Below are 55,130 nucleotides of genomic sequence, written 5' to 3'. Positions count from 1 at the left end.
CCCCAACTCCGGCACCTTGCCCGCCAGGTAGCCCGAGTTCATGTAGCCGGCCTGGAAGGCGCCGCTTTCGATCCCGTCGAAAAGGCTGCGCGCGGTGGCGCCCTTGCGCGTCACGTCATCCTCGCGCGCGATGACAATGCGGTCGCCGACGCGGGCCGCAAGCTCATCGCAAAACCGGGCAATCCCTCCGGTGAGCACCGATCCAGCCCCCTGATACCCACCAAGTCGCATCTGCACGCCTTGCGAAGTCATGCCTTTTCCTTCCTTTTCTTTCCTCGCTGCAGGTGCGCGCCATCTTGCCTGGGCTCAGACCGTCTGCGCAACCAGCCATAGGGGTGCAGGCGCGCCCCGCCTCGGCGATGATCTGCTGCCAATCGGCCGCCGCGCGCGGGGTGCCTGATTTCGAAAGCGCGGCTGCCCAGCCGGTGGGTGACACTGCTTTTTCGGGGCGGGTATGCCATTGTGTGCAGCACTTGCGAGGGCATCCTGCCGCTTCGGCTTCTCCTTTTCTTCGCGACTCTGGACGTCGCGTGTCACAACACGATCGGCGCGCTTTCAAGCGCATCGAACAGCCTTTTGCGTGACCCTTCGATATGCTCGCGCGCGAGTGTTGCAGCACGACGCTTGTCACGCGCCTGCACCGCATCGATGATCATGCCGTGTTCGCGCACGCGATTCCTGAGGCGCAGTTGCTTGGCGCCTGGCACCTCGTCTGTCAGCCGCCGCGACACGCTCATATGGGTCATGCGGTCAAACTGCTCTATCGTCTCGATGCCCAGCCGCGCCAACCGGGAGTTGCCGCAGTTCCTGACAAGGTAGACGTGGAAATTCCGGTTATAGACGTTCCAGTCTTCCAACACGCCATCATCCGGCCCGTCACGAAAGCAATCCAGCCCTTCAAGGGTGGTGGCGTCGCCCGTCTCGATCAGCCGCTGGATAGCCTCGCGCTCGAGAATCAGACGCATCTCATACAGCTCACGCGCATCGGTCAGCGAGATCCGCGTCACACGATACCCTTTGCGAGGGATCACTTCGACCAGGTTCTGCTCCTGCAACTTGATCAGGGCATCACGCACCGGCGATTTGCTGACATTGAAGCGAACCGCGATCTGGCGCTCCTGAAACTGGCTGCCGGGCTGCATGTCGCATGACAAGATCTCCGACCGCAGCGTTTCGTAGACATCAGTACCCGACATTGCCAGAACCCCTGAATCGGCTGACACCATGTTTTACTCCTGCATGATATATCACGGATTCTCCAAAAGCCACTTTCAAGCATACTTCGGAAGGCCTGCTCGCATGAGCGCCTCTCCAAGCCTTCATGCAATATTATGCTTTTACAAATATTTATATCGAACTCTTATACCATATCGAAGCACGGGCAACGCACTGACCCCACATTGAAAGATATCATACATATCAGAAACGATTTCTTGAAAAATGCAAAGCCCTGGCGATACACTCATTTGTGTTGTGCCATCCGCAGGCTCTTGCCAGAGCGACCACCGGCTTGGCACCCACGAATGGAAGTGTGCGGTAACGGCCCGGTCTGGCAATGCGCCTATGCGCGCACCTGACACATGAGCCGAGGGGGGAAATGGCTTACGACGTGGGGTTCATCGGCCTGGGCGTGCTTGGCTCGGCAATTGCGGAAAACATCGTGGCCGCCGGAAAAACCGTTCTGGGCCATGATCCGGCGCCAGCCGCGCGCAAGGCTGCGGTGGCCAGCGGCGTGGTGCTGGCCGACGATGTGCAAGCTGTCGCCCGCGAGGCGCGGCTGCTGTTCACCTGCTTGCCCAATACAGCAGCGCTTCGTGAAGTGGCAGACACGGAAACCGGCATTTCGGCCATACCTGGCCAAGGGCAGATCCTGGTCGAGATGAGCACCCTTGCGGTTGCCGACAAGGAAGCCGCCCGCGATGTGCTCGAGTCGCATGGCCGGCGGGTTCTGGACTGCCCGGTCAGCGGCAATCGGATCATGGCGCTTGCCAAGGGGCTGACGGCCTTCTGCAGCGGCCCCGAAGACGCATATAAAGAGGTGCGCGAAACGCTGCTGACCTTCTGCAAGAAGGAGCACTACCTGGGCGCGTTCGGCAACGGCTCCAAGACGAAATTCTGCGGAAATATCCTCAACCTGGTGCATAACACCGTCGCCGCCGAAGTCATGGTCCTGGCGATGAAATCGGGGCTGGACCCGCAGCAGTTTCACGAGGTGATCTCGGGCAGCGGCTCCAGTTCGGCCATGTTCGAGGTGCGCGGCAAACTGATGGCCGAGAACGATTATGCGAAAGAGGGGATGAACTTCTCCATCCCGCTCAAGGATTCACGCATCATCTCGGAACATGCCGCCGCGCACGGGGCGCCGATTCCGCTCTATCAGGCGGCGCTGCAATTCTATCATGCCGCCAATGCGCAGGGCATGGCGCATCTCGACGCCGCGGCAGTCTGCCGGGTGATGGAACGCATGGCAAATTGCGAACGGCCTTCATGATTCAGTCAGGTCTCCCACCCACACGGCACAGCCGCTTCACCCAGGAGGAGACAATCCGCCTTGTTCGTCCAGATTCTGGCGGTGATTGCGCCTGTTCTTTCGATTGTCGCGCTAGGCTATGTCTGGGCTTGGCGGAGCCTGCCCTTCGACAACGCCACCATTGGCAGCATCGTGCTGAATGTGGGCACGCCCTGCCTGATCTTCTCTACGCTGACAGGGGCCGATATCCGCGTCTCCGAAGTGGGGCTGATCGCGCTGGCGGCGGCCGGGGTGATCGCGGTTTCGACCGCGGTGGGGGTGGCGGTGCTGCGGGCGGCGCGGCTGCCGCTCAACACCTATCTGCTGACGGCAATGCACGGCAATTCGGGCAATATGGGCCTGCCGCTGGCGGCGATGGTCTTCGGGGTCGAGGGGCTGGCACTGGCAATCGCCTATTTCCTGGTCATTTCGATTTCTCAGCACACGCTGGGGCTGGTGATCAGTGCCGGGCGGGTCGAGCTCGCCTCGCTGATGCGCCAACCGATCGTCCATGCCAGCGCGCTGACGGTGCTGGTGCTGCTCACCGAAGCCGAGGTGCCCGCCTGGATCATGCGCACGACCGAGCTTCTGGGCGGCCTCGTCATTCCGGCAATGCTGATTCTGCTGGGGGTGTCGCTGGCGCAACTGAAGGTGGGCGACCTACGCATCGCCTTCGGGATGTCGGCGATGCGCTTTGCCGCCGGAGCGGCCGGGGCGCTGACCGTGATCTTCGCATTCGGGCTGGGTGCTGCCGAGGCCGGTGTTGTCTGGATCATGGCAACGATGCCGGTCGCAGTCATCAACGTGATCTTCGCCGAACGGTTCGCCCGCTCGCCCGAGCGCATTGCCGGGGTGATCGTGGTCTCGACATTGAGCACGCTCGCGGCTTTGCCGCTGGTGGTATGGGTCGCGCTGTGGATTTCCGGACAGACCTGAACAATAGCCCGCGGACGGGCGGGCAGGAACCAGGCGGGGGAGTGCGCGGGTGATGGAGCGCGACAAGGCCGGCGCCGCGCCGCAGTTCAATTTCAACACCGGGATCGCAATCGGCTCGGCGCTTTTCGGCCTCGCGATCATCCTGCTCACACCCTATCAGGTTGCCGAGCCGCCGGCCTTTTTCGGACGCAGCAGCTCGGGCATCAGCCCGCGCATGTTCCCGTATATTGCGGGTATGCTGTTCATCGCGAACGGGCTGATCTTTGCGCTGGCAAGCCTGCGCCTGCGCGAGAACAACATGTTTCGGGGCCTGCCCGGCGTGGCGTATTTCAACGTCGCGTTCGTCCTGGTGGTGATGATCGCCTATGTCGCGCTGCTGCGGCCAGTGGGATATGTGGCCTCCAGCATGTTCGTGGCGACGACGATTTCGCTTTACTACGGCTCGCGCAATCCTGTCGGCATCGGCATCGTTGGCGTGGGGGCGCCTCTCTTCATCTACTTCCTGTTCACGCGAATGCTCAGCGTTTCGCTGCCAGCTTTCCCCTGGGGGTAACAATGATCGAGATGATCCTCGACGCCGCGCAAATGCTGATACGCCTTGACGTAATCCTGATCATCGCGGCGGGGCTGACGCTGGGGATGTTGGTGGGGGCGCTGCCGGGCTTCACCACGGTGATGGCCATGGCCATCGTGCTGCCGATCTCGTTCTTCATGGACCCGATTCTGGGCATTCCCTTCCTGATTGGGGTTTACAAGGGCGGGATCTTCGGCGGCTCCATACCGGCGATCCTGGTCAACATACCGGGCACTGGCGCCTCGGTGGCCACCACGCTGGATGGACCGGCGATGACCCGCAACGGACAGTCGCGCAAGGCGCTGGAAATCGCGCTTATCGCATCGGCGGTCGGTGATTTCCTGTCCTCGTTCGGCACCATCCTGGTGATCGGCATCATTGCCATGGTCGCGTTGATGATTGGCCCGCCCGAGATTTCCGCCATACTCATTTTGAGCCTGCTGATCATCGTGGTGTCCAGTTCAGGCGTCTTTGCCAAAGGCTTCCTGATGCTGCTGATCGGCATGTTCCTTGCAATGATCGGGCAGGACCCGATCGGTGCGATGCCACGCTTCGATTTCGGGTTTCATCCTCTTCAGGCGGGCATCGACCTGTTGCCGCTGATCATCGGGCTTTTCGCCATCCCCGAGATCCTTCTTGCCATCGAGCGCCGCAAGTCAAACGTCGTTGACGCCCGGCAGATGCGCCCCGAGGGTGAGCGGCTGACCTGGGCCGAGATCATGTCATGCCGCCGCACGATCCTGCGTTCGACCGCCCTGGGCGGGGTGATCGGGGTGATCCCCGGCGTGGGGCAGGTGGTTGCGGCCTTCATGGGCTATTCGGCCGCCAAGAACGCCTCGGCCACGCCCGAACGCTTCGGCAAGGGCGAGATCAATGGCGTCGCCGCGCCCGAGGCGGCCAACAACGCGGTGAACGGGCCGACGATGGTGCCGCTGCTGACGCTGGGCATCCCGGGCGACAACATCACCGCGATCATGCTGGGGGCTTTCGTGGCGCAGGGGCTACGACCGGGGCCGCAACTGTTCCAGGACCAGGGGGTGCTGCTTTATGCGATCCTGCTGTCGATGCTGGTCGCCTGTGTGCTGCTTTTGGTGATCGGCTACCTGCTGATCCCGCTCTTTGCGCGCGTCGTTGGGATCAACAAGGCCTATCTCGTGCCGATGATGCTGCTCTTTGCGGTGGCGGGCACCTATGTCTATCGCTCCAATCCGATGGATCTCTACTTCATGATCGCCTTCGGGATCTTCGGCTACGGCTGCCGCAAGCTGCATTTCGACGTCACCCCGCTGGTGATGGGGTTCATTCTGGCGGCGCCGCTTGAATATGCCATCGGTCAGACAGTGCTGCTGTCGCGTGGCGATCTGGCGGGATACCTCGTTTCATCGCGGCCCATCACCGTTACGGTGCTCGTCTTGATGCCAATTCTCATTTTCTGGATCGCCCGCAGACAACGGCGCCAGAACCGTCATGTCGAGGCTGCCGGCAGGTAGCCCTTGATCAACCGGCCCGCAAGAAGGCCGCAGGGGGTGCAATCATCCCGAAAACAACACTCTAGTATCGCCAAGGAGGAGGAAAAAATGAAAAATATCAAGGCAACAGTCATCGGCGCGATTGCCGCGCTGGGGCTGGGCGCAGGGGCGGCCACGGCCGAAGATTTCCCGAACCGGCCAATCACCATGATCATCCCGCTGGGCGCGGGCGGCTCGCATGACCTCAATGCCCGTGTCATCACCTCGGTCCTGCCGGGCATTCTGGGTCAGCCGGTCGTCGTGCAGCTCATGCCCGGCGCAGGTGGCCAGACCGGCACTGCCGCCGCCGCCCAGGCCCAGCCTGACGGCTATACGCTGCTGTTCACCCACAACTTCATCGACCAGCTGCAGCAGCATGTCACCAATCTGCCCTATGACCCGAACGAGGATTTCGAGGCGGTCGCGCGGGTGAACACCGCCCAGCCGATCCTCGTGGTGCGCGAGGACAGCCCGTTCGAAACCTTCGAGGATCTCGTCGCTTACGGGCAGGAGAACCCGGGCGATCTGACCTTCGGCCACAGCGGCAACTGGGGCGCGTTCATGGTGCCGGGGCTTGCCCTGCTCAACGAAGTGGGCGTCGATGCCAACCTCGTTCCCTATCAGGGCGGCGGGCCGGTGATCCAGGCGCTGCTGGCGGGCGATCTGGATTTCACCTTCGCTTTCCCCTCGGTGCTGGCTGGGCAGCCGCTGCGCCCGCTTCTGGTGGTTGGCGAGGAGGAGATCCTCGACGGTATCCCGACAACCGCGCAGCTTGGCTATGAGGTGGTGACCGATATCGGCGTGATGCATCGCTCGGTTCTGGCGCCAGCAGGTGTGCCCGAGGACCGCATGCAGATACTGCGGGACGCTTTCGCCGGGCTTAACGACGATGGCACCTACAACGCCCTCATGGGCCGCCTGGGCGAGAACACCTTGCATGTGGACGGCCCGGAATACGACGCGATGCGCCGCAACCAGGCGCAGCGGTATCAGGAGCTTGTGGCCTCGTTCTGACGGATGGGCCAGCACGGCATGACATGGGGGCGGGCGCAATCCGAAAGGGCGCCCGCCCTTCTTCGTTCAGGCAGGTTGCCCGCCACGCACGCTGGCGGCAGGGCCGCTTCCTTTCAGGTTCGTTTCGGCTGATCGCCGCTTTTTCCGCTTTGTCCGGATAGCTGCGCATCCTCCAACGCCTCGACCAGATCGTCGAAGGCCGGGTAGAGGCGCGTGAAATCATCCCCGTCCAGGCCGCCATCCCGCGCCACCTGCAGCAGCCGGGTGGTCAGCCCGACATAGCACGCAGGCTGCTCCAATCCGGCAAACAGCGCCTCGGCCAGCGCAAGATCCTTGGCCAGAGTTCCAACATGCGAGCGCCCGTCAAAGCGCCCGCTGACCACATGATCGGGAAAGCGCCGCTCGCTCACGAAACTGCGCGCGTTTCCGGCGTTCAGCACATCGACCGCATCTTTCAGGGCAATGCCCGCGCGCTCGGCCGCGCGGCAACCTTCCGCCGTGGCCAGGAAGGTCGTGTGGCAGATCATGTTGTGCACCAGTTTCATCGTGTGGCCCGCGCCCACCGGGCCCAGATGAAAGACCCGCGCCGCGATCGCATCGAGCACCGGCCGCGCCCGTTCGAGCGCCGCCACCTCGCCGCCCATCATCAGCGTGAGTTGGCCGTTTTCGGCCGCCGCCGCGCCGCCGGTCATGCCCGCATCAAGATAGGCAGCGCCGGCGCCCACGGCCCGTTCGGCCAGCGCCCTGGTCTTGGCCGGGTCCGAGGTGGTGAGGTCGATCATCACCCGGCCCGGCGTCGTGACGGAAAGCGGACCGTCGGGACGGTCGAACAGCGCGGCAATCTCGGGGCTGCCGGGCACGGCCAGCAAAATCACATCGCAGCCTGCGACATCCCGCGGCCCGCTGCGCGCCACACCGGATGACAGCGGGCAACTGGCAAGCGCCGCGGGGGCGGCATCCCAGGCCGCAGCCAACAGCCCCGCACAATCAAGTGTTGCGGCAATCCCCCGGCCCATGTTGCCGAGGCCCAGAACACCTGCGCGCAGCTTGGCGGGCATCATTGCCCCGCCGAGGCGGCCTGCGTCATGTCAGCGATCGCGGCAAGTGCGCTGTTGCTCAGCGGCAGGTCGACAGGTTCGTTCAACTCAGCGGAAAGATCGGCCGCGCGGTAGGTCTCCATCACCATCCGGGCATGTTCCGGGGCAACCATCACCGGCTTGTCGAGAAGTACGCATTCAAGGAAATGCAACGTCTCCGGCCCCATCTGCCCGGCAAAGACGTGATCGACCTGTTCGCCCGGCATGGTCGACATCGGATAGCGCGTGCCCTCGGACATGGTGTTGAGCCATTTGTCACGATGCGTGTCATCCAGCATCAGCGCCCCTTCGGTGCCGGTGATCTCGATCCAGGTGGCGCAGAAATTCGGATAGCTCGGCGGCAGGTTCCAGCCGCCGCCAACCACCACAAGCGTTCCATCGTCCATCGTCACGGTCGACCACATGCAGTCATACGAGCCGTTGACATCCTTCATGTAGCCATAGGCGCCTTGAGAATAGACGCGGACGGGTTTCGCGGGCTCGAGCATCCAGAACACGAAATCCAGGTCGTGGGTCGATTCCATCACTGCCGGCGACAGCCGCACGCGCGAGGCGATTTTCTTGCCAAGGCTGCGCGACAGGTGACGGCTGACCATGACATTGACCACCCGCCCCAACGCCCCGCTCGCGATCTGCTTCTTGGCGTAGGCGACCTTGGTGTTGAACCGCTGCGAATAGCCGATGGTGAACTTCACCCCGTTCTGGCTTGCCAGATTGATAAGGTCGTCAGCCTCCCAGAACTCCATCGCGATGGGCTTTTCCAGAAGCACATGCTTGCCCGCCCTCAGGCAGTCGCGCGCGATCGGATAATGTGTCTGCTCGGGCGTGGTGGAGATGTAGACCACCGAAATGGCGTCGTTTCGGACAATGTCCTGATAATCCAGCGTCGCGGTGGCGGGGTTGGTCAGTTGCCGGACCTCCTCAAGCCGATCGGGCCTGATCTCGCAGATGTGCAGCTTGTCGACCAGTGCCGAATGCGCCAGAGTTTCGGCGCGGATACCCCCGCACCAGCCCGTCCCGATAACGGCAACTTCTACCTGCTTCATGTGCTCCCCCCCTGTTCGTCTCGAACTACAACCCGCGGCATATCGCGCGGCCCATTCCCCCGAGGCCGGTCCTGGCCAGGGAATCATTTGTCTGGAATTCATGTGAGACTGTCCCCGGAACCCCTTCCTTGATGCTTGCACCCCCATGCGCGTCGCACAACCCCGCAAAGACCGTCACTGCCGGTTGGCGCGCGGCGCAAGGGGCGGCGCCGCAGTCGCCGGGGCCTGCGTGCGCGCGCCGTTCATCACCACCGAAAGCATCGAATAGTAGCCAACGATGCCGAGCAGGTCGATAACACCCCGCTCCCCGAACAGCGCCCGCGCCCGATCATGCGTGGTGTCGCTCAGATCATTCGAAGCCAGCAACTCACACACTGCGGCGTGGATGACGCATTCATCTTCTGGCGCGACCTCGGGGGTGCGATCCGCGGCGATGGCCTCGATCGACTCGGCGCTTATACCTTCGCGCAATGCGATCGGCGCGTGAATCGCCCATTCCACATGCTGGTCCCAGTGCCGTGCGGTAACGATGATGGCCAGTTCGGTCAGCCGCCGGCCTATCGCGCTGCGATAGCGCAGGTAAGCCCCCACCGCCTGCACCCTGTCCATCAGTTCGGGGCTGCGCATCAATGGCACAAATGGGCTGACGACCTCGCCGCGTGGCCCGTCCAGCATCGGCTGCACATGCCGGCGCTGCGCCTCGGTCCACTCGGCGCGTGGGATTGGCGGGTAACGGTCGGTGCGGCCACGCATGATCAGCCCAGCCCCTCCCACATCGATGCCAGGTCATCGCGAGCATCACGGTTGGGCAGGGCGGCGGCAATAGCGTAGCGCCCGGCGCTGAACAGCAGCGGATCGGCAGCCTCGTCATACCCGGCGCGTGTAACCTCGCCAATCATTATCAGGTGGTCGCCCGCCTCGATCGTCTGTTGCAGGCGGCATTCGAAAAAGGCCAGGGCATTTTCCAGCAGCGGGCAGCCGTTCTGGCCATCCGGCACGATAAATTCGGAGAACTTGTCAAGCTGCCGCGTGGCAAAATGATGCGACAGATCCGCCTGTTCCTGTGTCAGAACGTTGATAGTAAACACGCCCGCCTCCTGAAAGGACGGTAGCGAGGGCGCATCGCGCTTGATGCTCCACAACACCAGCGGAGGGTCCAGCGACAGCGCCGAAAACGAATTCGCCGTCATACCCTCGCACTTGCCTGCAGGTGTGCGGGTGGTAATCACCGTCACGCCGGTGGCGAAGCGGCCCAGCGCGTTGCGAAATTCTCTCGGGTCTACCTCTGCTTGCGCAAAATCCAGAACCTGCATTGCCATTTCTGCTGCGTTCCTCCTGACGGGAAAGCCGTATCCGGGCCAGGCCTTGCGGCGGCCATGCCGGGCGTGTGCCCTGCTCGCCGTTATCGTTGCAGCTTTGGCGGCGCGATGGAAATTATAATCTCTATTGCCCGCCATAAGGAAACGAGAGACCATGCACTCGCGGATCACTGCGTCGGCAGGCAGGACCATCGGGCATGGAAATGCCCGGCAGCAGGAAGTATGATTTCTCGTTCCCTGTCGGCCACCCGAGCATCCGCATCGGGAAACACCGGCCACCCGGGGCAGATCAAGGGAGAGCAGATGCCGATCGAGATTGCGCGAATCAAGGTGCGGGAAGGATGCGAGGCAGAGTTTGAAAAGGGGGTGGCCAAGGCGGCGCCGCTTTTTCAACGCGCCAGGGGCTGCCTGGGGATGGAACTGCGCCGACTTCACGAGCCGCCCCGCCCCTTTATGCTGGTGGTGCGCTGGGAAACGCTTGAAAACCACACCGAAGACTTCCGCAACTCCGAAGACTTCCAGACCTGGCGCGCGCTCGTGTCACCCTATTTTGCCGAGCCTCCTCAGGTGGAGCACCTGGAACTTTGCGAACACCATTTCTGAGCCCGGCCACCCCATGCGGCCCCCATGCGGCCATGCCTGTTGCCGGCCTGCCGCCGACCACGCGCGCCGGATTGCGCGGTGCCGGACAGCATGAAAGGACGATGCGATGCGCGAAACAACCGCCCGCAAGGTACCCGCTCCACGCCTGATCGAATACATCTCGGCCGTGCTCGACACCGAGGGCCTGCCCGCCGCCGATGCGCGGACGGTTGCGGAACTCATGGTCGAGGCCGACCTGCTCGGCGGCGACGGGCACGGGGTGTTCCGCTTGCCGCGCTATCTGGAACGGTTGCGCGCCGGCGGCTTCAACCCGCGCCCAGATATCCGCATCGACCGCTCGCGCGGTGCAATGGCCGTCGTCGATGGCGATAACGGATTTGGCCATCTGGTCATGAAGCGCTGCGCCGAAGAGGCCATCGCCCGTGCCCGCAGCCACGGTGTGGGCTGGGTCGGCGCCCATCACAGCAACCACGCCGGTGCCGCCGGCGTCTATGCGGCGATGCCGATGGCCGAGGGGATGATAGGAATCTATGTGGCGGTGGGCAGCGCCAACCACATGGCGCCCTGGGGTGGCATCGACATGCTGCTCAGCACCAACCCTGTCGCCATTGCCATTCCGGCGGGGAACGGGCCGCCGATCCTGCTCGACATGGCCACGACCGTGGCCGCCTACGGCAAGGTCAAGCTGGCCGCACAGCGTGGGGAACAGATGCCGGAAGGCTGGATGATCGATCAAGAGGGCAAGCCTCTGACCGACCCGGCCAAGGCCTCGGGCGGCTCGCTGCTGCCCATCGGCGGGCCCAAGGGTTACGGGCTATCGCTCGTGTTCGGGCTGCTGGCCGGCACCCTGAACGGGGCGGCGATGGGGCGCGACGTGGTCGATTACAATGCCGACGATTCCTCGGTCACCAACACGGGGCAGTTCATCGTGGCGCTGGATATCGCAAGCTTCACCGACCCCGAGACATTCCGCCACGAGATCGACCGCATCGGCGCCGAGATGAAGGGCGCGCGGCTGCGACCGGGCTTCGATTCGATCCGCCTGCCAGGCGAACGCGCCCTGGCCGAGCGCGCCAGACGCAGCGCCGAGGGCATCCCGATAGCGGCGCCAGTGCTCGAAAAGCTCAACGACATCGCCGCGGGAAGCGGTGTCGCCCCGCTCTGACAGCCTGCACACCCGACACCAATTTTCACGGAGGGGTTATCATGGCCGCAAAGACCGCAATGGTCCGTGACCGCAACACGATCGATGAAATAGACCGCGGCGGCGGGGTCGTGACGCGGCTCTTTTGCAACGGCGGCATCTGTGGCGCCGAAGTCACGACCGGCACCACCACGATCCCCGTGGGAAGAAGCGTCGCGCTGCATCATCACAACTGCGACGAGCAGATCGTGATCCTGGCCGGCCAGGCAGAAGCCGAATTCAACGGAAAGCGCCACCCGATCGGCCCGATGGAAGTGGCCTTCATCCCCGCGGGCGAGGTGCACTGTTTTCACAATGTGGGCGAAGAGCCGGTCCTCATGCTGTTCATCTATGACGCGGCCGAGGTGACGCGCACCTTTGCGGCCACCGGCGAAACGGTCGTGCATCTGGCTGCGGGCGACCGGGCGCAACCCGGGGCGTGACCGGCACGGGGCACCGGCCCGGCGCCCCTCCGCGCCGAACGGCGGCAAGGGCCGGGCGCATCGGCAGGGGCCGCCGATGGCGCGACCTGCAGATGTTCGGCCGGGGCGCGCGCGATGCAGTGTTGCTGCCGGCCTGGGTCGTCGGCTTCGCGATGCTGGGCATCGGGTCGCTCGCCCATGAGATCGGGATGCCTTTCTGGGCGACGGTGATGGCCACGCCGCTGATCTGGGCCGGGCCGGCGCAATTCGTGCTGTTTGGCGGGCTGGCGACGGGGGCCGCGCTCGTGTCGATCGCGCTGGCGGTATCGCTGACCTCGATGCGGCTTCTGCCGATGGGAGTGTCGATTCTTCCACTGTTACGCCGCCGCGGCCAAGGGTTCGGCCTGCAGCTCCTGCTTGCGCATTACGTCGTTGTCAGCACCTGGATCGAGTCGCACCGCCGCCTGCCCGCGATGCCGCGCCGTGACCGGGTGCCCTATTTCTTCGGGTTCGCCAATGCCTGCATTCTGGTCAGCACCGCGCTGACCGGGCTGGGCTTCGGGCTGAGCGCAAGCCTGCCGACATTTCTTGCGGCGGGTTTCTTGTTTCTGACGCCGCTGTTCTTTGCGCTGTCGCTGGTCGCGGGGGTGCGGCGGATGATGGATGGCGTGGCGATCGGGCTGGGCGTGATGCTTGCGCCTGTGATGAATCACCTTGTCGGCCCCGACCTCGACCTGCTTTTTGCAGGGATGATCGGTGGCAGCATCGCCTATGGCCTGCACCGGATGCGCCGATGAGCGCGCTGGCCGAATTCTTCGGGCCCTACTGGCCCTATATGCTGGTCGTGCTGGTCGGCTTTCTGCCGAGTGAAATATGGCGCCTTGCCGCAACCGTACTGGCGCGCCGCGTTTCCGACAGTTCGGAAGTTTTCGTCTGGGTTCAGGCGGTGGCCACAGCGCTGATCGCGGCGGTGGTGGTCAAATTGCTGATGCAGCCGCCCGCAGCGCTGGCGGCGGTGCCGCTCTGGGGGCGCGCGGGGGCTGTCGCCACCGGCATGGCGGTCTGGTTCCTGCTCCGCCGGTCGCTGATGGCGGGGGTGGCGGCAGGAACGCTGGCCATTGTCGGACAAGCGGCATGGCATGGGGTCTGAGACCCCGTATCAAAACGCAGTGGACGAATTCAGCTCCTTCATGGCGTCGCCAAGCAGATCCTCAGGCCGCTCGCAGCCCTTCAGAAGTTCGTACAGAAGTTCCTTGGAAATCGGTTCCTGAGGCATGAAGGAGCCACTGGCCGCCACCCCATTTTGGCGGGCAGTGACGACGGCTGGATCGCATACTGCGCGGTCTATAGGGACCGTAAGGAAGTATGGTCAGCCGCCGTCGTCACCAGAGGGTCTATATATCTTTCGACATGGAAAATTCTGCCATCCCGAACGATCCAACGGCGGGTGCCGCTGGAAGGATGGGAATGAGCGCGTAGCCTGTGGCGCGGGAGGGAAAACCGGCGGGATAGACGGAATCGTACTCGTCAAATCCCTTTGCTTTCCTATCGATGTCCTGAATTTTATGGTAGCGGAGGAGGGACTTGAACCCCCGACACGCGGATTATGATTCCGCTGCTCTAACCAACTGAGCTACTCCGCCACGGTGGCGGCTAGGTAAGCGAGCGGCGCGGGCGCGTCAAGTCTGAAAACTGGCGGCGGCGTCCCGCGGCACCCCTGCTCATATGCAGACTTGCCCGGTTTCAAGTTGCGCTTTGGCCTGGTGGCTGCAACTATCGGATTTGCTGTAAGAATTACCTTTCCCGGGCTGCCGCGGATGGATCTTGTCGTCTTCCTCAGCGTTCTGGCAACGCTGTTCATCCTGATTGGCGTCGGCCAACCCCTGGCCGAGCGATTGCGCCTGCCTTTTTCGGTGTTGCTGGCCATCGTAGGAATCATCATTGGCGCCGGGGCCGGCTATCTGCTGCGCACCGAACTGACCGACGCGCTTGACCCGCTTGCGCGTTCAATACTGGATTTCCCGATCAGCAGTCAGGTGTTTCTGTATGTCTTCTTGCCGACACTTCTGTTCCAGGTTGCGCTGACGCTGAACCTTCGGCGGATGCTCGACGATTGGGTGCCCATCCTCGTGCTGGCGGTTCTGGCGGTGGTGATCGCCACCTTCACCATCGGGTATGCGCTGTTTCCCTTTGCCGGCCAGCCGCTTGTGGTTTGCCTGCTGGTCGGAGCAATCGTGGCCACCACCGACCCTTCGGCGGTGGTCAGCATCTTCCGCGAGATCGGGGCGCCGCGGCGGTTGACCCGGCTGATTGAAGGGGAAAGCCTGCTCAACGATGCCGCCGCGATCGCGCTGTTCGGTCTGTTTGCCGCACTGGCGCTGCCCTTCGCGACAGATCCTGCCCTTTCGGATCAGTGGCGCAGCTTCATCCTGCAACTGGCTTACGGCGCTCTGGCCGGGTATCTGCTCGCCCGCGGGCTGGTGGTGGTGATGGAATGGCTCCGCAACTACCGGCTTGCGCAGGTCTCGATCAGCATCGCGCTGCCCTATGTCACATATATCACGGCTGAGCAGCTGCTTTCAGTGTCCGGGGTGGTGGCGGTTGTTGCAGCGGGAATGACGCTGAACCTGACCGGACCGGCGCGGCTTCCGCCCAATCACTGGACCTATCTGCGCGACACGTGGGAACTGCTGTCGCACTGGGCCGGGTCGCTGATCTTCATTCTTGCGGCAATTCTGGTGCCGCGCCTGCTGGTCGATGTGACATGGGCCGATCTGGGCCTTCTGGTGGTGGTGATCGTCGCGGCCACCGTCGCGCGGGCGCTGACGCTTTTCGGCCTCATGCCGCTGCTTGGCCGCCTGCATGTATCGCCGCCGATAAGCCCGGCCTTCCGCTTTGTCATCCTCTGGGGCGGGCTGCGCGGGGCAGTGACGCTGGCTCTTGCGCTGGCCGTGACTGAAAACCCCCGCATCCCCGAAGAGGCACAACGAATGGTGGCGGTGCTGGCCACGGGTTTCACCCTGTTCACCCTGCTGGTGCAAGGCACGACGCTCAGGCCGGTGATCCGCCGGCTGGGGCTGGACAGGCTGCCTCCGATCGAGGCGGCGCTGCAAAATCAGGTTCTCGCAGTAGCCCTGCAAACCGTACGCGAAGAGGTGGCGGAAACCGCCCGGCGCCACCAGCTGACACACGAGATCGTTCGCTCGGAGGCAAAGCTTTTCGGGCGAAGGCTCGAAGGCGCGGTGAAAGACGCCGAAAAGGCGCAGGAAATTCTGGATCGCGACCGCCTCACCCTGGGGCTGATCACCCTGGCCGGGCGCGAGCGTGAAATGATCCTGGAAGGATTTCGCGAGCGCACGATCTCGACCGCGCTGGTCGAGCAGATGCTCAACGATGTCGCGCGGCTGATCGAGGCCACGCGTGCCGGGGGGCGCAGCGCCTATCTTGCCACCGCGCGCAAGAACATCGCCTATGGCTGGGGGCATCGCATCGCCTACTGGCTGCACCGCTATCTGCAGATATCGCGCCCGCTGGCCTTCATCGTCGCCACCCGCTTCGAAGTTCTGCTGATCACGCGGATGATCCTGCGCGACCTGCATGAATTCGTTGACAGCAAGATCCTGCGCATTCATGGCCGCCGCGTGGCCGAACTGCTGCATGGCGTGCTCAACCGCCGGATCGAGGAACTCGACCGCGAGATCGCCGGGCTGCAATTGCAATATCCCGGCTATGCTGAACAGCTCGAGCGCGGCTTTCTGCGCAAGGCCGTGCTGCGGCTGGAGGAACGAGAGATCTTCAACAGTTTCGATGACGGCCTGATCGGCCCCGACCTGTTTCAGAGCCTGCAGCGGAAACTGGTCCAACGCCGGCAACAGGTCGACACGCGGCCACGCCTGGATCTTGCCCTGCACAAACGCGAAATGGTTGACAGGTTCGGTCTGTTCAAAGGGCTTTCAACGCGTCAGAAACGCCGGCTTGCGCGGGCGCTGGTGACGATCTTTGCGGAACCTGGTGAAATCATAATCCGCCGCGGGACACAGGTCCGCTCGGTCTTTTTCATCGCCTCGGGCGCGGTCGAACGCGAAGTGGGCGGGCAGAAGGAACGCCTGGGCAGTGGCGAAATGTTCGGCGAAATCTCGATGCTGGCGGGCAAGCGGATGCGCCGCGGGCAGGTGCGGGCCATCACCCATTGCACGCTGCTCAGGCTTGACGAGGCGCGCTTTCTGCGCCTGCTTCATCGCCTGCCCGAACTGCGCGATCTTGTGATGAAGAATGCCGAAGCCCAAGGGGTGAAGCCCGGAGACATCAAGGCCCGGATCGAAGCTGCTGACCCACACCCCGCCCCGCAGGGCGGATAAAGCGCAGGCCGGAGGCCCGGCGTCTACCGCAATTCGGCTCCTCATCGAAACAGCCGCAAAGCTGTAGACCCTGGATATTGCGCAACTCCAGACCGAAAAAGCCCGGCAGCTTCTTCTGGAGTTGCACTAGCCCTCGCGCAGCACCGCCAGTGTCTTCTGTGCGGCCTGTACCAGAAGCCCCACATCGACCGAGGCCGCGATGAAACGATACCCCCAGTCGCGATACCGCAACGCGTCGCCGGCATTGGTCGCCAGGATACCAGGCGCCCTGCCGCTGGCGGTGATGCGCCTGGCGGCATCGCGCAGCGCGGCCTGCACGGGCTCAGCCGCCGGATTGCCCAGATACCCCATTGAGGCCGCCAGATCCGACGGTCCGACAAAAACCCCGTCCACGCCGGGAACCGCGGCGATCTCTTCCAACCGGTCAAGCGCATCGCTGGTTTCAAGCTGCACGAGCAGGCAGGTTTCGGCATTGGCCGTGGCGAAATAATCGGGGGCCTGGCCATAGCGGCTGGCGCGGGTGGACCCTGCCACACCCCGGACCCCCTCGGGCGGGTAGCGCGTGGCGGCAACTGCAGCTTCAGCCTCGGATGCGTCTTGCACGAAGGGCACAAGCACGGTCTGCGCACCGATATCGAGCACACGCTTGATAAGCACCTTGTCATTCCATGCGGGCCGCACCACGCAAGCCGAGCCTCCCACCGCTGCGGCCTGCAAGAGGCCTTGCAGTTCGGAAATCTCGACCGGCGCGTGTTCGGCATCGAACGCCAGCCAGTCGAACCCGACCAGCGACAGCGCCTCTGATGTCACCGGACTTGCAAGGCTCATCCACAGGCCAAATTGCACCTCGCCGGCCAGCAACCGCCGCTTGAAGGCATTCTTCGGGGCCGCGACACTCATGTGAACTGCACCGAGACCGAGCCGAGCAGGCCGAAATCCGCATTCAGCGTGTCGCCCTTTGCGGCCCATACGGGCCGCGTGAAACTGCCCGACAGCACCATGTGACCCGGCTCCAGCGTCGTGCCGAAGGGCGCAAGCTTGTTGGCCAGCCACGCCACCGCCATGGCTGGATGGCCAAGAACGCCGGCAGCGATGCCGGTCTCCTCGATCTCGGAATTGCGGTGAAAGATGGCTCCGACCCAGCGCAGGTCCACATCGTCGGGCCGCACCGGCCGACCTCCCAGGATGATACCCGCCGCCGCGCCGTTGTCGGCCACGGTGTCATAGATACGTCGCGGCTCGGTCACGCGGGCATCGATGATCTCGATCGACGGCACGACATATTCAGTGGCCCGCAGCACATCGACCAGCCCCACATCTGGCCCCTTGAGCGGCTCTTTCAGGATGAAGGTCAGTTCCGGCTCCACACGCGGGACGCAAAAATCCTCGAAGCGCACCTTCGCACCGTCGTTCAGAAGCAGCGTGTCGAAGAGATAGCCGTAATCCGGCTCGTCTATCTTGGAAGCCGCCTGCATCGCCTTCGATGTCAGCCCCACCTTGTGGCCGATGATGCGCGCGCCCTGCGCGACCAGCGCTTGCGCCACGCCCGATGAAATCGCGTAGGAATCGGCGATCTCGATCTCGGGGAACATTTCCGACGGGCGTTGCCCCTGCACCTTGGTCCGGTGGCTTTCAAGCAGCGACTCTTTGGCGCGCTGCCTTTGCTCTTCACTCAGCATTCAGGTCTCCTCAGGTCTGGGGGCGCCGCGCGCCGTGGCGCTCTGGCACAAGGGGTGTTCATTCATCGCGCGTCCGTTCCGGCGCGGACCGTTCACGAAAATGCGGCACGACCATCGCCACACTGGCACGCATCTGTCGTATGGAGGCGGCGATTTTCATTTGCGACCAGTTCATCGAGATCATGCAAGTCCCGAAAGTCATACCGCGACAAGCGAGAGCGGGTCCACCATGTCGCCCACGGGTGGCACCGCAGGATCTTGCCTTGCAAGGGGCATCTGGTAGGCACGGGTCAGCGGCAGAATCCACGCCGCCCCGCCCAAGGCCGCGAACGGATAGCCCATGCCCCAGACCCCGCCATCGCAAGACTGCGCTGCCGCGCCGAACGGGAATGATCCACTTGCGCCGAAACCACTGCCCAGGCGGCGCCTCGTCGGGATTTTTCTGGGGCCTGCGGTGGCCGTGATCCTGCTGACCCTGCCCGCGCCCGAGGGCATGTCCGGCACCGCCTGGCGCATGGTGGCGATCACCTGCTGGATGGTCATCTGGTGGCTGAGCGAGGCCGTGCCGATCCCGGCCACGGCGCTTTTGCCGCTGGTACTGATGCCGGTGCTCGATGTGCGCGACATGGGCGGAACGGCCTCGAGTTACGCAAACCCGCTGATTTTCCTCTTTCTGGGCGGCTTCCTGCTGGCGGCGGCGATGCAGCGCGTCGGGTTGCACCGGCGCATCGCATTGCGCATCGTCTGGGTGATGGGCACCACGCCCGACCGGATCGTGCTGGGATTCATGGTGGCCACGGCCTTCCTGTCGATGTGGATATCCAACACCGCGACGGCGATCATGATGTATGCGGTGGCGCTGTCGGTCATCGCCTTCGTCGGGCAAAAGACGGAAGATAGCGTGCTGTTGCGGGGCTTTGGCGTCGCACTGATGCTCTCGATCGCTTACAGCGCCTCGATCGGCGGGGTCGCCACGCTGATCGGCACGCCTCCCAATGCGCTTCTGGCCAGTTTCGTCCTGGAGAATTACGGCATCGAGATATCCTTTGCCCGCTGGATGATGATCGGGCTGCCGATTACCGTGATCATGCTCCCCCTGGCGTGGCTGCTGCTGACCCGTGTGCTGTTTCGCTCGCATGCGATCAATATCGCAGGCACCGGCGGCGCCCTGCGCAACGAGGTGCAGGCCCTGGGCCGCATGGGGCCGGCCGAGCGCTGGGTCGCAATCGTCTTCGGGCTGACCGCCACGGCCTGGATCCTGCGCGAGCCGATCACCCTTGTCACCGGGCTGGCGCTGGATGACGCGATGATTGCCATCGCCGCGGCAATGGTACTGTTCGCCGTGCCCATCACCACGGACGGGGGGCGCATCTTCGCGCTTGACTGGGAAGCCACGCACGACGTGCCCTGGGGCATCCTTATCCTGTTCGGCGGCGGGCTGGCCCTTGCGGGGGGTTTCAACACCTCGGGGCTGGCGCAATGGATCGGCGAAGCCGTGGGCGGGATCAGCGTTGGCACATTGATCCTGGTCCTCGCGGTGCTTGTGGCAATCGTCTACATGACCGAGATCACCTCCAACACCGCCTCCACGGCGACGTTTCTGCCGATCCTCGGCGCAGTGGCCCTGGGGATGGAAATGGATGTCCTGGCGCTGACCGTGCCGGTGGCGCTGGGGGCCTCGATGGCCTTCATGATGCCGGTAGCCACCCCGCCCAACGCCATCGTCTTTGCCTATGACAGGATGCAGCTTTCGGACATGGTACGCGCGGGATTCCTGCTGAACATTCTTGCAATCGCCGTGTCCTTTGGCGCCTTCATCCTGCTGGGCGGCTGGGTCTTCGGGATCAGCTTCTGAAGCGGGCCGCGACGCGGCCCGCTGCCTATATCACCACTGGCAGAGCGCTGACGCGCAGGTCTGTCCGGTTACGGGCAAGCAACTGCGCGGCGCGCATCACAACCCCAGAAGGCGGTGCAGTTCTTCAATCGCCTCGGGCGACAGTTCCCGCCCGCCGCTGGCGGCCAGCAGCGCGGCATCGGCCGATTCAATCCGCGCCAGTCGCTCTCGCCCCAACTCTGCGAGATCATTGTCAAGCTTGATGATGCTCTGCTCAAGCCCAAGCACTTCGTCAAGTTCGGCCTGCAGCGCCGCGCGCTCGTCCGCGGTTGCAGGGTCTTCGGGTTCGGTTTCAGGGACGGGGCCGAGTGCCAGCAGATCCGCTTCAATCTCTTCGCTGCTGCGAAGTTCGTCAAGCTGGTCCTCGATAGCGAGGATATCATCATTGACTTCCGCCTCAAGTGCTTCATAGGCGTCATTGATTTCACGGGCGGCCAGCGTGGCCTCGCGATAGGTTGCAATACGCCCCACCTGGCTGTCAGGCGCAGCATTGGCCAGGGCCTGGGGGTTTGCATTGGCGGCATTGAGGCCGCGCAGTTCGGAGGCAAGGGCACCGCGGGAACCCGCATTGGAAGATGCCCCGCCGGCGTTTGCACTTGCACTGGCGCCACGGTCGGCGCTGCGCCCGGGCGCATCACCCGAACGCCCGCGATCCCCGCCACTGGCGCCCCTGTCGCCGGAATTGCCGCTGGCCCCCTGCGCCGCAACCGCATCGGGCATCAGCACGACGCCGCCGATGGCCAGGGGCGCAACAGCAAGGCCCGAGACGGAAGCAGCAAGGACAAGAGATTTCAGAGAACGTGACATTTCGACTCCTCGTTAACCACTGAACTGCGCCCGCAAAAACGATATTCGTGCAGCGTATCCTGCCCATGGGCAGGATCTGCGGGGCGGGCGCCTGTAGCCTTGGCAACAGAAGATTGTGGCCATGTTGTGGCACCGTGTTCGGCCTGGAGGCGGTTGGCAAGAATTGGCTGTTCCGCTGCGGGCCGGGTGGCACCCTGGCCCGGTTTTCCCGCTTGCCGCCCCTGCACCGGCGGCGCTGCAAGCAAGCGGCGCATACTGACACCAGCCAAGCACGTGTGCAGATGCCCGCGCGGCTAGGGGGTCAGGATGCATAGCCCCGCACCAACGCCCCCGCGATCAGCGTCCAGCCATCCGCGACCACAAAGAAGGCCAGCTTGAAAGGCAGCGAAACAATCGCCGGAGGCACCATCATCATCCCCATCGACATCAGGATTGCCGCAACCACGAGGTCGATGATCAGGAAGGGCAGGAAGATCAGGAACCCGATCTGAAAGGCGCGCGCCAGTTCACTGAGCATGAAGGATGGCACAAGCACCGACAAAGGTGCCTCTTCCCCCGGCAGGGCGGCGATCGGCTCCGGCCGCAGCACGCTCATCGCCTCGAGCGTGGCGGGTTCGACGCGCGCCAGCATGAAGGCGCGGAAAGGCTGGATCGCCTGCCCGAAGGCCGCCTCTGCATCGATGCCGACCTCGCCGCCCAGCAATGGCCCGATACCCAGCACCCAGGCTTCGGAAAAGACCGGCTCCATCACGAAATAGGTGAGAAACAGCGCAAGACTGACAATCAGCATGTTCGGCGGTGACTGCTGAAGGCCGATGGCCTGGCGCAGGATCGCCAGCACCGTCACCATGAACGGAAAGCAGGTAATCATGATCACCAGCCCGGGGGCGAGGCTGATCACGGTGATCAGCGCGACCAGCTGGACGATACGAGCAGAGAGCGAAACCTCGCCCCCGAGGTCGATGCTGATCTGCTGCGCCGCCGCAGGGGCCACGCCAAGCACCAGCAACGCCAGAAACGGCAGCACAGCCCGGCAGATCCATGCCGCGCGGCGCGGCGGAAACAGCAGGGTTGGCCACACGCCCTTACAGCCCGTCCGAAAGATCGGCGACCTCGGTCAGGCGCACGGCCAGTTGCCCGGCCTGTTCGCCGTCCAGCTCCTGCAACTCCCCCCGTGCGATGAGCCGGTCGCCGACATACAGTTCGACCGGGTCCTCGACCCGCCGGTCCAGCGGCAGGACCGCATCGCGCCCCATGCGCAACAGATCCCGCACAAGCGGGCGCGCGCAGCCCACCGATATGGTGATCTCGATCGGCACATTGGCAAAGCCGCTTTCCGCGGCGGTCGACTGAGCGCTTGCTTCATCCATTGGCGCTGATCTCCTGCTGATCCTCTATGTCCGTTTGAGCCGGCGCTTCCGCCCCGGTCTGATCAAAGAAGGCCCCGACGGCCGAGGCGATCTCGTCCACCGCCGCATCCAGGTCGATCCGCTGGTCTCCACCATCATCGAAGCGCAGCAAAACCTGACCCGCACCCAGCGTGGGTTCTTCCGAAATGATGTATGGCGGCGCGGGTCCGGCGGAGAGCACGCCTTCCACGCGCGGCCGGCTGGTCGGGTTGAGCACGATCGTCACCGGACGGTCGGCCGCGGCATCGATATGGGGCTGCAGGCTTTCGCGCACGATCGCGCCAATGGCGCTGGCGGCCACATCCGGCACGACGCGGGCGCAAATCTGATCGACAAGCGGTGTCAGGCCTTTCAGCAGGTGGGCGCGGGCGTCGTGAAAGGTGAATGAAAGCGCCTGAAGGTTGCGTGCGATGTCGGCGCGCAGGGTCTCCTGATCCTCGCTCTGCGCAGCGGCGGCATCGTCCCACCCGGCCTGATACCCTTGTTCGAACGCCGCCAGGCGGGTCTCTTCAAGCGCGTCGGCGTCCAGGGTGATTTCCCCGCCTTCCATCGGGCGGGTCTCGAATGTCTCAAGACGGAGCATTCGCGGCATCAGGCTGTCTCCTCCTCGCCCTCTTCCATCCAGCTGCGCAGGATCTCGATGGTCTCATCCTGGCGGTCCTCGATGAGACGGTTCAGGCGCGCGACGGGGTCGTCTTCGTTCATGCGGCCCGGCCCGGAGTTACCGTCAAGCCCCTCCCCGAGGCCGAAATTGGCGATAGCAGGCAGGGGCGCTGCGTCAGGGAACGGGGCTGCGCCCGGTGTCGGGCCTGCCGGGGCAGCACCCTCCTCGCGCGCGGGAAGTTCCGGCAGGGCACCGGGCGCGGGCGCGGGCCGGCCCTGCGCCGATTTTGCCTGGGCCAACATCGGGCGGATAACGAAGAGTATAAGCGCGAGCGTGACAATCCCCAGCACGGCCAGTTGCACCAGCGACATCACATCCAGGTCCAGCCCGGCCGCCCCACCCGGCGCCATGCTGCCGCCGGGATCGTCCGGCTGCTCGAACCGCAGCGATCTTATGGTGATGACATCACCGCGCCCGGCATCGAACCCGACGGCCGAAGCCACCAGTTCGCGCATCGCCTCGATCTCGTCCTCCGGACGCGGGGTCCATTGCACGACACCGTCCTCGTCCGGCCGGTAAACCCCGTCGATGATTGCCGCCACCGTCAGCTTTCGGATGGCGCCGGGCTGGCGATGCAGCTCGCGCTCCACCTGCGACACATCGAATGTCTGGCGCATGCGCGTTTCGGAGTTCTGGCTATGGCGCTGGCCCGCCCCGACGCCGGCATCGCCATCGGGCAGGTTGCTGGCGACCGTAACGCCACCGCCGCCGTCACCCGAGCTATTGCTGCTGCGCTCCTCTGTGTCGGAGGTGAGGGCGACCCGGCTGTCCGGATCAAGCCTGCGCTCGACAATGGTTTCGCGTTCATTCACCGTTTCGACACTGACCTCGACGCGCGCCCGCCCGGGGCCGACATGCGCTTCGAGCAGCCGCTCCACCGCACGTTTGAGGCGTTCCTCGCGGTCACCACCGGCGGTGGGGATGGCCTCCCCTTCCTGGCCGGAAAGCACTGTGCCGCTATGCCCGTCGATGACCGCGACATCCGGCGGCTGCAATCCCGGCACCGCCGCGGCAACCATATGCTGGACGCCCCGCGCCAACCCCGGCGAAAGCGCCCCGGCCACCGGCGTAAGCGTCACCGAAGCGGTTGGCGCAATCTCGCGGCGGAAGGGCTGGCCGGCAACCTGACCGATATGCACCCGCGCCGCGCGAACCTGCGGACTGGCCGTGATGGTGCGTGCCAGTTCACCCTCTTTCGCGCGCCAGTAAGCCGCATCGAACATCTGCGATGTGGTGCCGAACCCGGAAAGCCCGTCAAGCAGCTCATAGCCGACAGCGCCATTCGCGGGCAGGCCATGCGTGGCAAGAGTCATGCGCAGGCGATCGCGCTCTCCCACCGGAATGAAGATCGAATCACCGCGCACCTCGTACCGGATGCCGCGCTGTTCCAGCACCTCGACAACCTCACCGGCGGCCGCGCCCTCAAGCCCGGCGTATAGCAGCGCCATGTTCGGCTGCGCCGCCATCCGGCCCAGTGCCAGCACCGCCAGTAACACGATCAGCGTGGCCCCGCCGACAGCCAGACGGCGGGGCGGCTCCAACGCGGACCAGAGCGAAAAGAGTTGTTGCAAGGCGATTCTCTCCTGACCGGGCGTTATGCCCGTTTGCCCCCTCTGCTTGGCGGATCGCGCTTAACAATCGGTTAGTGGGCTTGAGCTAGTAGGAGATAGGAACAGGATCGGAACGGAACCCCGGATGTCTGACACGAACAGCACGGGAAAAGCCCCGCAAAAGTTTGGAAAAGCACGCCTTTTCATTGGCCTGACCGTGGCGCTCGCACTTGGCGCTGCGGGTTTTCTCACGGTTCATTCCGGGTTGCTGTTCAGCGGTGTCGGGGCGCTGCGGGCAACAGGTGCCGAGGCCCGAAATGTCACCTTCCTTCCACTCGATCCGATAACCATCACCTTGCAGGATGGCGAACGCACCAGACACCTGCGCTTTGCTGCCAGCCTTGAGGTCGAGCGCTCCGCGATGAATGCCGTCACCCGGCTGATGCCCCGAATTCTCGACGTGCTGAACAGCTATCTCAGCGCGCTGGAGCCGGAAACGCTTGCCGCGCCGGGAACACTGCTCAGGCTGCGCGCGCAGATGCTTCGCCGCGTACGCATCGTCGCCGGCGAAGACGATGTGCGCGACCTACTGATCACCGAATTCGTGCTGAACTGAGGAGGCGCCAGTGTCCATCATCGCGGATATCCTGCTTGGTGCCGGCGCGCTGGGCGCCGCCATCTACTGCCTGGTTCTTTCGCGCAGGCTGCAGCAGCTGACGAGGCTGGAATCGGGTATGGGTGGTGCGATTGCCGTGCTGTCGGCCCAGGTCGATGACATGACGCGCACGCTGACCGAGGCGCAGAAGGCCGCGCGCAGTTCGGCCGGCTCGCTTGAAGCGCAGACAGAGCGCGCTGAAAGCGCCGTCAAACGGCTGGAGATATTGCTGGCGTCGCTGCACGACCTTCCCGACCCGGCCGCCGAACCCGATTCTGCACCCGCGTCTCCCGGTGCCGCGGGAACGGACAGGAAGCCGCGCATGCGCGTCCTGCGCCGCCGGTCGCGGGGTGCGCCACTGCAGGAGGCGGCGCAATGACTGGGGCAGCATACCAGCGACGCGGCAGAACAAGACGCGGGCGCGGCGCCCTGGTCCTGCTCACCGCATTTCTGCTGCTCTCGGGCATGATCCGGCTGGGCACGGGCGTGGGCGAGGCACTCACATCCGAGGAAAACGCCCGCAGCGCGGCACCGTCTGGCACAGCCCCCGTCGCCCCGATGGCAGAGGTGGAACAGGTGCTTGCGGCGCTGGATGAACGCGAACGCCGCCTCGCCAGCCGCGAGGCGGCATTGGAGGAGCGCCTGCGCGCCCTCAGCGTATCGGAGGAACGCATAAACGCGCAGATGGACGAACTGGTCGCCGCCGAACGCGCGCTGAGCGAAACGCTCGCCCTGGCCGACCAGGCCTCGGAACGTGACCTGGAAAGGCTCACACAGGTATACGAGAACATGAAACCCGCCGACGCCGCGGCCCTTTTCTCGGAAATGGACACCCAGTTCGCCGCCGGCTTCATCGCCCGCATGAGGTCTGAAAGCGCGGCTGCCGTCATGACGGGGCTGCCGACCAATGCGGCCTATGGCATCAGCGCGATCCTTGCAGGCCGGCATGTGGGTGTTCCGACTCGATGAACCCGGAGACAACACCTCCTTCCGCTGCGCTGCACGGCACCTCTGCTCCTGACCGGAGGACCGCAAGATGATCGGCGCGGTCGGAATTGTCGTTGTCATCGTGATGGTTTTCGGGGGGTATCTGGTCGCGGGCGGGAAACTCGACATAATCCTGTATGCGATGCCCTATGAGTTTGCCATGATCGCAGGCGCTGCGGTCGGGGCATTTCTGATCGCCAATGACCGCAGCGTGATCCGCCAGACCCTCCGCGACATGGCCAAGATATTCCGCGGCCCGGTGTGGAAGCCTGCCGACTACACCGACCTGCTGTGCCTGCTCTTTGAACTCATCCGCATCGCCCGCAGCAACCCCGTGCTGCTGGAGCCGCATATCGAGGCGCCGCAGACCTCTGACATCTTTTCCCGATACCCGCGAATCCGCGCCGATCACGAGGCGGTCGAACTGATCTGCGACACCCTGCGCGCAGCCTCGATGAATTACGATGATCCGCATCAGGTCGAGGAAATTCTGGAAAAGCGGATGGAGACCAATCTCCATCACTCGATGCATACCAGCCACGCGCTCCAGGTCGTGGCGGATGCGCTGCCGGCGCTGGGCATCGTGGCCGCTGTGCTCGGGATCATCAAGACCATGGCGTCGATCGACCAGCCACCGGAGATACTGGGCCGCATGATCGGCGGCGCGCTGGTGGGCACCTTTCTGGGCGTCTTCCTTTCCTACGGGTTTGTCGGCCCCTTCGCCAACCGGCTCAGGGCGATCATGCAGGAGGATGCCCATTTTTATCAGCTTATCCGCGAGGTTCTGGTGGCAAACCTGCACGCCCACCCTACCAGCATCTGCATTGAGGTCGGGCGCCAGAACACGCCCCATGCCATGCGCCCCAGCTATGGCGATCTGGAGGCCGCGCTGCGCAATCTCAGGCAGGATGCCGCATGAACGATGAAACCCGCAGCCCCCGGACCGGCCGCCCCCCGTTGCGCGCGCATCAGTTTACCGCGCGACAGGCAGGTATCGGAGCCGTTGGCGCGCTGCTTTGGCTGCTTCTTGCAGCTACCCCGGCGCTGGCCGGGCAGATTTCCGTCCGGTCAGGAGAACACCCCGGCTTTACCCGGCTTGTCATGGCCCTGCCCGAGGGCGCCGCATGGCGCCTGACCCCCGTGCCACGAGGTTATGAGCTGGTGCTCACAGGCGCGCCCGGTGCGGTGTTTGACCTCGGCACCGTCTTCAACCGCATCCGCCGCGACCGGATCGCGGCCATCACCGCCAGCGCCACGCCGCCGCGGCTGGTTCTGGATGTCCCCTGTGACTGCGAAGCCGTCACATTCACCGAACGTCCGAATTATCTGGTGGTCGACATCCGCTCGCCGGTCGCAGAGCAGATATCCGCGGCCGCGCCACCGCCCAACCGCCCGCCCCGATATCCGACTCCGGCAGAACGTGACCAGGGCGCTGGTCCGAAGACACCGCCCCTGCGGGGGTACGACTGGACCGCCCGCCTCCTGCCACCGGCGGATGAAGCGCCACAAGGCGCAGCCGCGGACGGCGCACCGGCACCGGACAGCTTGTCCGGGGCCGCCGACCGCGCACGCGAGGTCCTGATCACGCAATTCGCACGCGCCGCCAGCCAGGGATTGCTGGAGATCGGGCCCGAACCGAAGGAATCGCCGGAAGCCGCAGATGATCGGGGCACGCCAGTGTTACGAAAGCCCCAGGAGCTGACCGCCCCCGATTCGGAGACGCCCCCTGCCCCGGACCTGTTTCTCGGGGCCGAGACAGCGGTGGATCAGGCCACCCGCCAGGCCCGACAGACAGCGCCGCCCGCTTCCGCGCATCTCTGCCCACCTCCGGCACAGTACGATCTGGCCGCATGGGGGTCCGGCGCCACGGCGACCGAGCTGCTCGCGCAGGCACGCGGGCGGCTGCTGGGCGAATTCGACACCGCGCGCGAAGAGCAGGTGATCGCCTTCGCCCGCCTGAACCTTTTCCTCGGCTTCGGGGCCGAGGCGCTTGCAGTGCTTGGCGCCTTTCCCGGCGACAGCCCGGATCGCACCGCCCTGCACCGCCTGGCCCCACTGCTGGATGACGAGCGCCCGCCGCCCGCCGCCCCGCTTGCCGGGCTGGAGGGCTGCCCCGGCCCCGTGGCGCTTTGGGCGCTGCTATCCTCGTCCGAGGGTGCAGTGCCGCAGGGCATGAACAGAGAGGCCATCCTGCAATCCTTCGCCGCGCTGCCCGCGCATCTGCGCCACCATCTTGCCGCGCGCCTGGCCCGGCACCTGATCGCAGCCGGTGAGCGCGACGCAGCGCTGTCGGTGCGCGGCATGATCAGTCGCACGCCCGGCGGCACCCCGGAGAGTGCGGCGCTGATCGACGCAATGCTCGACCTGGAAGACGGCAACACAGGCGCCGCCCTGCGCAACCTCGCCCCGGTGGCCACGGGCCACAGCCACGAAGCCCCCGCGGCACTGGCCCGGATGGTGGAGGCGATGATCGCGGAAGGGGCCCCGCCCGATGCCGACATGCTGGAGAACCTGGCGGCGCTGACCTTCGAGCATCAGGGCACCGACCTGGGCGCTCACCTTGAGCGGCTCGAGATCCTCGGCCTTGCCACGGCGGGGCGCTTTGCCGAGGCATTCGCGGCAAGGCACGCACAGGCGGCGGCAGACAGGCCCGTCGCGGCCCCGGATGAGGCGAAACTGTTCGCCCTGCTGACCGAACAGGCTGCGAACGCAGCTTTCCTGCAGCATCTCGTGACCGAAAGCGCATGGCGCAATGGCCGGCTGCCCGCGGCCACGCGCCACGCGCTGGCCCGGCGCGCGCTTGATCTGGGTTTTCCGGAGCTGGCACGCCAGGCACTGCCGCAGGCCGAGGATGCCGGAGGGGATGACCGGGTGCTCCACGCCGAAGCGGCCCTGAACCTGGGCGACGCCGCCGAAGCCCGTGACCTGCTTGAGGGGGTGAGTGGCGACTGGGCGGTGCGGCTGCGCGCACGGGCGTTAATGCGTCTGGATGCCCCCGTCGCCGCACTTGCAGCATATGCGGCGGCCGGCCCCGCCGAAGAGTTGCAGGCAGAGTTGCGGCACGCGGCCTGGCGGTCGGGCGATGCTGCTGCCATCGCGCTGCACGGCGATGCCCTGCAACGCGCCAGTATCGATGGTCGGCATTCCGCGCCGCCGCCGGGCGAAGGCGATGCAGGCACGGCATCACCGGATGCGCCACCCCCTGGCCCCGGGGCGCCCGAAGGTCTGCCCAGCGGTCCCGCGCCGCTGGCCCGCGCAGAACAACTCGTGGAAGACAGCCGTTCGATGCGCATGCTCATCCTCGATTTGCTGGACGCCCACGCAATTCCCGCCGCGCCGACAGCCACCCGGCCCGCAAGCGCCGCCAATCCCTAGTTACCGAAAATAAACCCGCGTGCGGCTAGCCTCGAGCCAACCGCCGGAGGAGAAGAATTTCCATGACATCGGCAGATAGCCAGCACATGCCCCCGTGGCGCGTAAAGGTGTGCCCCGACGCAATCCGCCAGGCGCCCCGGCCACGCAGGGTGGCTATCATGGCCAGCCTGGCCTGCCTTCTGGCCCTGCCCGGCACGGGACCGGCAAGCGCCGCCGCCCCGGAATCACGCGCCACTCCGCCACCACAGCTTGCCGGCGATCCGGCCACGCTCTGCGATGTCGCAATCACCGCCGCGGCGCGCGAGACCGGCGCACCACCGGACCTTCTGCGCGCGCTCGCGCTTGCCGAATCCGGGCGTGCCCGGGGCGGGGACCTGCGCCCCTGGCCATGGACCGTGAACATGGCGGGGCAGGGATACTGGTTCGATACCCGCGCCGCGGCCGAGGCCTTTGTCGAACGCGCACATGGGAATGGCACGCAAAGCTTCGACATCGGATGCCTTCAGATCAATCACCGCTGGCACGGCGCGGCCTTCGCCTCGCCCGCGCAGATGTTCGAGCCCATGCGCAATGCCGCCTATGCGGCGCGGTTCCTCATGCGCCTCAAATCGGAATTCGGCAGTTGGGAGGCTGCGGCAGGGGCCTATCATTCCCGCAGCCCGGACCTGGCCGAGCGTTATCTGGCACGGGTCCGGGCGCATCTGGCTGAACCCTTCGGCGAACAACGGATTGCAGGCGGCACCACACAACCGCAGGCGGACGATACAAGCCCATCCACAAGGCACGCCGGCGCGCCTGCCCCCCCGCCGCCTGCGCACCGCCCCTATCCGCTGCTGCACCCCGCGGGGGAAAGCACGCTTGGCTCGCTGGTGCCCGTGGCGCGCGTTCGCGCCCCCGTGCCGCTGGTGCCGTTGCAACGGGATATGTGATGAAACTGTCCGTCGCCGCCCTGTTCCGCCCCACGATTCTGCTGGCGCTGGCACTGATGGCCGTGATCGTGATGATGATCCTGCCGATTCCGGCCTGGCTGCTCGATATCGCGCTGGCGGCCTCTTTCGCGCTGGCGATCCTGATCTTCACGGTTACGCTGTTCATCGAGCGGCCGCTCGATTTCTCGATCTTCCCGACGGTGCTGCTGGCCTCGCTGATGCTGCGGCTGTCGCTCAATGTTTCATCCACCAAGCTGATCATCGGCGAGGGGCACACCGGCCCGCAGGCCGCGGGCGAGGTGATCTACGGTTTCGCCATGTTCGTCATGGGGGGCTCAGTCCTGCTGGGGGTGGTGATCTTCTGCGTGATCCTGATCGTGAACTTTATGGTCATCACCAAGGGGGCGGGTCGCATGGCCGAGGTCGGCGCGCGCTTTGCGCTGGACGGGATGCCGGGCAAGCAGCTTGCGATCGACAGTGACATGGCCGCAGGCGCGATCGACCACCAGGAGGCGAAAGCCCGGCGCGAGACCGATCAGGCCGAAACCAATTTCTTCGGCTCGCTCGACGGGGCATCGAAATTCGTCAAGGGCGATGCCGTCGCCGGGTTGCTGATCACCCTGCTGAACATCGTCGTGGGGTTGATCATCGGCACCGCCGTGCATGGCATGGAATTGGGCACCGCGTTCGAAACCTATGCCATTCTCACCGTCGGTGACGGGCTGGTCTCGCAGATACCGGCGGTGGTGATCTCGATAGCCGCGGCGCTCTTACTGGCGCGTGGCGGTGCCAGCGGCGCCACCGATCTTGCCCTGCTCAGCCAGCTTGGCCGGCACCCCGCGGCCCTGACCGCCGTGGCGGTATTGATGGCCCTTTTTGCCTTCGTGCCGGGGCTGCCTTTCGTGCCCTTCGTGCTTGGCGCGGCCGTTCTGGGCGCCGCGGCATGGTTCGGGCAACGGAGGTCGGGCGCGCCCGATGCCACGGCGGGCGAACAGGCCGAACTGGTCGCGCCTGCCCCGCCACCGCTCGGCGACACGCTCGATCTTGACGATATCCATGTGCAGTTTGCCCCCGACCTGGTGGCAATGGCGCTCGATCCGGCAACCGGGCTGGATGCGCGGATCGCCAACATGCGCGCCCATGTTGCCGCCTCCTACGGTATCGTCCTGCCCGAAATCCGGTTGACCGATGATGCGGCCCTGCTGCCGGGCCAGTATATCGTCCGCATCCAGGGCGTCGTGCAGGCGCGTGACACGCTGCACCCCGGCAAGGTGCTGGCGCTGCTTCCCGAAACAGGCGCCGAGGCGCCGGCCGGCGCGGATGTGCGCGAGCCTGTCTACGGCGCCCCCGCGCGCTGGCTCGACAGCCAGGATCAGGAGGTGGCGGCGCTATCCGGTGCCACGGTGGTGACCCCGGCCGAGGTGCTGGCCACCCACCTGCTCGAGGTGATCCGCCGGAATCTCTCGCGCCTTCTGACATTGAAGGGGCTGCGCCGGCTGCTGGATGAACTGGGCAATCTTTCCGACCCGGCCCGCGCCGAAGCCAACCGCCGGATGCTGGATGAACTGATTCCCGACAAAGTGCCGGTGGACACGCTGCTGTCGGTACTCCGCCTGCTTCTGGACGAACGGGTCTCGATCCGCAACCTGCCGCTGATCCTTGAAGCGATCGCCGAAGCGCGCGGCACCGCCGGCAATGCGGAAGCAATCTGCGAACATGTGCGCCAGAGGCTGGGCTTCCAGCTTGTTGCCGAGCTCAAGCGCGACGACGGGACAATCCCGCTCATCCAGCTTTCCCAAGAATGGGAGCAAAGCTTTGCCGAGTACGAGATCGACGGCGCCGGCGATGTCGCCCTGCCCCCGGCCGAGTTCAACCGCCTCGCCTCGGCCCTGTCCGAGCGGCTTGCCCAGGCCGCCGACAGCGGTGTCTCTCCGGCCATCGTGACATCGACGCGGCGGCGGCGGTTCCTGCGCATGGTACTTGTGGCCAAGGGGCTTTCGGCCCCGGTGCTCTCCTATGACGAGATCGGGATGGAGGCGCGCCCCGCCCTTGTGGGGCTTGTCGCGGCATGACGCCCGAGCCAGCCGCAGCCCTGGTCGACCTCGCGCAAGGCTGGCTGGCCGCGGGTGCGGTGACTTTTCTGCGCGTGGGCGCGGCAATGGCGCTATTACCCGCTTTCGGAGAACAGGTGATCCCGCTACGGGTGCGCCTTGCCGTGGCGCTGGCCTTCACACTGATCGTTACACCAGCCGTGGCGCCGGCGCTTGCGCCCCTGACAGACAGTGCAGCGGGGTTCTTGCGCGCGCTGGCCACCGAAACGCTGGCCGGGCTGGTGCTGGGCATTGCGCTGCGGCTTCTTGTCATCGCGCTTCAGGTGGCCGGAACGATGGCCGCGCAGGCAACCTCGCTTGCACAGTTCTTCGGCGGCGCGGGGGCCGACCCGCAACCGGCGATATCGCAGATTCTGATGCTGGCGGGGCTGTCGCTGGCCCTTATGGCGGGGCTGCATGTGCGGCTGGCCGAGTTACTTATCCTTTCATACCGGCTGCTTCCAGCCGGGCAGTTTCCCGCGCCGCATGTGCTGACGGGCTGGGGCGTGGCCCATGTCGCGCATGTTTTCGCCCTGGCCTTTTCGCTGGCCGCCCCCTTCGTGATCGGGGCGCTGGTCTATAACATGGCGCTGGGCGCCATAAACCGGGCGATGCCGCAGCTGATGGTTGCCTTTGTCGGCGCGCCCGCCCTTACCGCGGGGGGGCTGATCCTGCTGGCGCTGGTTGCCCCTGCGGCGCTTGCGGTCTGGCATGAAGCTTTTACCGGTTTCTTCCAGAACCCTTTCGGGCCGCGCCCATGAGCGATCAGGGCGATGCCGGGGAAAAGACGCACGAACCAACGCCGCGCAAACTGGACGAGGCCCGGCGCAAGGGCGAGGTTCCCCGTGCCGCCGACCTGACCACGGCAGCCAGCTATGCCGGGCTGGTGCTGGTGGCGATGGCAGCAGGCGCCGGCAGTCTGCGCGGGATCGGCACCACGGGCGCGGTGATCTTCGATCAGGCAGAGGGGCTTGCGCCGCTGCTAACCGACAGCGCGCGCGCGCCCATAGGCGGGTTGCTTTCGGGCCTTGGCCGCGCGCTTGCACCGTGGTTCACGGTGCCCGCACTGGCGGTGATTGCGACGCTTCTGGCGCTGCGCGCGCTGGTCTTCGCGCCCGACAAGCTGAAACCCAAGATTTCGCGCATCTCGCCCATTGCCAATGCCAAGAACAAGTTCGGCCGCTCCGGCCTGTTCGAGTTCTTCAAGAGCTTCGTCAAGCTTGTGGTGATTTCGGGGCTTCTGTGGATGTTTCTGCTGGCCCGCCTGCCGCGCATTACCGGCACCATTCACCTGAGCCCGGCAATGATCACCGCGGAGCTTTTGCAGATCGTGCTGGAATTCCTGACGCTTGTGGTCGCGATCCTGCTGGTGATCGGCGGCGGCGATTACCTCTGGCAAGTCAATGAGCATCACCGCAAGCAACGCATGACACACAAGGAATTGCGCGACGAGGTTAAACAGGCCGAAGGCGACCCGCACATGAAGCAGCAGCGCCGCCAGCGCGGCCAGGAAATTGCCACAAACCGGATGCTGACCGAGGTGCCGAAAGCCGATGTGGTGATCGTGAACCCCACGCATTACGCCGTTGCGCTGAAATGGTCGCGCGCCGAAGGCACCGCCCCGATCTGTGTTGCCAAGGGGACTGATGAAATCGCCGCACGCATCCGCGAGGCCGCGACTGCGGCGGGCGTGCCGATCCGGCGCGACCCGCCGACCGCCCGCGCGCTTCATGCGGCTGTCGAACTGGGGCAGGAAATTCCACCTGCGAATTACCGCGCAGTCGCCGCCGCTATACGTTTCGCCGAAAGCATGCGGCGTAGGGCAGGATCACGCTGAGACGGCATCCTGCCATCAGCCGGCGCTCAGCAGCGCCTTCAGGTCACTGTCAGGGTCGGTCAGCACGGCCGGGTCCGGGCTGCGCCCGGCCTCAAGCAGGCGTTTGCCGATCATGTAGGCGCGCGGGTCGTTGATCGCATCAACCGCCAGGAACCGCGGGCCGCTGAAATACCAGAACGACGTGCCCTTGCCCCGCCGCGCAACGACCCGGTCATAGCCGGTGTTCAGCCCGGCAATCTGCAGTTTCACGTCATACTGGTCCGACCAGAACCAGGGCACCGGGTCATATTCCTGCCCCGCGCCCAGCATGTTGGCCGCGACCAGCGCCGCCTGGTCAATGGCATTCTGCACGCTTTCCAGCCGCACGCGCCGCCCCCTCCAGGGAAACGAGGCGCAATCACCGGCAGCCCAGACCAGCGGATCGGAGCTGCGCCCGAAAGCATCCACCGCGATGCCGTTCTCCACTGCCAGCCCGGCGGCCTCGGCCAGGGCCGTGTTGGGCACGATCCCGATTCCGGCGATCACAAAATCGACCTCGATGGTTTCGCCATTGCCCAGCCGGGCGGCCCGCACACGGCCATCGCACCCCTCAAGGCCCGCCAATCCGCAGCCTTCGAGAATGCGCACGCCGTGGCTCGTATGCAGGTCGCGGAACCAATCGGCGGTTTCGGGCGCGGCCACGCGGTTGAGAATGCGCGGCGCCTGTTCGATCAGCGTCACCTTCAGCCCGCGCGCGGCGGCGACCGATGCTGCCTCGAGCCCGATATAGCCGCCCCCCACCACCAGCACCCGCCGGCCGGCGACAAATTCGGGGGCCATCGCATCGGCATCGGCGAGATCGCGCGCCACATAGACCCCGGCCAGATTACCACCCAGGGCATCCGGCAGCCGCCGCGGGGTTGATCCGGTGGTCAGCGCAAGCTGGTCATAGGCAAGGGTTTCACCGCCTTCGAGCAGCACGCGGCGGGCCGCGCGGTCGACCCCCGCCACCCGCGTCGAAAGGCGCAGGGTGATGTCCTGTTCAGCGTAAACCGCTTCGGGGCGCAGGAACAGCCGCTCGAGCGTCATCTCACCGGTGAGGTATTTCTTTGTGAGCGGGGGGCGCTGATAGGGCGGCACGGCCTCGGCCCCGATCAGCGTGACTGCCCCGGCATAACCCCGCGCGCGCAGTTTCTCGGCCAGAACGGCGCCCGCCTGCCCCGCACCCACAATCACGACCCCGCCTGACATGGATTAGCCCCTCGTCCGTTTCGAACCATCGGCGCGCATTTGCCGCCGTGCCCCTGCCCGCATCATTCAAGGGCCTTGGATAAGGCCCGGCCGCGCGCAAGGCAAACCTTCGAATTCAGGATCGGCCTTGAACAATAGCCGGAGAATGGAAAACGGCGCCCCGACAAGGGCCGGGGCGCCGCCTTGTGTTTCACGCGTTACCGAGGCCGGCCATCAGGCCCGCGCCGCGACCGGCATCACGCCAGGTCGAAACGGTCGGCATTCATCACCTTGGTCCAGGCCGCGACAAAATCGTTCACGAACTTCTCTTTCGAGTCGCCCTGGGCGTACAGCTCGGACAGTGCGCGTAGCTGCGAGTTCGAGCCGAAGGCCAGATCGACGCGGGTGCCGGTCCACTTGACCTTGCCGGTGGCACGGTCATGGCCCTCGAACAACTGCTCGTCCTCCGATGCCGGACGCCACTCGGTCGCCATATCGACCAGATTGACGAAGAAGTCGTTGGTGAGCTGTCCGGGACGGTCGGTGAAGACACCGTGTTTCGTTCCGCCGTGGTTCGCACCCAGCACACGCAGACCACCGACCAGCACGGTCATCTCGGGCGCGGTCAGGGTCAGAAGCTGGGCCTTGTCGACCAGCATCGCCTCGGCCGGCACGCTGTAGACACCCTTCTGATAGTTGCGGAAGCCATCGGCGATCGGCTCCATGATCTTGAAGGAGTCGACATCGGTCTGCTCCTGGGTGGCATCGGTGCGGCCCGGCGTGAACGGCACCTCGATGTCAAAGCCCGCATCCTTGGCCGCCTTTTCGATCGCCGCGCAACCGCCCAGAACGATCAGATCGGCCAGCGAAACCTTCTTGCCGCCATGGGCTTCGTCGTTGAAGGCTTTCTGGATGCCTTCCAGCCTGGTCAGCACTTTTGCAAGCTGCTCGGGCTGGTTGACCTCCCAGTCCTTCTGCGGCTCAAGCCGGATGCGCGCGCCATTGGCGCCGCCGCGCATGTCCGAACCGCGGAAGGTCGAGGCCGAGGCCCAGGCCGTCTGCACCAGTTCGGCCACGCTCAGGCCCGATGCCAGGATGCTTACCTTGAGATCGGCGATGTCGCCCCGGTCGATCAGCGGGTGATCGACCGCCGGCACCGGATCCTGCCAGACGAGGTCTTCTTCGGGCACCTCGTCGCCCAGATAGCGCACCTTCGGCCCCATGTCGCGGTGGGTCAGCTTGAACCAGGCGCGGGCGAAAGCATCGGCGAATTCCTCGGGGTTTTCAAGAAAATGCCGCGCGATCGGCTCATAGATCGGATCGTGGCGCAGCGACAGGTCGGCCGTGGTCATCATCGGGCGATGCTTCTTCGACGGGTCATGCGCATCGACGACCATGTCTTCCTCGTCCACGTCCTTGGCCAGCCACTGATGCGCACCGGCGGGGCTTTTCACAAGCTCCCAGTCATATTTGAACAGCACCTTCAGATAGCCCATGTCCCAGGTGGTGGGGTTGGGCTTCCAGGCGCCTTCGATGCCGCTGCTGATGGTGTCGCCACCCTTGCCGGAACCATGGGTGCTGATCCAGCCCAGGCCCATTTCGTGCATCGGCGCGGCCTCGGGGTCAGGACCAACCTGCGCGACATCGCCCGCGCCGTGGCATTTGCCGAACGTGTGGCCGCCGGCGACGAGGGCGACAGTTTCGTAGTCGTTCATTGCCATGCGTGCGAAAGTCTCGCGCACGTCATGGCCGGATTTCAGCGGGTCAGGCTCGCCGTTCGGGCCTTCGGGGTTGACGTAGATCAGCCCCATCTGCACGGCGGCCAGCGGATTTTCCAGCTCGCGATCGCCCATGTAGCGGTTGTCGCCCAGCCACTCGGTCTCGTCGCCCCAATAGATATCTTCCTCGGGCTCCCAGATGTCCACACGGCCACCGGCGAAGCCGAAGGTCTTGAAGCCCATCGACTCGAGCGCGACGTTGCCGGCCAGAATGTAGAGGTCGGCCCAGGAAATCTGGTTGCCGTATTTCTGCTTGATCGGCCACAGCAGGCGGCGCGGCTTGTCAAGATTGACGTTATCGGGCCAGGCGTTGACCGGCGCGAAACGCTGCGCGCCGGTGCCGCCGCCGCCGCGGCCATCGGCGGTGCGGTAGGTGCCCGCGCTGTGCCAGGCCATGCGGATGAACAGCCCGCCATAATGGCCCCAGTCGGCCGGCCACCAATCCTTGCTGTCGGTCATCAGGTCGTGAAGGTCTTTCTTCAGCGCCTTGAGGTCGAGCTTCTTGAATTCTTCGGCATAGTCGAAGGCCTCGCCCATCGGGTCGACCTTGGAGGAATGCTGGCTCAGAATCTTGAGGTTGAGCTGGTTGGGCCACCAGTCGCGGTTGAAACGGCCATTCTGGGTCGCATTGGGGTTCACCACCCCGTGCGCAACCGGGCATTTGCCGGGGTTTCCGATATCGTTTCCGTCCATGGTTTTCTCTCCGATCACGGCTAGATTTCCTGCTCTTTTCCCTGAAACGGGATCAAGGATCTCTCTGTGCGGCAGGCCGTGACCGTGACGCGCACGATGTCACGAACCGACCATCCAGAGCCCCGACCCGGTGTCAGAGCGAGCGGCCTTGATGGCTTCTCGTCTCTGGGAGGAGCCTTAGCAGAGACGCGCGATTAGTTTAAGTTTGATTTTCTGATAACGATGATATGTTTCACTTATGAGAAACCTGACACTCAAGCAGTTACGCTATTTCGAAGCTCTGACCCATCACGGCCATTTCGGCCGCGCCGCCGATGCCTGCGCGATATCGCAGCCGGCGCTGTCGATGCAGATCAGGGAACTAGAAGAATCGCTTGGCACGCCCCTGTTCGAACGGGGCCCACGGCATGTCCGGCTGACAGGGTTCGGCGAAACCTTTGCCGAACGGGTACGTGATGTCTTGCGGGCGGTCGATGAACTGGGCGAACTGGCCCGCGCCGCGCAGGACCAGATGGCCGGGCGGCTGCGGATCGGGGTGATTCCCACCATCGCACCCTATCTGCTGCCCACGATCATGGAGAGCGCAACAGGGATGTATCCGGAGTTGGATATCCATGTGCGCGAAACCGTCACCCCCAAGCTGATCGAGGAGTTGAAGGCAGGCAGGCTGGATACTGCCATTGTCGCGCTACCCATCTCTGAGCCTTCGCTTGCCGAGGTCGCGTTGTTTTCCGAAAGCTTCGTGCTGGTCCGGCCGGCGGCCGATGCCGCAAGGCCGGTGCCCAGCCGCGAAACCCTGCGAGAGATGCGTCTGCTCCTGCTGGAAGAAGGGCATTGCTTTCGCGATCAGGCCCTGTCGTTTTGCGACTTGCACTCCAGCCAGCCGCGCGAACTGCTCGATGGCAGCTCGTTGACCACCCTGGTGCAGATGGTCGGCGCCGGTATCGGGGTAACGCTGATTCCCGAAATGGCGGTACCGGTCGAAACCGGCTCGGCCAAGGTTTCTGTCGCGCGCTTTGCGGGGCCGCAGCCTTCGCGCACCATCGGCATGATCTGGCGCAAGACCAGCCCCCTGTCGCGGCAACTGGAACAGATCTCCGAAGTCGTGCGCCAATCCGCCGAAAAGCTGCATGGGCAGAATGCCCCCGAGGCGGGCAACGGCCCTGCCGAAGCCGGCGCTGCCTGAACACCACGCGGCACCGTGTCATGCGCAAACGGGCCGCGCTGCCTCAACGCGGCCCGTTCGTTCAGCGCGGGCAGGGCGGCCACTTGGGCCGGCCGCCCCGTCCTGGCGCCTTACTGCACCTCGACGCCGACCACATCGACCATGTTCTGCCAGTTGTCGATTTCCGACAGAACGAATGCGCGGGTCTCTTCGACGTTGCGCGAATGCATCTGCACACCGGCATCGCGCAGCCGCTGCTGAACGTCGGGATCATCCAGCATGGCGTTGACCTCGGTATTTATCCGCTCGATCACCGCATCATCGACCCCCGCGGGCATGAAAAGGGCCACCCAGGCCGCCGCTTCAAGATCAAAGCCCTGGTCCCGGAAAGTCCGGACACCGGGCACGGCATCGTGCTCTTCGGCGCTGGCGATACCCAACCCCTTGAGCAGCCCTTCACGGATGAAGGGATAGACCGCGTTGGACGAGCCGATCATGTCGATCTCGCCACCGATTGCCGCCTGGTTGGCAGGCCCGCCGCCGCTGTAGGGAACGTGCACGATGTTATCGAGACCGCCCAGATGGTCGAGGAAATAGGTCGAGACCAGATGCGTTGTCGAGCCGACCCCGGCGCTGCCATAGGTGACTTCATCAACGGTGCGCGCCCATTCGATGAACTCGTTGAGGTCATTCGCCGGGACCGAAGGATGCACGGCCAGCACCTCGGGCGAGGTAACGGGGGCCGCGATCACCGTCAGATCCTCGTGCAGGTCATATTCCAGATTGGCATAGATCGCCTGCGAAAGCGCGATGCTCGAAGTGGTGATCAGCATGTGATAGCCGTCGGCAGGCTCGTTCGCGACACGCGTGGCGCCCACATTGCCGCCTGCGCCGCCCTGGTTCTGCACCACGATGGGCTGGCCGAGCCGGTCGCTGAGGCCCTGCGCGAAAATGCGGCCGATGGTATCGGCAAACCCGCCTGCACCGAAGGCCACAGTGGCCTGAATCGGTTGGGTCGGGTAGTCCTGCGCCGAAACCGCGGCAGGCGCAGCAAGTGCGACCACCCCGGCGACGGCCGTTGCGATGGCCCCGTTTCTGTGAGTTTTTTTGGTCATTTTGGTCTCCTCCCTTCCTAGTGGAATTTCTGCCCGCACGGGCAATCAGGCCGATGGCAAGGGCGGCCTGCGCCCCGGCTGCAGCATCTCGAATCCGCGCTGAACCGCCTCGCGTCTGGCGATACGCCGATACCAGCCTCGAAGATTCGGGTAATCACCCAGGTCCAGCCCCAGCCTTTCGTAGCGCGAAATGCCTGGCCAGAGCGCGATATCGGCCATGCTATAGCTGCCGGCGACATAGTCTCGCCCGGCAAGCTGCCCCTCCAGTATGCCGACAAGGCGCTGCAACTCGGTGCGGAACCGATCGCGCGCATAGGCGCCGCGCGCCTCGTCGGCGGAAAAATGATTGAGCTGCCCCGCCACCGGGCCAAGCCCCGCCATCTGCCAGAATATCCATTGCGTGGCTTCCCATCGGGCCGCCGGGTCTTCAGGCATCAGGCGCCCGGTGCGTTCGGCCAGATACATCAGGATTGCGCCGGATTCGAACATTCTGATGCCGGTTTCGCCGTCAATGATGGCCGGCACCTTGTTGTTGGGATTCACCTTGAGGTAAGCGGGCTCGCGCTGTTCGCCCTTCCCGATGTTGACCGGGTGGACATCGACATCGAGATCAAGCTCGCAAACGGCGATATTCACCTTTTGCGAATTGGCTGTCACCCATGTGTAAAGGTCGATTGTCATAGCACTCCGCAACACCCGCCATACGCGTTGTCTGCAGGATGCAGCGGGAGGTCCGGCACTCCGAATCACATCCGCCGCCGAGGGAATTAGTTTTGCGTATTCATCCTTCCCCAAGGGAAACCGTGCCACCGGCTTCCGAGAGGGAAGGCCACCGCCTGTTCAAACCCCGTACCTGACAATAAGTTCTGCGCTGATACACTTGCCTGATCGAGATGGCTGGCTTTTTCTTGGATCACGCGGCACGCTAACAGGAAGCACAGCGAACCAATGACCATGACGATGCTCCACGCGGATCGTTCCGCCGGAAAGCCCCCGGTAAGCCGTATCGCTGTTCCGGCAGCGTCCTTCGGCCAACACCCCGGCCTGGTGTCGCGGCTCTACGAGCAGTTCCCCGATGCCAGGATCAACACCGAGGGCAGCATCCATTATCAGACCGAGGAAGACACCATCGCCTATCTCGACGGCTACGAGGCGGCGATCATCTCATTCGAGAAGATCAACGACAGGGTGCTCAGTGCGCTGCCGCAGTTGCGGGTCGTGTGCAAGCTCGGGGTCGGGCTTGACCGGATCGACCCGGTGGCAATGCGCCGTCATGGGGTGCGGCTGGGCTGGACACCGGGCGTGAACGCCACGGCAGTGGCCGAACTCGCGCTGTGCATGGCTATGGCCGGGCTGCGCCGGGTTGTGCCGTGCAACCTCAAGATGCGGGCGGGACAGCGCCCCATTCAGGAGTTGGGGCGCCAGCTTTCCGGGCGCGTCGTCGGCGTGCACGGTGTCGGAGCCATCGGGCAGGAATTCATAAGAATGCTGCAACCTTTCGGCTGCACGGTCCTTGCCTGTGACGCGGCAGATCGTTCCGAATTCCTGGCACGCCACGGCGCCGAGGCCGTGAGCATCGAGGAATTGCACGCGCGATCAGAGGTCCTCTCGATCCATCTGAGCCTGAACCCGACCACGGAGAACCTTTACAATTTCAAGACTCTGCGTGGCCTCCGCCCCGATTGCGTGCTGATCAACACGGCCCGCGGCGGAATCGTCGATGAACTGGCCTTGCGCTATGCCTTGCAGGAAGGCTGGATTGCCGCAGCCGGGATCGACACCTTTGCGACCGAGCCAGCCACCGACGACACCTTGCTCAACATGCCGAATCTTCTGGCCACACCGCATATCGGTGCAGGCTCGGTCGAGGCGCGCTGGCAGATGGGCATCACGGCAATTGACGGGCTAACACGAAACTTCATCCCCGAACCGGGGAAATATCCGTTCGAATTCACTCGGGTTGTCTAGCCGGCCCTGGCCGCCGGGGCATGAGCCGACGGCAACGCGGCGCGGCGCGCGCTGCTCTCGTGCAGTGCTGCATTGTCGCCCGAGACCCGGCCAACACGCTCAAGCTCGCGGATAAGCTCGACCTGCGGCTCACTGGGTTCCCAGTCATTGCGGGTGGTGATCCCGATGGTCCGGCGTGTTTCCGGCAGTTCGATCGGCAGGATATGCAGGCGACCCAGACGCTCCTCCTCCTGCACCTGCTGGTTCGACAACAGCGTGACACGGTCGCTCTGCGACAGAAGGGTGCAGACCGACACATGCGAACTGACCTCAAGCAGGCGCTTCGGCTCGCTCAGGGCGCGGTCGCGGAAGATACTGTGGAAATGCGCCCGCGTCGGCGTGCCTGGCCGCGGCACGATCCAGGGGTAGCCTACCGTATCCGACAGGGTCACCCGGTTAAGCCGGGTCAGCGGGTGGCCATGCCGCACCACGACCGACTGCGAATCGGTGAAAAGTTGCTGTTCGTCGAGATCGGGCAGCGGCGGCGGCGACCGCAACGCGCCCACAACCACATCAAGATCGCCCACCCAAAGGCCCCGGATCAGATCCTTGTAGGCCCCTTCAATGATGCGGATATGCACATCCGGATAACGGTTGAGCAGCCGCGTGACAGCCAGCGGCACGATACAGGCCCGCGCCAGCGGGTTGGCGCCGATCGAGATTCGCCCGACCTTGTGGTCGCGCATGTGCTCGAGATCGTCGAAGGCAAGTTCGATCTCGCGGATCGCCAGCTTTGCCCCGCGGGCAAACCGTTCGCCCCGCGGCGAAAGCCCTACTCCCAGCCGCGAGCGCGAAAACAGCCGCGAGCCGAGCAGGTGCTCGAGCGACCGCGCCGTGCGCTGCACCGAGGGCTGCGAAACGCCCAGCGCCCGCGCCGCAAGCGTGAAATTCCCCTGGTCGGCGATGGCGATGATCGTGCGCAACTGTGCGGTTGAAACCATCCTGCTGATCGTGCTTTCGGCAACGTCCTGCATGAGATCGTCGCTTTCGGCGCAGGCCCGGTCTATTTCCCGCAGGGCGCGACTGATCCGGCGGCAGAAGGCTTCGCCATAATTGGTCAGGTACATGCCCGTCTTGCAGCGGTAAAAGAAATCGACGCCGAAGCGCGCCTCCAGCTTGCCGATGGCCTGGGTGACTGCCGGCTGCGAAAGGTGAACCGCCTCGGCAGCCCGTTTGACACTGCGGAATTCCGCCGTGAGTATGAATGCCCGCAAATGCCTGAGATTAGGCAGGTCGTTGAGGGCCTCGCTATGGCTTGGCTGCCCTGGCATCTTGTCCGACCACCTTGTTCATGTGCATGGAGTGCGGCAAAATGTAGCATCCGCCCCGCTGACCTGCAAGTTCCGCCCCCGGGGCTGCCTGCGGGCGTTAGCTGGCCGGGAAGACTTCCTCTACAGCGAGCTGTCGGTCGGTGAGCCCCTGCTCATGCGCATAGCGGCACAGGATTTCAACGCCCTCCCGGTTCCGCGCATCAAGACCGTAGGTCCAGTAATCGCGCCCCATCAAGGCCTCGGCATAGGCCAGTTCCTCTCCCGCCCAGGGAAGCATGGGCGCATCGTAAGCAACCTGGTGCAGCTCGTTCAAAGCGTGGCGGCGCCCGGCCTCGAACGCGTCGAACAGGCGGGTGGCAACGCCGGGGTCTGTTGCCCAATGATCGTTGCGCAACCCGATGATGTGCATGATTGGAAACTGCCCCGACGCCTTGTAATAGGCGGTCTCTGCCGCGCGCACATCGGAAAAGAGCCGCCGGATGCGGCTGTCGCCCTCGTGAAAGGCGAGCGGCGCGCGCGGGGCGATGATCGCGTCCAGTTCTCCCGCCTCCACCAGCGCCCAGAGGGTTTCCTCCGCACCCAGCCTGCGCGCCTTGACCCCCGCCGGCGGCTCGACCGGTATTTTCTCGCCACGGCCGGGCTCGTCGATGCCGCCGATCAGCCATTCGGCATCGGCAACACCCACCCCGTGCCAGTCCGACAGGATGCCACGCACCCAGGCGATCGCGGTAATCTGCCATTCCGGCACACCGATACGCCGCCCGCGCAAATCTTCGGGCCGCTCGATCCCGGCATCGCTACGCACATAAAGCGCACTGTGCCGGAACTTGCGCGAAACAAAGATCGGCAGCGCGGTGTAAAGGTTCTCTCCCCGCGCACGCTGCACCATATAGGTCGCCGTGGACATCTCGCAGATGTCGAACGCCCCGGTCAGCATACCCTTGAGAAACACTTCCTCCGGCGGCAGAACCTGCCAGTCGAAATCGAACCCTTCGGGCCGGATCAGCCCGGCGATCAGCGGCCAGGTCCGGTCGTAAGCGCCGCAACCGATGCTGAGTGTTCTGGTCATGCCCGCCCCCTCAAAGGATGATATTTATGGCTTTTTCCTCGGTATAGCTGAGCAGGTCGCCGAAGGATTCCTCGTTGCCGATGCCACTGTTCTTCTTGCCGCCAAAGGGCACGGCCGGGAAATGCGTGCCCACCCCGTTGATCCAGATATAGCCCGAGTCGATGCGCCGCGCGGTGGTCAGGGCCTTGGTGATGTCCTGCGTCCAGACCGATCCGGACAGGCCATATTCGAGCGAATTGGCGATCCTGAGCGTTTCCTCCAGATCGGTCCATTTGAACACCGCCAACACCGGACCGAACACTTCGTTTTGGGCCAGGGTCATGTCGGGGCGCATGCCGGAAAAGATTGTCGGCTCCCACCAGTAGCCGCCTTCGGGAAACCCGTCGGGCCGCCTGCCGCCGGTTTCCAGCTTGCCGCCCTCCTCCAGCGTGGTCTTGCAGAACCACTGCACCTTCTCATACTGCGCCTTGTTGTTGATCGGCCCGACGCGTGCCTCGGGGTCCATCGGGTCGGCGATCTGGCGCGCGCGCACCTTGGCGACCAGATCGGCCAGCACCTTGTCGTGGATATCGGCATGAAGGAACAGCCGGCTGGTCGAGCCGCAGGACTGCCCCTGCCAGCCAAAGTTCATCCCGTTCATCGCCGCCGTCGTGGCCTTTTCAAGGTCGGCATCGGGAAAGACGATCATCGGGTTCTTGCCGCCCAGTTCCAGCGAGATGTGCTTGACCGCCACCTCCGCCGCGCGCCGTTGGATCAACTTTCCTGTCTCGACCGAGCCGATGAAGCCGATGCGCTTGACCCGCGGGTGGCGCACCAGTGCATCGCCAGCCTCACCGCCAAAGCCGGTGACGAAATTCACCACGCCCGGAGGAAAGATATCAGCGCAAAGCTCGGCCAGGTAGCAAGCCGAGAGCGGGCTTTGCTCGGCGGGTTTCACCACCACCGTATTGCCCGCCATCAGCGGCGCCGCGATCTTGGCAGTGGCGAACATCAGCGGATGGTTGAACGGGACGATCTTGCCCACCACGCCGTAAGGCTCGCGCACGGTCATGTGCAGGTTCTGCGTCGTGGCCGGAATGGTGGAACCCTTCAGCTCATAGCCCAGCCCGGCGTAGTATTCGAGCTGGCTGGCGCCGTTCTCCACATCCTTGCCCATCTCGGCGATGGTGTTGCCGGTGTCACGCACCTCAATCTCGAGTAGTGCCTCGGAATGATCACGCAGCGCGGCGGCCAGCCTTCGCAGATAGGCCCCCTTCTCGCTGACCGAAAGCGCGGCCCAGGCGGGCTGCGCACGCTCGGCGGCATCGACGGCTGCGTTGATGTCGGCTTCGCTGCCTTCAGGTACGCTGCCCAGGACGCTGCCATCGGCCGGATTGATCGAATCGTAGCGCCGCCCGGTTTCGCTTTCGACCAGCTTGCCGTCGATCAGGTTCTTTGCTCCGTGATAGTCGAATTGGAGTCTTTGCTGCTTGCCAGTCGCCATGAGTGCGCCGTCCTTGTTTCTGGGTTGGCCTTTGGGCACGCCTGCCCCCGTGCGGTGCAATCAGCCCGCCGCTTTCTGCGTCATTCCTAATGATATGGATGGGCCGGCGACAAATTGATTTCCCGTCGCGGGTGATTAGTTGCCCTGCCCCTGCCGCCCCTCACGAGGGCGGCCAATTTCAACTTGGCATAGGGGCAATCAGTTTTGCTTACACCCGTGTTGTCTAAAGCAGGCCGGCGCAGCAAGGTGAACAGAACGCTGCCGCCAGAACACAGGCAGGCGGCGGCAGCCATCCTGCGGCAAGCCGCAGCGACGACGAGAGGTTACTCTGACGATGCAGAAAGACGATAACGCCCGCTGGGGCAGCGACGTGATCGCCGAAACCATCCGCGATCTGGGATACGAGCATGTCGCGCTCGTGCCAGGCTCCAGCTTTCGCGGGCTCCATGACAGTATCGTCAATCACCTGGGCAACTCCGACCCCCGGCTTGTCATGTGCCTGCACGAGTTGCAGGCCGTGCTGATCGCCGTTGGCTATGCACGCACCACCGATCAGCCGATGGCCGTGGCGCTGCACGCCAATGTCGGCCTGATGAATGGGACGATGGGCATCTTCGAGGGTTGGTGCGAGCGCCGGCCGATGCTGATCATCGGGGCAACCGGCCCGGTCGATGCCCATGCCCGCCGCCCCTGGATCGATTGGGTGCACACCGCGAAGGACCAGGCTTCGATGATTCGCGCCTATGTCAAATGGGACGATCAGCCAGCCTCGGCCGAAGCAGCGGTAGAAGCCGTGCTGCGCGCAGATCAGATCACCCGGTCCGAGCCCTTCGGGCCTGTCTATGTCTGCCTCGATGCCGGAATGCAGGAGGCACGGCTTGACCGTGAGGTGCACGTGCCGCCCGTGGCGCGCTACAGGCCCGCCCCCGCCCCCGCCGCACCGGCCGAGTCAGTGGCGCAGGTGCTGGACCTTCTGCGCCGGGCAAAGCGCCCCGCCATCCTGTTCGGGCGCGGGGCACGCGGCCAGGCCGAATGGGATGCCCGCGTGGCGCTGACCGAGGCCACCGGCGCGCTGGCCCTGAGCACCACGCACAACCCGTCGAATTTTCCCACCACGCACCCCTCGCACCTGCTCGCCCCCATGGGAGAACACGCCGACGAGCAGGAAAGCGAGGTGCTGGCCGAATGCGATCTTCTGCTCGGTTTCGACTGGCACGACCTGGCAGGCTTTCTCAAGGCGCGCGGCGGCGGATATCAGACGCAAACACCGGTTGATGCGACGGTCGTGCACTGTTCGCTCGACAGCCTGCTGGCGAATGGCTGGAGCATGGACCACCAGGCGCTTGCGGCCGTGGACGTGCCGATCATGGCCGCGCCCGACCGGTTCATCCGCCAGCTGCTAGATGCGCTGGGCGATGAACGGCTGCCCGCGCGCCTGCCCGACCTGCCCCACTGGACCGAGGCCGCAAAAGCCAAGCGCGAAACCCTGCGCGAGGAAAACCTGCGGGTTTTCGACCTGTCCTTCATGGTCAGCGATTTCGCGAAAACCCGCCCCGTCACGCTGGCGCGCACCCCTTTCGGCTGGTCGCAACTGGCCTGCGATCATCACGATCCGATGGATTTCCTGGGCAAGGACGCCGGCGGCACCGTGGGCAGCGGCCCCGGCCACACCGTGGGCGCGGCTCTGGCGCTCAAGGGTTCGGGGCGGCTGGTGATCGGCATCATCGGCGATGGCGATTTCGCGATGGGCAACCAGGCGCTGTGGACAGCCAGCCACATGGACCTGCCGATGATGCTGATCATTGCCAACAACCATTCCTATTTCAACGACGAGCGTCATCAGGAACACGTCGCCCGCGACCGCGGCCGCCCGGTCGGGAACAAGTGGATCGGCCAGCGGATCGACCCGGCAGTGGACAATTGCGCCATGGCCCGTGCACAAGGGTTCGAGGCGTTCGGTCCCGTCACCACCGCCAGCGAGTTCCGCCAGCGGTTGGAGGAGGGCGCGCGCATCGTCGAGGCCGGCGGCCGGGTGCTGATCGATGTGCAGGTGGTAGGCGGTTATGGCGAATGACATCGCGTCAGCGACGGTTTCCCCGCGCGACGGGTCACTAAGCGGAGCGGCATGATGCACCGGGGCGATATGCGCGACATCCTTGGCGGGCTGCTGGTCATCGCGGTCGGAGGAACCTTCGCCTGGGCCGCAACCGGATATTCCTTTGGCAGCGGCAGGGTGATCGGCGCAGCCTATCTGCCCTTCTCGGCCGGTGTCATCGCCATGCTGATCGGCGCGGGGATTCTCATCCCAGCGCTTTTTCGCAAGGGCAACCCCATCGAGTTCAACCCGCGCCCAGTGATATGGGTGCTGGCCTCGGTGCTTGTCTTCGGGTTGCTGATCCAGCGTGTCGGACTGATCATCGCCCTGATCGCCGTGGTGGCGATCTCGGCCCTGGGGTCGCGTGAAAGCAAAATCTGGCAGGTCGTGCCGCTGTCCATCTTCATGGCGATCGCCTGCTGGCTGATTTTCGTGCGCGGCCTCGGCCTGCCCATGCCCGTGCTGAGGAACCCGCTATGATCGCCGATCTCGCCCACGGCTTCTCGATCGCGCTGTCGTTCGAAAACCTTTTCTACTGCCTGACGGGCGTGGTGCTAGGCACGGCGGTGGGCGTGCTGCCCGGGCTTGGGTCGCTTGCGGCGATTTCGCTCTTGCTGCCGGTGACATTCTACCTGGAGCCGACCACCGCCCTTATCATGCTGGCGGGTGTCTACTACGGATCGGAATACGGCGGCTCGACCGCGTCGATCCTGCTCAACCTGCCCGGCACCCCCTCGAACGCAGTGACCTGCATCGACGGCTACCCGATGGCCAAGAAGGGGCGCGCGGGCGTGGCCCTTTTCATGACCACCATCGCCTCGTTCATTGGCGGATCGATCGGGATCATGCTGTTGATCGTGGCCACGCCGGTCTTCCTGTCATTCGCCATGATGTTCCAGAGCAAGGAATATTTCATGGCGCTGCTGCTGGGGCTGATCATGGCCGCCACCATAAGCAGTGGAAGCCCGTTGAAGGGGCTGGCCATGCTGACCATCGGTGTGCTGGTCGGAACCATCGGCGTCGATAATCAAACCGGATCGTCGCGCTTCACCATGGGGTATTTCCAGCTTTACGATGGCATCAGCATTGTGATCGTCGCGATGGGGCTGTTCGGCGTGGCGGAGATCATCTGGTCGATCATGTCCAACTCGAACCCCACCATCCGCGACAAGATCACCTTGCGATCGCTGGTGCCAGAGCGCGAAGACCTGACCAGATCGGTAGTGCCAGTGCTGCGGGGGGCGGGCATCGGCAGCATCATCGGCCCATTGCCCGGGGCGGGGCTCGCGCTGGCGGCTTTCCTGAGCTACGCAGTGGAAAAGCGCGCCTCCAAGACACCCGAGCGTTTTGGCCATGGCGCGGTCGAGGGGATATCGGGGCCGGAATCGGCCAATAACGCGGCGGCGCAGACCGCGTTCATCCCCACCTTCGCGCTGGGCATTCCCGGCACCGCCAGCATGGCCATCATCCTGGGCGCGATGATGATGCACGGCATCACGCCGGGGCCGCAATTCGTGCGCGAAAACTTCGACATGTTCTGGGCGATCGTCGCAAGCTTCTGGATCGGCAACCTGCTGTTGCTTGTCGTCAACATCCCCTTCATCGGGGTCTGGGTGCGACTGCTCAAGATACCCTACCAGCTGCTTTATCCGGCGATCATCTGCCTGATCTGTGTCGGCGTCTATTCCATAAACACCAGCATTTTTGATGTCTGGCTGCTGTTGGCCTTCGGCCTTGCGGGCTATATCATGCGGCTTCTCGCATTCGAGCCGGCGCCGCTGCTCATGGGCTTCGTCCTGGGGCCGCTGCTGGAAGACAATTTCCGCCGCGCGATGCTTCTGGTGCGGGGCGATTTCTTCGCGCTCTTCACCGGGCCGATCAACACCGCGATGCTGGCAATCTTTATCGTCGCTGTGGGCTGGTCTCTCCTTGGGTCATACCGCCGCCGCGCGGCGCGCGCAGGTCAGGACTGAACTTGGACATCCTCGGTGTAACGGTTTTCGGGGATCTTGCCCCCGCGCAGATGGCTGGCCTGGTGGCGGTCTATGTCATTGCCTTTCTGCTGAAAGGTGTGTTCGGCTATGGCGCCGTCTCCATGATGGTGGTCGGCTCGGCCCTGATCATCCCGCCGCACCAGGCAGTGGTGCTGGCGGCAGTGACGAATTTCTACACGCAAATCCAGCTCATCCCGCGCAGCCTGCGCGACGGAGACCGGCAAGTTGCCGGCAAGCTGATCATCTGGACATTGCCTTCGGTCGTGGCCGGCGTCTGGCTGTTTGCCAGCCTGGAGGCCCGCTGGCTCAGCCTCGCCATCGGGCTTTTCATCCTGTTTCTGGTCATCAGCGAGGTTTTCGGCCTGATTGGGCGCATGGCGCCGCTGGTCCAGCGTCATACTGCCGTGGCGGGGCCCATCGCCTCGACAGTGGCGGGTCTGATCGGCGGGTTTCTGGGCGCGGGCGCGATGGTGTTCATCTCGGTCTATGTGCGCATGCTCTGCGCCGAGAAGATGCTGTTTCGCGGCACCATGATCCTTGTCGGCACGATCTTCATTGTCTGGCGCTTCAGCGTGCTGCTCGTTGGTGGGATCATCGGTATTCCCGTGCTGATGGAGGCTGCGATCCTGGCCCCGATCTGCTTCATGGCCTCTCATATTGGCATAAAGCTGGTAAGCCACATTCCCAACGCACTGTTCTTCCGCCTCTATCAGGGCATCCTGATCCTGGCGGCGCTGATGCTGGTTTACCAGACACTGACCGGGTAGGCCTGCGCACCCGGCCATATGACGATCAGCGTGTCGCCGATATGCGGCAACACCAGCAGCCGCCGGCAGGCCCTTGGCAAGACACGGGCAGATGCAGTCAGTGCGTCCAGACCTGGCGGCGGTCGGTCGCGAAATTCTCGCCATAGCCGCGCGGGCGGATGTTGAGCTTGCGGGTCTTGGGCCGCAGCACCACATAATCTATCCCGCGCTCGCGGGCATAGGCTTCGGCGGCTTCGCGGCTGTCGAAGCACAGGCGCACCTGACTGTCCATGTCGCCCGAGCTGGTCCAGCCCATCAGCGGGTCCACCTCGCGCGGGGCGGCGGGCGAGAATTCGAGAACCCAGTGCCTGCTCCGGGCGGTGCCGGATTGCGTGGCCGAACGGGCGGGGCGATAGATTCGTGCGCGCATTCGCAAGGCTCCCTTGTGCGTGCGGCCTTTATCCCGCAACCGCCCGCGCCATGCAAGGGCCAGCCCGCCGCACCGATGCACCTTGAACCTGACGATCAGACCCGCATGTTAGGCAGACAAGGAGTTTGCGCCATGCCCGAACAGATGCCGCTGACCTCGGCCCCCAATCCCGCTGCCGCCAAAGGGCGCGAAAAGCTCGAAGGCGGGCGGCGTTTCGTCATGGCCAGCAATTTCGAGCCGGCCGGCGACCAGCCCACCGCGATTGCCGAGTTGGTCGAGGGAATTGCCGCGGGCGAGCGCAACCAGGTGCTGCTGGGCGCGACGGGAACCGGCAAGACCTTCACCATGGCCAAGGTGATCGAGGCGACGCAGCGCCCCGCGATCATCCTTGCGCCGAACAAGACCCTGGCCGCGCAGCTTTACGGCGAGTTCAAAAGCTTCTTTCCCGAGAACGCGGTCGAGTATTTCGTCAGCTATTACGATTACTACCAGCCCGAAGCCTATGTGCCGCGCTCGGACACCTATATCGAGAAGGAATCCCAGATCAACGAACAGATCGACCGGATGCGCCACTCGGCCACCCGCGCGCTGCTTGAGCGCGACGATGTGATCATCGTGGCCTCGGTCAGTTGCATCTACGGCATCGGCTCGGTCGAGACCTATTCGGCGATGACGCAGGATCTGGTTGCAGGCGAATCCTATGACCCGCGCCAGATCATCGCCGAGTTGGTCGCCCAGCAATACCGGCGCAACGACACGGCCTTTCAGCGCGGCAGTTTCCGCGTACGCGGCGATGTGATCGAGGTCTGGCCCGCCCACATGGAAGACCGCGCCTGGCGGATGTCGTTCTTTGGCGATGACCTGGAGGAAATCACCGAGTTCGACCCCCTGACAGGGGCGAAAACCGATGATCTCGAGAAGATCCGCATCTATGCCAACAGCCATTACGTGACCCCACGCCCGACCATGCAGCAGGCGGTAAAGGGCATCCGCGAAGAACTGCGTCAGCGTCTCGACCAGTTGGTGGCCGAGGGCAAGCTGCTGGAAGCGCAGCGGTTGGAGCAGCGCACGAAATTCGACCTGGAGATGCTGGAGGCCACAGGTGTATGCAACGGCATCGAGAATTATTCGCGCTATCTGACCGGCCGCGCACCGGGCGAGCCGCCGCCCACGCTCTTCGAGTTCATCCCCGATCACGCCATCGTCTTCGCCGACGAAAGCCATGTCAGCGTGCCGCAGATCGGCGGCATGTATCGCGGCGACTACCGGCGCAAGTTCACGCTGGCCGAACACGGCTTCCGCCTGCCGTCCTGCATGGACAACCGCCCGCTCAAGTTCGAGGAATGGGACGCGATGCGCCCGCAATCGGTCTTTGTCAGCGCCACCCCCGCCGGCTGGGAGCTTGAGCAGACCGGCGGCATCTTTACCGAACAGGTGATCCGCCCCACCGGCCTCTTGGACCCGCCGGTCGAGGTGCGGCCAGTGGCCATGCAGGTCGATGACCTGCTCGATGAAATCCGCCAGGTGGCCGCGCGCGACCTGCGCGTGCTGTGCACCGTGCTGACCAAGCGCATGGCCGAGGATCTGACCGAGTACCTGCACGAACAGGGCATTCGCGTGCGCTACATGCATTCCGACATCGACACGATCGAGCGTATCGAGATCCTGCGCGACCTGCGGCTGGGGGCCTTCGACGTGCTGATCGGCATCAACCTGCTGCGCGAGGGGCTGGACATTCCCGAATGCGGGCTGGTGGCCATTCTGGACGCCGACAAGGAAGGCTTCCTGCGGTCGGAAACCTCGCTGATCCAGACCATCGGCCGTGCCGCACGCAACGCCGATGGACGCGTCATCATGTATGGCGACCGCATCACCGGCTCGATGGAACGGGCCATCGGCGAGACCGACCGCCGCCGCGCCAAGCAGATCGCCTATAACGAGGAACACGGCATCACACCGCAGACCATCCGCAAGAATGTCGAGGATGTTCTGGCCGGCCTGTGGAAAGGCGATACCGACATGGCCCGCGTCACCGCGCAGGTGGAAAAGCCGCTGGTGGGCGCCAACCTTCAGGCCCATCTGGAGGGCCTGCGCGTGACCATGCGCAAGGCCGCCGAGAACCTGGAGTTCGAAGAAGCCGCCCGCCTGCGCGACGAGATCAAGCGGCTCGAGGCGGTCGAACTGGCAATATCCGACGATCCGCTGGCGCGTCAGTCGGCGGTGCAGGAGGCAGTGGAAGCGGCAAACACCGCCAAGGGCCGCTCGACCGCCGGGCGGCCAGGGCAGCGCGGCGGCGTCAAGCACAAGGGAAGGAGCGCGCGCAAGGGGCCGTGACCGGCCGACCCGTCACACCCGTTTGACCAGCTGGATCACCGCAAGCAGGATCACCGCGCCCAGCGTCGCGTGCAGGATCGATGCACCCAGCCCGCCGCCCGCGCTCAACCCGATCACCGGCAGGATCACGGCGGCGATGAAGGCACCCAGCACCCCGACCACGATATTGGTCAGCAGCCCGAAGCCGCGCCCGGCCACGATCAGCCCCGCAAGCCAGCCCGCCAGCGCGCCGACGATCAAGATCACGATGATGCTTTCCAGGCCCATGACTCTCTCCCTTGCCAATGCATGCACCTGCCGGTGCCCCGTGACGGGCACTCTTGCCTCTTCAGCGTTTGGGCGCAAGCGTCGCGCCCGCTGGACTCGGCCCGGCCCTTCGCCTATCTGCGACGCATGAGCGCGAAACCCGACAATCCAAACTACAAGGTCGTGGCCGAAAACCGCCGCGCCCGGCGCGAATATGCCATCGAGGACGATCTCGAATGCGGCATCATGCTGGAAGGGTCCGAGGTCAAGTCACTGCGCGAGGGCGGGGCGAATATCGCCGAAAGCTATGCCTCGGTCGAGAACGGCGAGCTATGGCTGATCAACAGCTATATCGCGCCCTACAAGCAGGCCAAGACCTTCGGGCATGACGAGCGGCGCAAGCGCAAGTTGCTGGTATCGCGGCGCGAACTGTCGCGCCTGTGGTCAGAAACGGCGCGCAAGGGCATGACGCTGGTGCCGCTGGTGCTGTATTTCAACCATCGCGGCATCGCCAAGATCAAGATCGGCGTCGCCAAGGGCAAGAAGCTGGCCGACAAGCGCGCCACCGAGGCCAAGCGCGACTGGAACCGCCAGAAGCAACGCCTGCTCAAGCAACAGAGCCGCTAGCCGGGCCTTTTACCGCGCACCGTAAGCGTCACCCCTGCCTGCGCCGCTTCGCCTCCCGCCGCCGGACTTGCCTGAATCCCTCGCTCCGGCTAAGCCGGAACGACGGCGAAGGAGGCTTGGCAAGATCATGCAGGACGATCCCAGAACGCTCGTATCCACCGGCTGGCTGGCCGAACATCTGTCCGACCCCGATTTGCGGGTGCTCGATGCCTCCTGGTATCTGCCGGACGTGGGCCGCGACGGGCGCGCCGAATATGACGCGGCGCATATCCCCGGGGCGCGGTTTTTCGACATCGACGAAATCTCCGACCTGCGCTCGGACCTGCCGCACATGGCGCCGCCGCCTGAAAAGTTCATCTCGCGGATGCGGGCGATGGGCGTCGGCGACGGGCATCAGGTCGTGGTCTATGATGGCGCGGGGAT

General features: G+C 64.7%; 54 protein-coding genes and 1 tRNA gene (2 of these 55 running past the window's edge). 30 read left to right on the top strand and 25 right to left on the bottom strand.

Going from position 1 to position 55,130, the window contains the following annotated elements; translation table 11 throughout:
* Both DQ229_RS06880 and DQ229_RS06875 read right to left on the bottom strand, forming a co-directional pair.
* A protein-coding gene (locus tag DQ229_RS06880; protein ID WP_114965522.1) for a TRAP transporter substrate-binding protein crosses the window boundary here: on the bottom strand, positions 1 to 252 show its 5' end (the start). 678 nt of this gene lie to the left of the window's left edge; only the first 252 of its 930 coding nucleotides appear in the window; it begins with the start codon at positions 250 to 252; the stop codon falls past the left edge of the window.
* Positions 253 to 533: 281 nt separating this feature from the next.
* Positions 534 to 1,226, bottom strand: a complete 693-nt coding sequence (locus DQ229_RS06875; protein ID WP_114965521.1) for a GntR family transcriptional regulator — start codon at positions 1,224 to 1,226, stop codon at positions 534 to 536.
* 371 nt (positions 1,227 to 1,597) lie between these two features.
* Here DQ229_RS06875 and DQ229_RS06870 point away from each other — a divergent pair, with 371 nt between their 5' ends.
* From DQ229_RS06870 to DQ229_RS06850, 5 genes are all read left to right on the top strand, one after another.
* Positions 1,598 to 2,491 (top strand): NAD(P)-dependent oxidoreductase, encoded by an 894-nt coding sequence (locus tag DQ229_RS06870; protein WP_162300772.1) that lies wholly within the window; start codon positions 1,598 to 1,600, stop codon positions 2,489 to 2,491.
* A 60-nt stretch (positions 2,492 to 2,551) separates the two neighbouring features.
* Entirely contained in the window at positions 2,552 to 3,445 is an 894-nt protein-coding gene (locus tag DQ229_RS06865; RefSeq protein WP_114965519.1) for an AEC family transporter, read from the top strand.
* Positions 3,446 to 3,497: 52 nt separating this feature from the next.
* On the top strand, positions 3,498 to 3,998 hold the full coding sequence (locus tag DQ229_RS06860; protein WP_114965518.1) for a tripartite tricarboxylate transporter TctB family protein: 501 nt from the start codon (positions 3,498 to 3,500) through the stop codon (positions 3,996 to 3,998).
* Positions 3,999 to 4,000: 2 nt separating this feature from the next.
* Positions 4,001 to 5,509 (top strand): tripartite tricarboxylate transporter permease, encoded by a 1,509-nt coding sequence (locus tag DQ229_RS06855; RefSeq protein WP_114965517.1) that lies wholly within the window; start codon positions 4,001 to 4,003, stop codon positions 5,507 to 5,509.
* Positions 5,510 to 5,596: 87 nt separating this feature from the next.
* The gene (locus DQ229_RS06850; protein ID WP_114965516.1) at positions 5,597 to 6,541 is read left to right on the top strand and encodes a tripartite tricarboxylate transporter substrate binding protein; all 945 of its coding nucleotides are present in this window, start codon (positions 5,597 to 5,599) and stop codon (positions 6,539 to 6,541) included.
* Between the two features lie 113 nt (positions 6,542 to 6,654).
* Here DQ229_RS06850 and DQ229_RS06845 read toward each other — a convergent pair whose 3' ends face one another.
* The 4 genes from DQ229_RS06845 to DQ229_RS06830 form a co-directional block, all read right to left on the bottom strand.
* Positions 6,655 to 7,599, bottom strand: coding sequence for an NAD(P)-dependent oxidoreductase (locus DQ229_RS06845; protein ID WP_162300771.1), 945 nt, complete (start codon positions 7,597 to 7,599; stop codon positions 6,655 to 6,657).
* Positions 7,599 to 8,684 carry a Gfo/Idh/MocA family protein gene (locus tag DQ229_RS06840; protein WP_114965514.1) on the bottom strand — a complete coding sequence of 362 codons (1,086 nt, stop codon included), beginning with the start codon at positions 8,682 to 8,684 and terminating at the stop codon, positions 7,599 to 7,601. The genes DQ229_RS06845 and DQ229_RS06840 overlap by 1 nt, the downstream gene beginning before the upstream one ends.
* A gap of 174 nt (positions 8,685 to 8,858) precedes the next feature.
* Complete coding sequence (locus tag DQ229_RS06835; RefSeq protein ID WP_114965513.1) at positions 8,859 to 9,437, bottom strand: carboxymuconolactone decarboxylase family protein; 579 nt, start codon at positions 9,435 to 9,437, stop codon at positions 8,859 to 8,861.
* A gap of 2 nt (positions 9,438 to 9,439) precedes the next feature.
* Complete coding sequence (locus DQ229_RS06830) at positions 9,440 to 10,195, bottom strand: flavin reductase family protein (protein ID WP_238380983.1); 756 nt, start codon at positions 10,193 to 10,195, stop codon at positions 9,440 to 9,442.
* Positions 10,196 to 10,306: 111 nt separating this feature from the next.
* Between DQ229_RS06830 and DQ229_RS06825 the strand changes: the two genes are divergently transcribed.
* The 5 genes from DQ229_RS06825 (at position 10,307) to DQ229_RS06805 (ending at position 13,361) form a co-directional block, all read left to right on the top strand.
* Entirely contained in the window at positions 10,307 to 10,606 is a 300-nt protein-coding gene (locus DQ229_RS06825; protein ID WP_114965559.1) for an antibiotic biosynthesis monooxygenase family protein, read from the top strand.
* Positions 10,607 to 10,712: 106 nt separating this feature from the next.
* Complete coding sequence (locus DQ229_RS06820; protein ID WP_114965511.1) at positions 10,713 to 11,771, top strand: Ldh family oxidoreductase; 1,059 nt, start codon at positions 10,713 to 10,715, stop codon at positions 11,769 to 11,771.
* A 41-nt stretch (positions 11,772 to 11,812) separates the two neighbouring features.
* Positions 11,813 to 12,232 carry a cupin domain-containing protein gene (locus tag DQ229_RS06815; protein WP_114965510.1) on the top strand — a complete coding sequence of 140 codons (420 nt, stop codon included), beginning with the start codon at positions 11,813 to 11,815 and terminating at the stop codon, positions 12,230 to 12,232.
* 92 nt (positions 12,233 to 12,324) lie between these two features.
* Positions 12,325 to 13,008: an AzlC family ABC transporter permease gene (locus DQ229_RS06810; RefSeq protein WP_114965509.1), complete on the top strand. Its 684-nt coding sequence runs from the start codon at positions 12,325 to 12,327 to the stop codon at positions 13,006 to 13,008.
* Positions 13,005 to 13,361 (top strand): AzlD domain-containing protein, encoded by a 357-nt coding sequence (locus tag DQ229_RS06805; protein ID WP_114965508.1) that lies wholly within the window; start codon positions 13,005 to 13,007, stop codon positions 13,359 to 13,361. The genes DQ229_RS06810 and DQ229_RS06805 overlap by 4 nt, the downstream gene beginning before the upstream one ends.
* A 416-nt stretch (positions 13,362 to 13,777) precedes the next feature.
* On the opposite strand, the gene DQ229_RS06800 is transcribed toward DQ229_RS06805, so the two are convergent.
* Positions 13,778 to 13,854, bottom strand: a tRNA-Met gene (locus DQ229_RS06800).
* A gap of 174 nt (positions 13,855 to 14,028) precedes the next feature.
* On the opposite strand from DQ229_RS06800, the gene DQ229_RS06795 reads away from it, so the two are divergent.
* Positions 14,029 to 16,569, top strand: coding sequence for a cation:proton antiporter (locus tag DQ229_RS06795; protein WP_114965507.1), 2,541 nt, complete (start codon positions 14,029 to 14,031; stop codon positions 16,567 to 16,569).
* 126 nt (positions 16,570 to 16,695) lie between these two features.
* Here the strand turns inward: DQ229_RS06795 and DQ229_RS06790 are convergent, their stop codons facing one another.
* From DQ229_RS06790 to DQ229_RS16260, 4 genes are read right to left on the bottom strand one after another with little or no spacing between them, the layout of a single operon-like run.
* Positions 16,696 to 17,469, bottom strand: a complete 774-nt coding sequence (locus tag DQ229_RS06790; protein WP_114965506.1) for an HpcH/HpaI aldolase family protein — start codon at positions 17,467 to 17,469, stop codon at positions 16,696 to 16,698.
* On the bottom strand, positions 17,466 to 18,248 hold the full coding sequence (locus tag DQ229_RS06785) for an FAA hydrolase family protein (RefSeq protein WP_114965505.1): 783 nt from the start codon (positions 18,246 to 18,248) through the stop codon (positions 17,466 to 17,468). Before DQ229_RS06785 ends, DQ229_RS06790 begins: the two co-directional genes overlap by 4 nt.
* Positions 18,249 to 18,306: 58 nt before the next feature.
* Positions 18,307 to 18,432, bottom strand: coding sequence for a hypothetical protein (locus DQ229_RS16900; protein WP_274378826.1), 126 nt, complete (start codon positions 18,430 to 18,432; stop codon positions 18,307 to 18,309).
* 14 nt (positions 18,433 to 18,446) lie between these two features.
* Positions 18,447 to 18,590 (bottom strand): hypothetical protein, encoded by a 144-nt coding sequence (locus tag DQ229_RS16260; RefSeq protein WP_155326457.1) that lies wholly within the window; start codon positions 18,588 to 18,590, stop codon positions 18,447 to 18,449.
* Between DQ229_RS16260 and DQ229_RS06780 the strand changes: the two genes are divergently transcribed.
* Positions 18,589 to 20,103, top strand: coding sequence for an SLC13 family permease (locus DQ229_RS06780; protein WP_114965504.1), 1,515 nt, complete (start codon positions 18,589 to 18,591; stop codon positions 20,101 to 20,103). The genes DQ229_RS16260 and DQ229_RS06780 overlap by 2 nt on opposite strands.
* Before the next feature lie 96 nt (positions 20,104 to 20,199).
* Here DQ229_RS06780 and DQ229_RS06775 read toward each other — a convergent pair whose 3' ends face one another.
* The 5 genes from DQ229_RS06775 to fliF all read right to left on the bottom strand — a co-directional run bounded on the left by DQ229_RS06775 (position 20,200) and on the right by fliF (position 24,593).
* Entirely contained in the window at positions 20,200 to 20,949 is a 750-nt protein-coding gene (locus DQ229_RS06775; RefSeq protein WP_114965503.1) for a hypothetical protein, read from the bottom strand.
* 301 nt (positions 20,950 to 21,250) lie between these two features.
* A complete protein-coding gene (fliP, locus tag DQ229_RS06770; RefSeq protein ID WP_114965558.1) occupies positions 21,251 to 21,988 on the bottom strand; it encodes a flagellar type III secretion system pore protein FliP in 738 nt (245 codons plus the stop codon).
* Between the two features lie 46 nt (positions 21,989 to 22,034).
* Entirely contained in the window at positions 22,035 to 22,319 is a 285-nt protein-coding gene (locus DQ229_RS06765) for a FliM/FliN family flagellar motor switch protein (RefSeq protein ID WP_114965502.1), read from the bottom strand.
* A complete protein-coding gene (locus DQ229_RS06760; protein WP_202909519.1) occupies positions 22,312 to 22,950 on the bottom strand; it encodes a FliH/SctL family protein in 639 nt (212 codons plus the stop codon). The genes DQ229_RS06765 and DQ229_RS06760 overlap by 8 nt, the downstream gene beginning before the upstream one ends.
* Complete coding sequence (fliF, locus tag DQ229_RS06755) at positions 22,950 to 24,593, bottom strand: flagellar basal-body MS-ring/collar protein FliF (RefSeq protein WP_114965501.1); 1,644 nt, start codon at positions 24,591 to 24,593, stop codon at positions 22,950 to 22,952. Before fliF ends, DQ229_RS06760 begins: the two co-directional genes overlap by 1 nt.
* Positions 24,594 to 24,717: 124 nt before the next feature.
* Here fliF and DQ229_RS06750 point away from each other — a divergent pair, with 124 nt between their 5' ends.
* From DQ229_RS06750 to DQ229_RS06710, 9 genes are all read left to right on the top strand, one after another.
* Entirely contained in the window at positions 24,718 to 25,188 is a 471-nt protein-coding gene (locus tag DQ229_RS06750) for a flagellar basal body-associated FliL family protein (protein WP_114965500.1), read from the top strand.
* A 10-nt stretch (positions 25,189 to 25,198) separates the two neighbouring features.
* Positions 25,199 to 25,606: a hypothetical protein gene (locus DQ229_RS06745; RefSeq protein WP_114965499.1), complete on the top strand. Its 408-nt coding sequence runs from the start codon at positions 25,199 to 25,201 to the stop codon at positions 25,604 to 25,606.
* Positions 25,603 to 26,196, top strand: coding sequence for a MotE family protein (locus tag DQ229_RS06740; protein ID WP_114965498.1), 594 nt, complete (start codon positions 25,603 to 25,605; stop codon positions 26,194 to 26,196). The genes DQ229_RS06745 and DQ229_RS06740 overlap by 4 nt, the downstream gene beginning before the upstream one ends.
* 67 nt (positions 26,197 to 26,263) lie before the next feature.
* Positions 26,264 to 27,133, top strand: a complete 870-nt coding sequence (gene motA / locus DQ229_RS06735; protein WP_114965497.1) for a flagellar motor stator protein MotA — start codon at positions 26,264 to 26,266, stop codon at positions 27,131 to 27,133.
* Positions 27,130 to 29,589, top strand: a complete 2,460-nt coding sequence (locus DQ229_RS06730; RefSeq protein ID WP_114965496.1) for a hypothetical protein — start codon at positions 27,130 to 27,132, stop codon at positions 29,587 to 29,589. Before motA ends, DQ229_RS06730 begins: the two co-directional genes overlap by 4 nt.
* A 62-nt stretch (positions 29,590 to 29,651) precedes the next feature.
* On the top strand, positions 29,652 to 30,518 hold the full coding sequence (locus tag DQ229_RS06725; protein ID WP_114965495.1) for a lytic transglycosylase domain-containing protein: 867 nt from the start codon (positions 29,652 to 29,654) through the stop codon (positions 30,516 to 30,518).
* The gene (flhA, locus tag DQ229_RS06720; protein ID WP_114965494.1) at positions 30,518 to 32,590 is read left to right on the top strand and encodes a flagellar biosynthesis protein FlhA; all 2,073 of its coding nucleotides are present in this window, start codon (positions 30,518 to 30,520) and stop codon (positions 32,588 to 32,590) included. Before DQ229_RS06725 ends, flhA begins: the two co-directional genes overlap by 1 nt.
* Positions 32,587 to 33,369 (top strand): flagellar biosynthetic protein FliR, encoded by a 783-nt coding sequence (locus DQ229_RS06715; protein WP_114965493.1) that lies wholly within the window; start codon positions 32,587 to 32,589, stop codon positions 33,367 to 33,369. Before flhA ends, DQ229_RS06715 begins: the two co-directional genes overlap by 4 nt.
* Positions 33,366 to 34,445, top strand: a complete 1,080-nt coding sequence (locus DQ229_RS06710; RefSeq protein ID WP_114965492.1) for an EscU/YscU/HrcU family type III secretion system export apparatus switch protein — start codon at positions 33,366 to 33,368, stop codon at positions 34,443 to 34,445. The genes DQ229_RS06715 and DQ229_RS06710 overlap by 4 nt, the downstream gene beginning before the upstream one ends.
* A 15-nt stretch (positions 34,446 to 34,460) precedes the next feature.
* Here DQ229_RS06710 and DQ229_RS06705 read toward each other — a convergent pair whose 3' ends face one another.
* Entirely contained in the window at positions 34,461 to 35,675 is a 1,215-nt protein-coding gene (locus DQ229_RS06705; RefSeq protein ID WP_114965491.1) for an NAD(P)/FAD-dependent oxidoreductase, read from the bottom strand.
* A 236-nt stretch (positions 35,676 to 35,911) separates the two neighbouring features.
* The gene (katG, locus tag DQ229_RS06700; RefSeq protein ID WP_114965557.1) at positions 35,912 to 38,125 is read right to left on the bottom strand and encodes a catalase/peroxidase HPI; all 2,214 of its coding nucleotides are present in this window, start codon (positions 38,123 to 38,125) and stop codon (positions 35,912 to 35,914) included.
* Between the two features lie 238 nt (positions 38,126 to 38,363).
* On the opposite strand from katG, the gene DQ229_RS06695 reads away from it, so the two are divergent.
* Positions 38,364 to 39,311, top strand: a complete 948-nt coding sequence (locus tag DQ229_RS06695) for a LysR substrate-binding domain-containing protein (protein ID WP_114965490.1) — start codon at positions 38,364 to 38,366, stop codon at positions 39,309 to 39,311.
* Positions 39,312 to 39,421: 110 nt separating this feature from the next.
* Here the strand turns inward: DQ229_RS06695 and DQ229_RS06690 are convergent, their stop codons facing one another.
* Together DQ229_RS06690 and DQ229_RS06685 are read right to left on the bottom strand one after the other, a co-directional pair.
* Complete coding sequence (locus DQ229_RS06690; RefSeq protein ID WP_114965489.1) at positions 39,422 to 40,405, bottom strand: Bug family tripartite tricarboxylate transporter substrate binding protein; 984 nt, start codon at positions 40,403 to 40,405, stop codon at positions 39,422 to 39,424.
* A 45-nt stretch (positions 40,406 to 40,450) separates the two neighbouring features.
* Entirely contained in the window at positions 40,451 to 41,086 is a 636-nt protein-coding gene (locus DQ229_RS06685; RefSeq protein ID WP_114965488.1) for a glutathione S-transferase family protein, read from the bottom strand.
* Between the two features lie 267 nt (positions 41,087 to 41,353).
* Here DQ229_RS06685 and DQ229_RS06680 point away from each other — a divergent pair, with 267 nt between their 5' ends.
* Positions 41,354 to 42,373 (top strand): NAD(P)-dependent oxidoreductase, encoded by a 1,020-nt coding sequence (locus DQ229_RS06680; RefSeq protein WP_114965487.1) that lies wholly within the window; start codon positions 41,354 to 41,356, stop codon positions 42,371 to 42,373.
* Here the strand turns inward: DQ229_RS06680 and DQ229_RS06675 are convergent.
* From DQ229_RS06675 to DQ229_RS06665, 3 genes are all read right to left on the bottom strand, one after another.
* Positions 42,370 to 43,683 carry a LysR family transcriptional regulator gene (locus DQ229_RS06675; RefSeq protein WP_114965486.1) on the bottom strand — a complete coding sequence of 438 codons (1,314 nt, stop codon included), beginning with the start codon at positions 43,681 to 43,683 and terminating at the stop codon, positions 42,370 to 42,372. The genes DQ229_RS06680 and DQ229_RS06675 overlap by 4 nt on opposite strands.
* 97 nt (positions 43,684 to 43,780) lie before the next feature.
* Entirely contained in the window at positions 43,781 to 44,752 is a 972-nt protein-coding gene (locus DQ229_RS06670) for an ABC transporter substrate-binding protein (RefSeq protein WP_114965485.1), read from the bottom strand.
* A gap of 10 nt (positions 44,753 to 44,762) precedes the next feature.
* The gene (locus tag DQ229_RS06665; RefSeq protein WP_114965556.1) at positions 44,763 to 46,235 is read right to left on the bottom strand and encodes an aldehyde dehydrogenase family protein; all 1,473 of its coding nucleotides are present in this window, start codon (positions 46,233 to 46,235) and stop codon (positions 44,763 to 44,765) included.
* 334 nt (positions 46,236 to 46,569) lie between these two features.
* Between DQ229_RS06665 and DQ229_RS06660 the strand changes: the two genes are divergently transcribed.
* The 4 genes from DQ229_RS06660 to DQ229_RS06645 are packed head-to-tail and all read left to right on the top strand — an operon-like array spanning position 46,570 to position 51,091.
* A complete protein-coding gene (locus DQ229_RS06660) occupies positions 46,570 to 48,309 on the top strand; it encodes a thiamine pyrophosphate-binding protein (protein ID WP_114965484.1) in 1,740 nt (579 codons plus the stop codon).
* Between the two features lie 54 nt (positions 48,310 to 48,363).
* On the top strand, positions 48,364 to 48,810 hold the full coding sequence (locus DQ229_RS06655) for a tripartite tricarboxylate transporter TctB family protein (RefSeq protein ID WP_162300770.1): 447 nt from the start codon (positions 48,364 to 48,366) through the stop codon (positions 48,808 to 48,810).
* Positions 48,807 to 50,303 carry a tripartite tricarboxylate transporter permease gene (locus DQ229_RS06650; RefSeq protein WP_114965482.1) on the top strand — a complete coding sequence of 499 codons (1,497 nt, stop codon included), beginning with the start codon at positions 48,807 to 48,809 and terminating at the stop codon, positions 50,301 to 50,303. The genes DQ229_RS06655 and DQ229_RS06650 overlap by 4 nt, the downstream gene beginning before the upstream one ends.
* Positions 50,304 to 50,305: 2 nt before the next feature.
* Positions 50,306 to 51,091, top strand: a complete 786-nt coding sequence (locus tag DQ229_RS06645) for a sulfite exporter TauE/SafE family protein (protein ID WP_114965481.1) — start codon at positions 50,306 to 50,308, stop codon at positions 51,089 to 51,091.
* 97 nt (positions 51,092 to 51,188) lie between these two features.
* Here DQ229_RS06645 and DQ229_RS06640 read toward each other — a convergent pair whose 3' ends face one another.
* A complete protein-coding gene (locus DQ229_RS06640; RefSeq protein WP_114965480.1) occupies positions 51,189 to 51,500 on the bottom strand; it encodes an ETC complex I subunit in 312 nt (103 codons plus the stop codon).
* Positions 51,501 to 51,632: 132 nt separating this feature from the next.
* Between DQ229_RS06640 and uvrB the strand changes: the two genes are divergently transcribed.
* Positions 51,633 to 53,834 (top strand): excinuclease ABC subunit UvrB, encoded by a 2,202-nt coding sequence (gene uvrB, locus DQ229_RS06635; protein ID WP_274378825.1) that lies wholly within the window; start codon positions 51,633 to 51,635, stop codon positions 53,832 to 53,834.
* A gap of 12 nt (positions 53,835 to 53,846) precedes the next feature.
* Here uvrB and DQ229_RS06630 read toward each other — a convergent pair whose 3' ends face one another.
* A complete protein-coding gene (locus DQ229_RS06630; RefSeq protein ID WP_114965479.1) occupies positions 53,847 to 54,101 on the bottom strand; it encodes a GlsB/YeaQ/YmgE family stress response membrane protein in 255 nt (84 codons plus the stop codon).
* 126 nt (positions 54,102 to 54,227) lie between these two features.
* Between DQ229_RS06630 and smpB the strand changes: the two genes are divergently transcribed.
* Complete coding sequence (smpB, locus tag DQ229_RS06625) at positions 54,228 to 54,707, top strand: SsrA-binding protein SmpB (protein ID WP_114965554.1); 480 nt, start codon at positions 54,228 to 54,230, stop codon at positions 54,705 to 54,707.
* Positions 54,708 to 54,834: 127 nt separating this feature from the next.
* Positions 54,835 to 55,130 carry the 5' portion of a 3-mercaptopyruvate sulfurtransferase gene (sseA, locus tag DQ229_RS06620; RefSeq protein WP_114965478.1) on the top strand. 556 nt of this gene lie beyond the right edge of the window, so only the first 296 of its 852 coding nucleotides appear in the window; its start codon is at positions 54,835 to 54,837; its stop codon lies beyond the right edge, outside the window.

This window comes from Alkalilacustris brevis, assembly GCF_003350345.1.
In the GTDB taxonomy this organism is placed as follows: domain Bacteria; phylum Pseudomonadota; class Alphaproteobacteria; order Rhodobacterales; family Rhodobacteraceae; genus Alkalilacustris; species Alkalilacustris brevis.
The sequence above is the reverse complement of the archived record's forward strand: the minus strand, read 5'-3'. Positions and strand labels throughout refer to the sequence as shown.

Excerpts from the sequence above, each read along its gene's own strand:
- DQ229_RS06665 (WP_114965556.1), bottom strand. The coding sequence starts at position 46,235 with ATGGCGACTGGCAAGCAGCAAAGACTCCAATTCGACTATCACGGAGCA.
- DQ229_RS06750 (WP_114965500.1), top strand. The coding sequence starts at position 24,718 with ATGTCTGACACGAACAGCACGGGAAAAGCCCCGCAAAAGTTTGGAAAA.
- DQ229_RS06790 (WP_114965506.1), bottom strand. The coding sequence starts at position 17,469 with ATGAGTGTCGCGGCCCCGAAGAATGCCTTCAAGCGGCGGTTGCTGGCC.
- DQ229_RS06740 (WP_114965498.1), top strand. The coding sequence starts at position 25,603 with ATGACTGGGGCAGCATACCAGCGACGCGGCAGAACAAGACGCGGGCGC.
- DQ229_RS06675 (WP_114965486.1), bottom strand. The coding sequence starts at position 43,683 with ATGCCAGGGCAGCCAAGCCATAGCGAGGCCCTCAACGACCTGCCTAAT.
- DQ229_RS06650 (WP_114965482.1), top strand. The coding sequence starts at position 48,807 with ATGATCGCCGATCTCGCCCACGGCTTCTCGATCGCGCTGTCGTTCGAA.
- DQ229_RS06855 (WP_114965517.1), top strand. The coding sequence starts at position 4,001 with ATGATCGAGATGATCCTCGACGCCGCGCAAATGCTGATACGCCTTGAC.
- uvrB (WP_274378825.1), top strand. The coding sequence starts at position 51,633 with ATGCCCGAACAGATGCCGCTGACCTCGGCCCCCAATCCCGCTGCCGCC.
- DQ229_RS06785 (WP_114965505.1), bottom strand. The coding sequence starts at position 18,248 with ATGCTGAGTGAAGAGCAAAGGCAGCGCGCCAAAGAGTCGCTGCTTGAA.
- DQ229_RS06710 (WP_114965492.1), top strand. The coding sequence starts at position 33,366 with ATGAGCGATCAGGGCGATGCCGGGGAAAAGACGCACGAACCAACGCCG.
- DQ229_RS06780 (WP_114965504.1), top strand. The coding sequence starts at position 18,589 with ATGCCCCAGACCCCGCCATCGCAAGACTGCGCTGCCGCGCCGAACGGG.
- DQ229_RS16260 (WP_155326457.1), bottom strand. The coding sequence starts at position 18,590 with ATGGGCTATCCGTTCGCGGCCTTGGGCGGGGCGGCGTGGATTCTGCCG.
- DQ229_RS06765 (WP_114965502.1), bottom strand. The coding sequence starts at position 22,319 with ATGGATGAAGCAAGCGCTCAGTCGACCGCCGCGGAAAGCGGCTTTGCC.
- DQ229_RS06685 (WP_114965488.1), bottom strand. The coding sequence starts at position 41,086 with ATGACAATCGACCTTTACACATGGGTGACAGCCAATTCGCAAAAGGTG.
- DQ229_RS06655 (WP_162300770.1), top strand. The coding sequence starts at position 48,364 with ATGCACCGGGGCGATATGCGCGACATCCTTGGCGGGCTGCTGGTCATC.
- katG (WP_114965557.1), bottom strand. The coding sequence starts at position 38,125 with ATGGACGGAAACGATATCGGAAACCCCGGCAAATGCCCGGTTGCGCAC.
- motA (WP_114965497.1), top strand. The coding sequence starts at position 26,264 with ATGATCGGCGCGGTCGGAATTGTCGTTGTCATCGTGATGGTTTTCGGG.
- flhA (WP_114965494.1), top strand. The coding sequence starts at position 30,518 with ATGAAACTGTCCGTCGCCGCCCTGTTCCGCCCCACGATTCTGCTGGCG.
- DQ229_RS06815 (WP_114965510.1), top strand. The coding sequence starts at position 11,813 with ATGGCCGCAAAGACCGCAATGGTCCGTGACCGCAACACGATCGATGAA.
- DQ229_RS06810 (WP_114965509.1), top strand. The coding sequence starts at position 12,325 with ATGTTCGGCCGGGGCGCGCGCGATGCAGTGTTGCTGCCGGCCTGGGTC.
- DQ229_RS06845 (WP_162300771.1), bottom strand. The coding sequence starts at position 7,599 with ATGCCCGCCAAGCTGCGCGCAGGTGTTCTGGGCCTCGGCAACATGGGC.
- DQ229_RS06715 (WP_114965493.1), top strand. The coding sequence starts at position 32,587 with ATGACGCCCGAGCCAGCCGCAGCCCTGGTCGACCTCGCGCAAGGCTGG.
- DQ229_RS06690 (WP_114965489.1), bottom strand. The coding sequence starts at position 40,405 with ATGACCAAAAAAACTCACAGAAACGGGGCCATCGCAACGGCCGTCGCC.
- DQ229_RS06670 (WP_114965485.1), bottom strand. The coding sequence starts at position 44,752 with ATGACCAGAACACTCAGCATCGGTTGCGGCGCTTACGACCGGACCTGG.
- DQ229_RS06640 (WP_114965480.1), bottom strand. The coding sequence starts at position 51,500 with ATGCGCGCACGAATCTATCGCCCCGCCCGTTCGGCCACGCAATCCGGC.
- DQ229_RS06820 (WP_114965511.1), top strand. The coding sequence starts at position 10,713 with ATGCGCGAAACAACCGCCCGCAAGGTACCCGCTCCACGCCTGATCGAA.
- DQ229_RS06630 (WP_114965479.1), bottom strand. The coding sequence starts at position 54,101 with ATGGGCCTGGAAAGCATCATCGTGATCTTGATCGTCGGCGCGCTGGCG.
- DQ229_RS06660 (WP_114965484.1), top strand. The coding sequence starts at position 46,570 with ATGCAGAAAGACGATAACGCCCGCTGGGGCAGCGACGTGATCGCCGAA.
- DQ229_RS06775 (WP_114965503.1), bottom strand. The coding sequence starts at position 20,949 with ATGTCACGTTCTCTGAAATCTCTTGTCCTTGCTGCTTCCGTCTCGGGC.
- DQ229_RS06695 (WP_114965490.1), top strand. The coding sequence starts at position 38,364 with ATGAGAAACCTGACACTCAAGCAGTTACGCTATTTCGAAGCTCTGACC.
- DQ229_RS06680 (WP_114965487.1), top strand. The coding sequence starts at position 41,354 with ATGACCATGACGATGCTCCACGCGGATCGTTCCGCCGGAAAGCCCCCG.
- DQ229_RS06830 (WP_238380983.1), bottom strand. The coding sequence starts at position 10,195 with ATGGTCCTGCCTGCCGACGCAGTGATCCGCGAGTGCATGGTCTCTCGT.
- DQ229_RS06760 (WP_202909519.1), bottom strand. The coding sequence starts at position 22,950 with ATGCCGCGAATGCTCCGTCTTGAGACATTCGAGACCCGCCCGATGGAA.
- DQ229_RS16900 (WP_274378826.1), bottom strand. The coding sequence starts at position 18,432 with ATGATCTCGATGAACTGGTCGCAAATGAAAATCGCCGCCTCCATACGA.
- DQ229_RS06840 (WP_114965514.1), bottom strand. The coding sequence starts at position 8,684 with ATGAAGCAGGTAGAAGTTGCCGTTATCGGGACGGGCTGGTGCGGGGGT.
- DQ229_RS06805 (WP_114965508.1), top strand. The coding sequence starts at position 13,005 with ATGAGCGCGCTGGCCGAATTCTTCGGGCCCTACTGGCCCTATATGCTG.
- DQ229_RS06795 (WP_114965507.1), top strand. The coding sequence starts at position 14,029 with ATGGATCTTGTCGTCTTCCTCAGCGTTCTGGCAACGCTGTTCATCCTG.
- DQ229_RS06730 (WP_114965496.1), top strand. The coding sequence starts at position 27,130 with ATGAACGATGAAACCCGCAGCCCCCGGACCGGCCGCCCCCCGTTGCGC.
- DQ229_RS06875 (WP_114965521.1), bottom strand. The coding sequence starts at position 1,226 with ATGGTGTCAGCCGATTCAGGGGTTCTGGCAATGTCGGGTACTGATGTC.
- DQ229_RS06835 (WP_114965513.1), bottom strand. The coding sequence starts at position 9,437 with ATGCGTGGCCGCACCGACCGTTACCCGCCAATCCCACGCGCCGAGTGG.
- DQ229_RS06870 (WP_162300772.1), top strand. The coding sequence starts at position 1,598 with ATGGCTTACGACGTGGGGTTCATCGGCCTGGGCGTGCTTGGCTCGGCA.
- DQ229_RS06725 (WP_114965495.1), top strand. The coding sequence starts at position 29,652 with ATGACATCGGCAGATAGCCAGCACATGCCCCCGTGGCGCGTAAAGGTG.
- smpB (WP_114965554.1), top strand. The coding sequence starts at position 54,228 with ATGAGCGCGAAACCCGACAATCCAAACTACAAGGTCGTGGCCGAAAAC.
- DQ229_RS06850 (WP_114965516.1), top strand. The coding sequence starts at position 5,597 with ATGAAAAATATCAAGGCAACAGTCATCGGCGCGATTGCCGCGCTGGGG.
- DQ229_RS06860 (WP_114965518.1), top strand. The coding sequence starts at position 3,498 with ATGGAGCGCGACAAGGCCGGCGCCGCGCCGCAGTTCAATTTCAACACC.
- DQ229_RS06825 (WP_114965559.1), top strand. The coding sequence starts at position 10,307 with ATGCCGATCGAGATTGCGCGAATCAAGGTGCGGGAAGGATGCGAGGCA.
- DQ229_RS06705 (WP_114965491.1), bottom strand. The coding sequence starts at position 35,675 with ATGTCAGGCGGGGTCGTGATTGTGGGTGCGGGGCAGGCGGGCGCCGTT.